The sequence below is a fragment of the Lentzea nigeriaca genome, from assembly GCF_016907955.1.
Taxonomy (GTDB): Bacteria; Actinomycetota; Actinomycetes; order Mycobacteriales; family Pseudonocardiaceae; genus Lentzea; species Lentzea nigeriaca.
Genome location: NZ_JAFBCX010000001.1, coordinates 57672 through 115342 on the forward strand (window position 1 = coordinate 57672; position 57671 = coordinate 115342).

44 protein-coding genes (2 of these 44 cut by a window edge) are annotated in these 57671 nt (G+C 68.5%); 31 read left to right on the forward strand and 13 right to left on the reverse strand.

Translation table 11 applies throughout. From position 1 onward, the window contains the following. A protein-coding gene (locus tag JOD27_RS00185) for a glycogen debranching N-terminal domain-containing protein (protein ID WP_204760063.1) crosses the window boundary here: on the reverse strand, nucleotides 1-1383 show its 5' portion. Its footprint begins 690 nt before the window's first position; the window shows 1383 of its 2073 coding nt (coding positions 1-1383); it begins with the start codon at nucleotides 1381-1383; the stop codon falls past the left edge of the window. A 216-nt stretch (nucleotides 1384-1599) separates the two neighbouring features. Between JOD27_RS00185 and JOD27_RS00190 the strand changes: the two genes are divergently transcribed. From JOD27_RS00190 to JOD27_RS00210, 5 genes are all read left to right on the forward strand, one after another. After that, nucleotides 1600-2661 carry a LacI family DNA-binding transcriptional regulator gene (locus JOD27_RS00190; protein WP_204760064.1) on the forward strand — a complete coding sequence of 354 codons (1062 nt, stop codon included), beginning with the start codon at nucleotides 1600-1602 and terminating at the stop codon, nucleotides 2659-2661. Nucleotides 2662-2774: 113 nt separating this feature from the next. Continuing rightward, on the forward strand, nucleotides 2775-3950 hold the full coding sequence (locus JOD27_RS00195; RefSeq protein WP_204760065.1) for a sugar ABC transporter substrate-binding protein: 1176 nt from the start codon (nucleotides 2775-2777) through the stop codon (nucleotides 3948-3950). A gap of 21 nt (nucleotides 3951-3971) precedes the next feature. Further along, nucleotides 3972-5063, forward strand: coding sequence for a carbohydrate ABC transporter permease (locus JOD27_RS00200; RefSeq protein ID WP_204761084.1), 1092 nt, complete (start codon nucleotides 3972-3974; stop codon nucleotides 5061-5063). 20 nt (nucleotides 5064-5083) lie between these two features. Further along, nucleotides 5084-5947, forward strand: a complete 864-nt coding sequence (locus JOD27_RS00205) for a carbohydrate ABC transporter permease (protein WP_204760066.1) — start codon at nucleotides 5084-5086, stop codon at nucleotides 5945-5947. Between the two features lie 300 nt (nucleotides 5948-6247). Beyond that, nucleotides 6248-7645, forward strand: coding sequence for a sigma-70 family RNA polymerase sigma factor (locus JOD27_RS00210; RefSeq protein WP_204760067.1), 1398 nt, complete (start codon nucleotides 6248-6250; stop codon nucleotides 7643-7645). A 94-nt stretch (nucleotides 7646-7739) separates the two neighbouring features. Here JOD27_RS00210 and JOD27_RS00215 read toward each other — a convergent pair whose 3' ends face one another. After that, entirely contained in the window at nucleotides 7740-9860 is a 2121-nt protein-coding gene (locus JOD27_RS00215; RefSeq protein WP_204760068.1) for an MMPL family transporter, read from the reverse strand. Between the two features lie 128 nt (nucleotides 9861-9988). Then, on the reverse strand, nucleotides 9989-13372 hold the full coding sequence (locus JOD27_RS00220) for a 3-keto-alpha-glucoside-1,2-lyase-like domain-containing protein (protein ID WP_372441655.1): 3384 nt from the start codon (nucleotides 13370-13372) through the stop codon (nucleotides 9989-9991). Between the two features lie 585 nt (nucleotides 13373-13957). Between JOD27_RS00220 and JOD27_RS00225 the strand changes: the two genes are divergently transcribed. The 4 genes from JOD27_RS00225 to JOD27_RS00240 all read left to right on the forward strand — a co-directional run bounded on the left by JOD27_RS00225 (nucleotide 13958) and on the right by JOD27_RS00240 (nucleotide 20184). Further along, complete coding sequence (locus JOD27_RS00225; RefSeq protein WP_204760069.1) at nucleotides 13958-15415, forward strand: RICIN domain-containing protein; 1458 nt, start codon at nucleotides 13958-13960, stop codon at nucleotides 15413-15415. A gap of 297 nt (nucleotides 15416-15712) precedes the next feature. Continuing rightward, nucleotides 15713-17125 carry a CAP domain-containing protein gene (locus JOD27_RS46345; protein WP_204760070.1) on the forward strand — a complete coding sequence of 471 codons (1413 nt, stop codon included), beginning with the start codon at nucleotides 15713-15715 and terminating at the stop codon, nucleotides 17123-17125. Nucleotides 17126-17241: 116 nt separating this feature from the next. Then, nucleotides 17242-18867 carry a sigma-70 family RNA polymerase sigma factor gene (locus JOD27_RS00235; RefSeq protein ID WP_204760071.1) on the forward strand — a complete coding sequence of 542 codons (1626 nt, stop codon included), beginning with the start codon at nucleotides 17242-17244 and terminating at the stop codon, nucleotides 18865-18867. A 216-nt stretch (nucleotides 18868-19083) separates the two neighbouring features. Further along, nucleotides 19084-20184: a mandelate racemase/muconate lactonizing enzyme family protein gene (locus tag JOD27_RS00240; protein WP_204760072.1), complete on the forward strand. Its 1101-nt coding sequence runs from the start codon at nucleotides 19084-19086 to the stop codon at nucleotides 20182-20184. 6 nt (nucleotides 20185-20190) lie between these two features. Here JOD27_RS00240 and JOD27_RS00245 read toward each other — a convergent pair whose 3' ends face one another. After that, nucleotides 20191-21366 carry an ROK family transcriptional regulator gene (locus tag JOD27_RS00245; protein ID WP_204760073.1) on the reverse strand — a complete coding sequence of 392 codons (1176 nt, stop codon included), beginning with the start codon at nucleotides 21364-21366 and terminating at the stop codon, nucleotides 20191-20193. Between the two features lie 338 nt (nucleotides 21367-21704). Between JOD27_RS00245 and JOD27_RS00250 the strand changes: the two genes are divergently transcribed. Further along, nucleotides 21705-23432 carry a ThuA domain-containing protein gene (locus JOD27_RS00250; RefSeq protein WP_204760074.1) on the forward strand — a complete coding sequence of 576 codons (1728 nt, stop codon included), beginning with the start codon at nucleotides 21705-21707 and terminating at the stop codon, nucleotides 23430-23432. A gap of 369 nt (nucleotides 23433-23801) precedes the next feature. On the opposite strand, the gene JOD27_RS00255 is transcribed toward JOD27_RS00250, so the two are convergent. Both JOD27_RS00255 and JOD27_RS00260 read right to left on the reverse strand, forming a co-directional pair. Continuing rightward, nucleotides 23802-24818, reverse strand: a complete 1017-nt coding sequence (locus JOD27_RS00255) for a family 2 encapsulin nanocompartment cargo protein polyprenyl transferase (protein WP_204760075.1) — start codon at nucleotides 24816-24818, stop codon at nucleotides 23802-23804. 9 nt (nucleotides 24819-24827) lie between these two features. Continuing rightward, a complete protein-coding gene (locus JOD27_RS00260; protein ID WP_204760076.1) occupies nucleotides 24828-26006 on the reverse strand; it encodes an ROK family transcriptional regulator in 1179 nt (392 codons plus the stop codon). 121 nt (nucleotides 26007-26127) lie between these two features. Here JOD27_RS00260 and JOD27_RS00265 point away from each other — a divergent pair, with 121 nt between their 5' ends. The 15 genes from JOD27_RS00265 to JOD27_RS00335 all read left to right on the forward strand — a co-directional run bounded on the left by JOD27_RS00265 (nucleotide 26128) and on the right by JOD27_RS00335 (nucleotide 45032). Next, nucleotides 26128-27243, forward strand: a complete 1116-nt coding sequence (locus JOD27_RS00265) for a Gfo/Idh/MocA family protein (RefSeq protein ID WP_204760077.1) — start codon at nucleotides 26128-26130, stop codon at nucleotides 27241-27243. Next, nucleotides 27240-28727 carry a sugar ABC transporter ATP-binding protein gene (locus JOD27_RS00270; protein ID WP_204760078.1) on the forward strand — a complete coding sequence of 496 codons (1488 nt, stop codon included), beginning with the start codon at nucleotides 27240-27242 and terminating at the stop codon, nucleotides 28725-28727. The genes JOD27_RS00265 and JOD27_RS00270 overlap by 4 nt, the downstream gene beginning before the upstream one ends. Then, the gene (locus tag JOD27_RS00275) at nucleotides 28724-29734 is read left to right on the forward strand and encodes an ABC transporter permease (RefSeq protein WP_204760079.1); all 1011 of its coding nucleotides are present in this window, start codon (nucleotides 28724-28726) and stop codon (nucleotides 29732-29734) included. Before JOD27_RS00270 ends, JOD27_RS00275 begins: the two co-directional genes overlap by 4 nt. Then, nucleotides 29731-30732 (forward strand): ABC transporter permease, encoded by a 1002-nt coding sequence (locus JOD27_RS00280; RefSeq protein ID WP_204760080.1) that lies wholly within the window; start codon nucleotides 29731-29733, stop codon nucleotides 30730-30732. The genes JOD27_RS00275 and JOD27_RS00280 overlap by 4 nt, the downstream gene beginning before the upstream one ends. A gap of 32 nt (nucleotides 30733-30764) precedes the next feature. Further along, nucleotides 30765-31955, forward strand: a complete 1191-nt coding sequence (locus JOD27_RS00285) for an ABC transporter substrate-binding protein (protein ID WP_204760081.1) — start codon at nucleotides 30765-30767, stop codon at nucleotides 31953-31955. A 79-nt stretch (nucleotides 31956-32034) separates the two neighbouring features. After that, nucleotides 32035-33195 (forward strand): inositol-3-phosphate synthase, encoded by a 1161-nt coding sequence (locus tag JOD27_RS00290; protein ID WP_204760082.1) that lies wholly within the window; start codon nucleotides 32035-32037, stop codon nucleotides 33193-33195. Next, nucleotides 33192-33977, forward strand: a complete 786-nt coding sequence (locus JOD27_RS00295; RefSeq protein WP_204760083.1) for an SCO3242 family prenyltransferase — start codon at nucleotides 33192-33194, stop codon at nucleotides 33975-33977. The genes JOD27_RS00290 and JOD27_RS00295 overlap by 4 nt, the downstream gene beginning before the upstream one ends. Beyond that, nucleotides 33974-35296, forward strand: coding sequence for an EboA domain-containing protein (locus JOD27_RS00300; protein ID WP_204760084.1), 1323 nt, complete (start codon nucleotides 33974-33976; stop codon nucleotides 35294-35296). The genes JOD27_RS00295 and JOD27_RS00300 overlap by 4 nt, the downstream gene beginning before the upstream one ends. Beyond that, nucleotides 35296-36150, forward strand: coding sequence for a TatD family hydrolase (locus tag JOD27_RS00305; protein ID WP_204760085.1), 855 nt, complete (start codon nucleotides 35296-35298; stop codon nucleotides 36148-36150). Before JOD27_RS00300 ends, JOD27_RS00305 begins: the two co-directional genes overlap by 1 nt. Next, nucleotides 36147-37238, forward strand: a complete 1092-nt coding sequence (gene eboE / locus JOD27_RS00310) for a metabolite traffic protein EboE (protein WP_204760086.1) — start codon at nucleotides 36147-36149, stop codon at nucleotides 37236-37238. The genes JOD27_RS00305 and eboE overlap by 4 nt, the downstream gene beginning before the upstream one ends. After that, nucleotides 37235-38611 carry an alkaline phosphatase family protein gene (locus JOD27_RS00315; protein ID WP_204760087.1) on the forward strand — a complete coding sequence of 459 codons (1377 nt, stop codon included), beginning with the start codon at nucleotides 37235-37237 and terminating at the stop codon, nucleotides 38609-38611. Before eboE ends, JOD27_RS00315 begins: the two co-directional genes overlap by 4 nt. Next, nucleotides 38608-39618: a sugar phosphate isomerase/epimerase family protein gene (locus JOD27_RS00320; RefSeq protein WP_204760088.1), complete on the forward strand. Its 1011-nt coding sequence runs from the start codon at nucleotides 38608-38610 to the stop codon at nucleotides 39616-39618. Before JOD27_RS00315 ends, JOD27_RS00320 begins: the two co-directional genes overlap by 4 nt. Beyond that, complete coding sequence (locus JOD27_RS00325) at nucleotides 39605-39829, forward strand: helix-turn-helix domain-containing protein (RefSeq protein ID WP_239566260.1); 225 nt, start codon at nucleotides 39605-39607, stop codon at nucleotides 39827-39829. The genes JOD27_RS00320 and JOD27_RS00325 overlap by 14 nt, the downstream gene beginning before the upstream one ends. Before the next feature lie 147 nt (nucleotides 39830-39976). Next, nucleotides 39977-43474 (forward strand): ThuA domain-containing protein, encoded by a 3498-nt coding sequence (locus JOD27_RS00330; RefSeq protein WP_204760090.1) that lies wholly within the window; start codon nucleotides 39977-39979, stop codon nucleotides 43472-43474. A 157-nt stretch (nucleotides 43475-43631) separates the two neighbouring features. After that, nucleotides 43632-45032: a sigma-70 family RNA polymerase sigma factor gene (locus JOD27_RS00335; RefSeq protein WP_204760091.1), complete on the forward strand. Its 1401-nt coding sequence runs from the start codon at nucleotides 43632-43634 to the stop codon at nucleotides 45030-45032. 241 nt (nucleotides 45033-45273) lie between these two features. On the opposite strand, the gene JOD27_RS00340 is transcribed toward JOD27_RS00335, so the two are convergent. Both JOD27_RS00340 and JOD27_RS00345 read right to left on the reverse strand, forming a co-directional pair. Next, entirely contained in the window at nucleotides 45274-45996 is a 723-nt protein-coding gene (locus JOD27_RS00340; RefSeq protein WP_204760092.1) for an HAD family hydrolase, read from the reverse strand. A 402-nt stretch (nucleotides 45997-46398) separates the two neighbouring features. Then, nucleotides 46399-49494 (reverse strand): AfsR/SARP family transcriptional regulator, encoded by a 3096-nt coding sequence (locus JOD27_RS00345; protein WP_204760093.1) that lies wholly within the window; start codon nucleotides 49492-49494, stop codon nucleotides 46399-46401. A 135-nt stretch (nucleotides 49495-49629) separates the two neighbouring features. On the opposite strand from JOD27_RS00345, the gene JOD27_RS00350 reads away from it, so the two are divergent. Both JOD27_RS00350 and JOD27_RS00355 read left to right on the forward strand, forming a co-directional pair. Beyond that, on the forward strand, nucleotides 49630-50223 hold the full coding sequence (locus JOD27_RS00350; protein WP_204760094.1) for a hypothetical protein: 594 nt from the start codon (nucleotides 49630-49632) through the stop codon (nucleotides 50221-50223). A 53-nt stretch (nucleotides 50224-50276) separates the two neighbouring features. Then, a complete protein-coding gene (locus JOD27_RS00355) occupies nucleotides 50277-50984 on the forward strand; it encodes a hypothetical protein (RefSeq protein ID WP_204760095.1) in 708 nt (235 codons plus the stop codon). A 438-nt stretch (nucleotides 50985-51422) separates the two neighbouring features. Here the strand turns inward: JOD27_RS00355 and JOD27_RS00360 are convergent, their stop codons facing one another. Then, complete coding sequence (locus tag JOD27_RS00360) at nucleotides 51423-52337, reverse strand: CPBP family intramembrane glutamic endopeptidase (RefSeq protein WP_204760096.1); 915 nt, start codon at nucleotides 52335-52337, stop codon at nucleotides 51423-51425. A 229-nt stretch (nucleotides 52338-52566) separates the two neighbouring features. On the opposite strand from JOD27_RS00360, the gene JOD27_RS00365 reads away from it, so the two are divergent. Further along, nucleotides 52567-53265, forward strand: a complete 699-nt coding sequence (locus JOD27_RS00365) for a TetR/AcrR family transcriptional regulator (RefSeq protein WP_204760097.1) — start codon at nucleotides 52567-52569, stop codon at nucleotides 53263-53265. Beyond that, on the forward strand, nucleotides 53262-53900 hold the full coding sequence (locus tag JOD27_RS00370; protein ID WP_204760098.1) for a class I SAM-dependent methyltransferase: 639 nt from the start codon (nucleotides 53262-53264) through the stop codon (nucleotides 53898-53900). The genes JOD27_RS00365 and JOD27_RS00370 overlap by 4 nt, the downstream gene beginning before the upstream one ends. A gap of 1 nt (nucleotide 53901) precedes the next feature. On the opposite strand, the gene JOD27_RS00375 is transcribed toward JOD27_RS00370, so the two are convergent. Next, on the reverse strand, nucleotides 53902-54402 hold the full coding sequence (locus JOD27_RS00375) for a hypothetical protein (protein WP_204760099.1): 501 nt from the start codon (nucleotides 54400-54402) through the stop codon (nucleotides 53902-53904). A gap of 132 nt (nucleotides 54403-54534) precedes the next feature. Between JOD27_RS00375 and JOD27_RS00380 the strand changes: the two genes are divergently transcribed. Next, complete coding sequence (locus JOD27_RS00380) at nucleotides 54535-55215, forward strand: ArsR/SmtB family transcription factor (protein WP_204760100.1); 681 nt, start codon at nucleotides 54535-54537, stop codon at nucleotides 55213-55215. A gap of 158 nt (nucleotides 55216-55373) precedes the next feature. On the opposite strand, the gene JOD27_RS00385 is transcribed toward JOD27_RS00380, so the two are convergent. The 3 genes from JOD27_RS00385 to JOD27_RS00390 all read right to left on the reverse strand — a co-directional run bounded on the left by JOD27_RS00385 (nucleotide 55374) and on the right by JOD27_RS00390 (nucleotide 57136). Continuing rightward, nucleotides 55374-56264, reverse strand: coding sequence for a carboxymuconolactone decarboxylase family protein (locus JOD27_RS00385; protein ID WP_204760101.1), 891 nt, complete (start codon nucleotides 56262-56264; stop codon nucleotides 55374-55376). An 82-nt stretch (nucleotides 56265-56346) separates the two neighbouring features. After that, a complete protein-coding gene (locus tag JOD27_RS45750) occupies nucleotides 56347-56472 on the reverse strand; it encodes a hypothetical protein (protein ID WP_275591541.1) in 126 nt (41 codons plus the stop codon). Between the two features lie 10 nt (nucleotides 56473-56482). Then, entirely contained in the window at nucleotides 56483-57136 is a 654-nt protein-coding gene (locus JOD27_RS00390) for an ArsR/SmtB family transcription factor (RefSeq protein ID WP_204760102.1), read from the reverse strand. Nucleotides 57137-57171: 35 nt separating this feature from the next. On the opposite strand from JOD27_RS00390, the gene JOD27_RS00395 reads away from it, so the two are divergent. After that, nucleotides 57172-57671: the 5' end (the start) of an MBL fold metallo-hydrolase gene (locus tag JOD27_RS00395; protein ID WP_204760103.1), read on the forward strand. The gene runs 844 nt beyond the window's last position; the window shows 500 of its 1344 coding nt (coding positions 1-500); it begins with the start codon at nucleotides 57172-57174; the stop codon falls past the right edge of the window.

Consider the following 57671-nt stretch of genomic DNA (forward strand, 5'->3'; position numbering starts at 1 on the left):
CGCGTACTCGGCGAGGCCCGGCTCGTCGGCGCCCAAGGTGGACAGCAGGACGCCCGCTTTGCGCAGGGCCTCGTACTGGTAGCCCTGGACCTCGGCGAGCGCCATCGAGCCGGATGCGACCGTTCCGTCGGCGAAGCGGATCGCGTCACCCGAGTCCTTCCAACCCTGGTTGGTCAACCCGTGCCCGGACTCGTCGAGGTACTCCGCGAACCCGTCGCCGTCGGTGTCGGAGAACTCGGTGATCCAGCGCAGCGCGGCGCGCAGGTTGGGCAGCAGTGCGCGGACCTGGTCCTCGGGCATGCCCCACCGCCAGGCATCGTGCAACAGGCACACCCACAGCGAGGTCGCGTCGATGGTGCCGTAGTACAGCGCCGGCAACGAGAATTCGGGCGTCTGGAACGACGACCGTCGAAGCTCGTGCGGGATCTTCCCCGGTGCTTCTCCGGTGACCGGTTCGTGCCGGGTGCCCTGCAGTCGCGCGAGCGTGCGCAGTGTTCCGGCGGCGAGATCGACCGACAGCGGCAGCAGGAGGCGGGCGGCCCAGATGCTGTCGCGACCGAACAGCGTCAGGTACCAGGGAGCACCCGCGCCGAGGAACACGTCCTCCGGGTGATCGGCACCAGCCATGAGCATGGCGTTGAGGTCGCTGATCGACTGCTCGACCAGTCGGGCGAGCCGCGGGTCGTCGGCCCGCACGTGCGGTACGTCGAGTCGGATCGCGTCGCCCGCCACCAGCATCGGGTCGGCGTCGGTGATCGTGAGCTCCCACCGCAGCCGGACGACCGACCTGGCGGGTAGTGCCACGGCCCATCGGACGTTCGCGGTCGTGCCGTCGGACTCGACAGCCGCATCCGGCGCGGTGAGCACGACGTCGATGGGGCCCCGGCGCCACTGCGCCGAACCGTCGCGCACGCGGGGCGGATGAAGGCCGGGGGAGGGGATGCCGGACTTGATCGCGTCGATGCCCCCGAAGTCAGCTGCTGTCGCCAGTTCCACCGTGCAGGTCTGGTCCTCCGCCGCGGCGCTGACGAGGTCGAGCGTCTCCGCGAGGCCGCACGAGGTCACCGTGCGCCGTCTGTGCAGCCAGATGGTGGGGTCCGCGCCCGCATCACCGAGGCCGCGCAGCAGGCCGACGAACTCGCTGGTGTCCGCTGCGTGATCGGTGTGGCTGATGGGTTCCGGCTCGTGTCCGTCGACGGTGACCAGTGCCTGGCTGAGCACCCGGACGTCGCCGTGCAGCAGACCCTGTGTGCCGCGGTGACGGATCTGACCGTCGCTGCCGGCGAGCACGACGGACGGGGCGCGCAGCGTGACCGCGAGGTCGTGCAGCAAGGGCTGCCGTCCCACGACGGCCGTTTCGGAGAGCGGCGGGGGTGTGGACATGCCACGGATTTGAGCGTTAAAACTCCAGCCTGTCAAGCCATCTAGCGCGCTGGTTCGACGAGGCAGCCTTCACGCCTTGACAAACCACAAATGAGTGACCAGGATCTCCGGCCAGCTCGATTTTATCGATAAAATCGATCGCGCCAGCCGGCCAGGTTTGATCGTTCAAGTTCACGGCGACTGGACCGACGACCAGGATCACGAGGCGGTGGCAAGGTGAGTGACGACACTCAGGGCGAACAGGACACGTCCGGCTCCCGGGTCACATTGGAGAGCGTCGCGAAGCGTGCAGCTGTGTCGCGGCAGACGGTGTCCAATGTGCTCAACGCTCCGCATCGCGTGCGGCCGATGACCCTGCAGCGTGTTCACTCGGCGATCGCGGAACTCGGATACCGTCCGCTGCTGGCCGCCCGTCAGCTGCGCACCCAGCGTTCCCGCATCATCGGCCTGCGTCTGGAGCCGGTCCGGGACGGCATCAACGGCGCCGTTCTCGACCGCTTCCTGCACGCCTTGACCGAGGAAGCGCAACGGGGCGGGTACCGCACGATGCTGTTCACCGCGCACAGCGACGAGGACGAGATCGCCCGGTACAGCGAACTGCTCGCGACGACCAGCGTGGACGCGTTCGTCCTGACCAGCACGCATGGCGGTGATCCCAGGACGTCGTGGCTGACCCGGCAGGGCGTCCCGTTCGTCAGCTTCGGCCGGCCGTGGTCGGATACCGGTCGCCTCAGCGACACGGGGCACTCCTGGGTGGATGTCGACAACGCGCAGGGCACCCGAGCGGCGACGGAGTATCTGCTCTCCCAAGGCCACCGCAGGATCGCGTTCCTGGGCTGGCCCGCGGGCTCCGGAGTGGGCGACGAGCGTCGCGAAGGCTGGCGGCGGGCACTCTCGAAGGCCACCGCATGGTCCGCGAGCACCCTGGTGGCTCTCTCCGCAGAGACCACGGACAGCGTCGAGCACGGAGCCGAAGCGGCCGCCGGGCTGCTCGCCGCGAAGTACCGGCCCACGGCGATCGTCTGCGCTTCCGACTCGTTGGCCATCGGCGCCCTGTCCGCGGTCGCCGCGGAGCCCGTGGCCGTCGTCGGGTTCGACGACACCCCCGTCGCCGCGGCGCTGGGACTGAGCAGCGTGGCCCAACCGGTCGAGCGGGCCGCCTCGGACTGCTTCGAACTGCTCCTCGGTCACCTGGGCGCCACGTCCGCGATCTCCGCGAACCGCCTGCTCAAACCCGAACTCGTCGTTCGCCGCACCTCACCGGCCGCCGCCGGCTGACACCCCTCCGCCTTCCGTTCTTCCGTCCACCCCAAGCACTGTCAACCTAGGAGTGTGCAATGTTGCACCGACGTCGTTGGATCAGACTGTCCGTAGCGGCCGCTGTCGCAGTGTTGACCCTTTCCGCCTGCGGCTCGGGATTCGACTCCGCGAGCGGGGCCGACACTCCTGGTGACCTCACCGTCCTCATCGGAGCGTCCGGCGACGCGGAGACCAACGCGGTCAAGTCGGCGGTAGCGGCGTGGTCCGCGCAGTCCGGCACCAAGGCGGAGGTGGTCGTCGCATCGGACCTGTCCCAACAGCTCAGCCAGGGCTTCACGTCCGGCCGACCGGCTGACCTGTTCTACCTCAGCGGCGAGACCATGCCCGGCTTCGCGGCCAACGGTGCTCTGGAGCCCGTCGGTGAGCGACTGGCCAACGTCGGCGACTTCCACGACGCCATCAAGGCGTCCTTCACCTACAAGGGAAAGCTCTACGCCGCACCGAAGGACTTCTCGACGCTGGGCCTCGTGATCAACCGCGACGCCTGGGCAGCTGCCGGGCTGACCGACGCCGACATCCCGACCACGTGGGATCAACTCGCCGCCGTCGCCCGCAAGCTGACCACGCCAGGCCGAGTCGGGCTGTCGATGTCGCCGGAGTTCGCGCGGCTCGGGGTGTTCCTGGCCCAGGCGGGTGGCTGGCTCGTCGCACCGGACGGCAAGGCCGTCGCGGACTCGCCGGAGAACCTCCGGGCCCTGGAGTTCGTCAAGGGGATGCTCGCCGACGGATCGCTCAAGTTCTCCTCCGCCCTGGGCGCCGGGTGGGGCGGCGAGGCGTTCGGCAAAGGACTCGCCGCGATGACCATCGAGGGCAACTGGGTCGTCGGAGCCCTGAAGAACGACTTCCCCGCCATCAGCTACCGAGTGGCGGAACTTCCCGCAGGCCCCGGTGGGCGAGGCACCATGCAGTTCAACGGCGGCTGGGGTGTGGCGGCCGACTCCAAGAACAAGGACGCCGCCGTCAAGCTCGTCGAGTACCTGACCAACACCGACCGCCAGCTCGCCTTCGCCGACGCCTTCGGCGTGATGCCGTCGGTCAAGTCCGCCGCCCAGCAGTGGAAGACCAAGTTCCCGCAGCAGGCCGCGTTCCTGGCGGGCGGTGACTACGCCAAGAACATCCCGAACCTCGTCGGCATCAGCGACGTCATCAAGGACTTCAACTCCCAGATCGAAGGTCTGGTGACCCGTGACCCGAAGGCCGTGCTCGGCTCGGTGCAGCGCAATCTCCAGCCGCTCGTCGGCAAGTGACCGGAGCGCGACGTGGCCACCATGCTGTCGCACGCCCGGCGTCACCGGCCGTTCGGCCGGGACGCCATGGCGGGCTGGTTGTTCGTCCTGCCGGTGATCATCGTGCTCGGCCTGTTCCTGGTCCTGCCCGTCGTCATGGCGGCCTGGGTCAGCGTGTCGGACTGGACCGGCCGGGGAAGTCCCTTCTCCTCGACCGTGAACTTCGTCGGCATCGACAACTACCGGGACCTGTTGGGCGAGCCCGGCCTGGCGCAACGCGACTTCGGAACCTCCATCCGCAACAACGTCTACTACGTCCTGCTCGTCGTACCGACCCAGACCGCGGTCGCGCTGTTTCTCGCGGTCCTGGTCAACAAGAGGATCAAGTCGCGCGGCTTCTTCCGCACCGCCTTCTACTTCCCCTCCGTCACCAGCTCGGTCGCGATCACCGTCCTGTTCCTCTTCCTGTTCTCCGCCTCGGGTGCGGTCAACCGCATGCTGTCGTTCATCGGCCTGCGCGGGCCGAACTGGTTCGCCGATCCGCGAGGCATCATCCACATAGGACTGGGTTGGCTCGGCGTCGACCAGCCGCCCGCCGCGTTGACCGACGGCTCGCTGCTCGGTGTGAACTGGTGGGAGTGGGCGTCCGGGCCCAGTGTGGCGATGTGCGTGTTCATCGTTCTCGCGGTGTTCACCACATCGGGCACGTTCATGCTGTTGTTCCTGTCCGCTCTGCAGAACATCCAGGCAGAGATCGAGGAAGCCGCGATCGTGGACGGCACGACGGGCTGGCAGCGGTTCAGGCTGATCACCCTGCCGATGCTGCGACCCACGATCGCCACCGTGATCACCCTCGGCCTGGTCGGTACCTGGCAGGTGTTCGACCAGATCTACACCGGCACCAGAGGCGGACCGGCCAAGACGACCCTGACACCCGCCTACCAGTCCTACAGCGCGTCCTTCCTCAACCAGAACTGGGGACAGGGAGCGGCCATCGCGTTCGTGCTGTTCGCGATCATCGTCGTGCTCACCGCAGTTCAGCGTTCCCTGCTCAGGGAACGAGACAACGACGGCAAACCGGGACGGGTGCTTTCCACGCTCTCGTTCCGCAGAAACGCCGGAGGTGATTCGTGACCACAACCCTTCGAACCGCAATGCCCGCAGCAGTGCAGGTGCCGAAGCGCTCCGGCCTCGTCCGGCGCCAGATCGCCACCTCCTGCACCTATGCCGCGCTCGTGGTTCTGGCCGGCCTGTACATCCTGCCGTTCCTGATCGACGTGGCGAACTCCTTCAAGAGCGAGCCCGATGCTGCCGCCGACCCTCTGGGACTGATCCCCGCGACCGCGACCTCGGCCGCCTACCAGCGACTCTTCCAGGCCGACTTCCCCAACTGGTTCAAGAACTCCGTGATCATCACGGTCACGGTGACCGCCGGCAGGGTGTTCTTCGACTGTCTCGCGGGCTATGCACTGGCGCGGTTGAGCTTCACCGGTCGGCGGGTGGTCTTCGCCCTGCTGATCGCCGTCATGGCGGTGCCCAACGTCGTGCTCCTCATCCCGAAGTTCCTCGTCCTCAACCAACTGGGCATGTACGACTCCTACGCCGGCCTGATCATCCCGTTGCTGGTCGACGCGGCGGGAGTCCTGATCATGAAGACCTTCTTCGAGTCGATCCCGACCGCCGTCGAGGAAGCCGCGAAGATCGACGGGGCAGGCACGTTCCGCAGGTTCTGGTCGATCGTGCTGCCGATGTCACGGCCTGCCGTGATCACCATCGTGATCCTGTCGTTCCAGGCGTCCTGGAACGAACTGTCCCACTTCATCGTCGCCGCCCAGGACCCGGAGCTGACCCCCCTGACCAAGGGCGTGGCCCAGCTCGCCTCCGGAGCCCTCAGCTCAGGCACCCAGTACCCGATCAAGCTGGCCGGTGCGGCGGTCATGACCATCCCGGTCGCGGTCCTGTTCTTCGTGTTCCAGCGCAGGATCATGAACGCGGCGGGTGGAGCTGTGAAGGAGTGAGCAGTTCGCACAAGCCGCATGGTTCATCTGTTTCATGATCTACGTCGTGCGCCACGGGCGTTGCGACCAGCCGTGGCGGCCGATGCGGCCGGACCGCCACCCGGCCCGGCGCCACCTCCCCCTGGCGCCGGGCTCGGACCTCGCCGCGGCTCAGATGGCGGAAACCCGCCATCACCGGACTGCGAATTTCTGTGACCTGTGTGCGTGTCGCCGGGTCTCCTCATCGTGAGGGGACACTTGTGAAGGGTTGAGGTGAGGGTGTGGACGCCCAGCACTGCAGGCACCGAGCGGTTGCGGCCGATGAGCGATGACGCGGAACTGACCCAGCGGGTCAGGGCTGGTGACGACCGGGCTGTCACAGAGCTCTATCGGCGACACCACCCCGCCGTCCTCGCCCTGTCGCGGCGTCTGTGCGCGGATCACCAGGCCGCGGAGGATTTGGCCAACGAGGCGTTCACCCGAACCCTGCGAACCATCCGTGCGGGATCGGGCGGCCCGTCGGACGGGTGGCGTCCCTACTTGTACGCGGTGGTGCGCAACACCGCGGCCGAGTGGGCCCGGGACCACGGCCGCGTGGTTCTCACGGCCGACTACCAGGACCTCGAGTCCGACCTCTCGGCTGCGGCGGCGCCTGAACTCCCGGACGAGCTCGTCACCCGTGCCTTCCAGTCCCTGCCAGTGCGGTCGCGGCACGTGCTGTGGCACACCCTTGTCGAGGACGAACCGCCCGAGCGGGTCGCGAGCATGCTCGGCATCACCCGCGAGCACGTGAACGTGCTGGCACAGCGTGCCCGTGAAGGCCTGCGCACGGCATATCTGGCTGCGCACGTGGAGACCGGCTCCGCCGAGTGCCGAGAGTTCGCCGACCGGCTGGCGGCGATCGTGCGAAACCCGAAACGCCGCATTCCACGAGCACTCCGCGAACATCTGGACGACTGCCCGAACTGCGCGCGGGCGCAGCGCGAACTGCGCGATCTCAACACCACGCTGCGCGCTGCTCTCCCGCTCGCCGCTCTGCCGTTCGTGGTGGAGAAAGCGGCCCCGGCGTCCGCGGCGACGGGATCGTCGGGACTGTTCGCCGGACTGCCGAACTGGGCGGTCCCGGCCGGCGTGGCGTCGGCCGGCATCGGCATCACCGCAGCTCTCCTTTTCGGGCCGGACGCGGAAGAGCCGTCGCTGCCGACGACAGCACCGACACAGAGCCAGACGGCACCAGCCACCTCAACGTCCCCGAGCCGGTCATCCTCAGCGGTACCGATCGCACCGTCCACGACGACGACCGTCGTGACGGGTACACGGATCACCTTCGCCGGAAAGTGCGTTGGCGAGTCCAGCGGGGAGATCAGCGCGCTTCCTTGTGCCGATCCGTCAACGGCATGGCGCCGCAATGATGCCGGGGGCGGATTACAGCTGATCAACGTTGTCAGCGGGCGTTGCCTGACGGCGGGCGAGCAGTACGACACCACGGCGTTCAACGGCACCGGCATGCGGGCGGTGCGGCTCGCCCCCTGCGACGCCACCGACGCTCAGCGCTGGCACACGCCGGGATTCTCCGACGGCGTCCCGCGGCTGGTCAGCGTCCCCACCGGCGCGGCACTGTCCATCGGGGAGCGGACCGCGGGCAAACCCGCACCCACCGCCTTCATCCTGTACATGCCCTACACCAACGCACCTCAGCAACGGATCACTCTCGACTGAGATCCGGCGAAGAAATACGCGAACATGGTCGGTGATCCCGGAAACGATCCGTGCCCCCGCGTTGGCCTGCCCTGCTTGACCGCGTAGAAGATCACTAACGTGAGGACGAACGGGTGCGTTCGTTGTGCGGTTGTCGTGCTGGTCGCACTTCGGCCGGGAGTGTCGTGGCGAGTGGTGTGCCAGGCCACCAGTTCCTGCGGCCGAGCAGTGCCATCACGGCGGGCAGCAGCAGCCCGCGCACGACGGTGACGTCCAGCAGCACCGCCACCGCCATGCCGACGCCGATCTCCTTGACCGCCACGAGCTCGCCCAACGCGAAGCCGAGGAAGACGACGCCGATGGATAGTGCGCCACCGGTGACCACGGGACCGGTTGCGACGATTCCCGCCAGGACGGCCCGGTTGTTGGCCTGGTGGTCGCCGGGGCCGCGGCGCTCCCATTCCTCCTTGATGCGGGCGAGCAGGAAGACTTCGTAGTCCATCGACAGACCGAAGATGAAAACGGACAGCAGCAGGGGTGTGGTGAGGTCGAGGGCACCCCAGGAGTCGAAGCCGAGCAGGCTCGAAGCCCAGCCCCACTGGAAGATCGCGACCATCACACCGAGCGTCGCCGTGAGCGTCAGGATGTTCATGATCAATGCTTTCACCGGCACCACCACCGAGCCGGTCAGGACGAACAGCAGCAGTGCGGTGGCGACGATGACGACGAGCAGTGCGGTGGGAAGCAGGCCGGCGGTGGCGTCCTTGGCGTCGACCAACTCCGCGGCGGATCCCGCGACCAGCACCGGGACAGGGCTGTTCATGGCCCGGATGTCGCGGACCAGTTGCTGGGCACGTTCGCTGGACGTCTGCTGACGCGGGATCACGTCCACGATCGTCACGCCCGGCGGCAGGTCGGCACGTCGGTCCACATCCTTCACCCCGCTGAGCTCGTTCAGCTCGGCGAGCAGGGCGGAAACTGCGGCACCGTCGGCTTCAGCCTGGATGACAAGGGTGATCGGTTGGATGTTGCTGGACGCGAACTCGCGCTCGACGATCTCGGCGACCTGCCGTTCCTGGCTGCCGGCCGGGAGCGACCGGGCGTCGGAGTTGCCGAGATCGAGGTGCAGGACCGGCAGGCTCAGTAGGAGCAGCCCGGCCGTCACGCCGAACGCCACCCCGGCGGGCCACCGTTGCGCGAACGCGGCCAGACCGGCCAGGACTCCCGGTCCGCGCCGCCGGTCTCGCCGCCACACCCACGTGCGGGCGCCAGGCTGTGGAATGTGCTGGTGCGCCACGGCGATCAGGGCGGGGATGAGGGTCAGTCCCGCTGCCGTGGCCAGAACGACAACGAGCGCACCGCCCATGGCCATGGCCGCCAGCAACGGATCGCCGAAGACGGCCAGTCCGGCGAGCGTGACGCCGACGGCGAGGCCGGACACCACCACTGCGCTTCCGGCAGTGGCCACGGTCCGGGCCAGCAGCTCCGGGACGGGAGCGTCCCGGTCGGCGGCCCGTTCGTCGCGGAACCGGGCCACGATCAGCAGGCTGTAGTCGACGGCCAGGCCGATGCCCAGCAGGGTCACCACATTGACCGCGTACTCGCTGACCGGTGTCACACCGGCCAGCGCGGTCAACGCGAGCAGGGTGCCGGCGATGGTAGCCAGGGCAGCCGCCAGGGGAAGGCTCCCCGCGGCCAGACCGCCCAGGAGGACAACGAGCACCACGACCAGCACCGCCAGGGCAAGGGACTCACCGAACGCGGCGTCCGCGATTGCCTGCTCGCCGAACCTGCGCTCTGCCAGCAGTTTGCCTCCGAGCAGCAGCTCGGGGACCTCGACACGGCGGAGTGCGGCGGCCACCTGGTCGGCGACTGCCAGAGCGTCCTTTTTGGACAGCTCTGGACGAAGCTTGACGGTCACCAGTGACTTCTGGCTGTCGTCCGATACCCGATAGGCGCCGGTCGTGTAGGAGTCGGTCACCTCGGCCACTCCGGGGATGGCGCGGATGTCGAACATCACCCGGCTGGCGTTGTCGATCAGGTCGGTGGCATTGAACTGCCGTCCGGCGAGCACGGCCACGATCACCTCGCCGTCGGCCGACATCTCGTCGATGCGAGCCTGTGCCACGGCGGACTCGGTGGTGGAACGCAGGCTGCCGACCGGTTGTGTCCGGTCGAACACGGCACCGCCGAACATAGCGCCCGCCAGCGTGACGAGGACCCACGCGACGAGCACGGGGACACGCCGTCGGGCGGCCCACCGACCCAGACCTGCCAACATCGCGACCTCCACTAGGGCAAGGCACATGGCGGGGTACAGCGCGGCCGGGCGACGACGTGCCGTCGCCCGGCCGCGCCGGTGGATCAGGCGATGGGCTCGATCCAGATGTTGCGGAACCGCGGGTTCTCACCGGGGTCGTTGTGGTCCTGCAGGCGGATCGCGGCGGGCGTCGGTCCTTCCGGGATGTTGCCGCCGGTGCCGCCGTCGATGGCCACGTCGTTGTGCACCACCTCGCCGTTCCAGACGACGGTCACCCGCGCGTTGTCGACCTTCGCTCCGGCGCTGTTGTAACGCGCCGCGCGGAACGTGATGTCGTAGGTCTGCCATGTGCCCGGAGCGGTCGCCATGTTGCGGTCCGGCGCGCGCTTGTCGTAGATCGCGCCCGCCTCGTTGTTGGCCAACGTGGTGTCGCCGTAGGAGTCCAGCACCTGGATCTCGTAGCGCTCCTGCAGGTAGATCCCGCTGTTGCCGCGCTGCTGCCCGGTCACCTGCGGTGGGTAGCTGGGTTCCATCCACTCGACGTGCAGCTTGAAGTCGCCGAACGTCTGCTTGGTGCGGATGTCACCGCCGAAGGACTCCATGGAGCCGTTGGCGACGGGCCATGTCGCCGCGCCACCCGTGCCGTTCTGCCACGCGTCGAGATTGGCGCCGTCGAACAGGGTGATCCGCTGAGCCGGTGTCACCGTGATGTGGTCGAGGTTGACGTGGCCGGTGTCGCCGGTGTCGTACTTGTAGGCGATGGTGTTGGCGCCGGCTTTCAGGTCTAGCGCCTCCATCTGTGTCGCCCAGGTGTCCCAGTTGCCGGTGTCGGCCAGCCGGACCTGTTTCACCTTGGCACCGTTGACGTAGACGCTCACCGACTTGGTGCCGGTGAACGGGTGCGGCCCGTTGGAGTACCGAAGCCCGACGTTGTGCACGCCGGCAGCGGCCGCCTGCACCGTGAACGTCGTTGTCGCGCCGACGCTCCCGTAGCCGTCCACGAACCCACTGCCCGAGTAGTTCCGGTGGTCGGTGTTGACCTTCGCCCCACCGGTCAACCCCGCACTCTCCGCCTCGTGGACGAGTGGCGTGGCCACGGTGACGCGGTCCAGGTTGACGTGACCGGTGTCGCCGGTGTCGTACTTGTACGCGATGGTGTTGGCGCCCGCTTTCAGGTTCAGCGCCTCGACCTGCGTCGCCCACGTGTCCCAGTTGCCGGTGGAAGCCAACTGCACCTGTTTCACCTTGGCACCGTTGACGTAGACGCTCACCGACTTGGTGCCGGTGAACGGGTTCGGCCCGTTGGAGTACCGAAGCCCGACGTTGTACGTTCCCGCCGACGCCACGTTCATCGCGAACGTGGTCGTGGCGCCCTGGGTCCAGTACCCGTCGATGAACCCGTCACCCGAGGCGTTGGCGTGGTTGGTTGCCCAATGCGCACCGCCGCTCATGGCGGCGCTCTCGGCCTCGTAGTCCGGCTCCGCGATCGCGCCGCCGGTGGTCGAGTTGAGCGTGTACCAGGCTTCGGTGCTCCACAGCTCCTGTCCGGAGGTGGAGGTGAACGAGCGCGGCGAGCGCAGGTACACCACGCGTCCGGGCTTGAGGCCCGCCAGCTTGACCGTCACCTTCCGGCCGTCGGCGGACGGCGTCGCGGAGGAGACCGTCAGGGTTTCGTTGTCGATCTTGCTGCCGCCGTAGCGCGGGCTGGCCACGTAGCGCCACTGGCTCGCCTGGTAGCGGCCGGCGAGCCCGATGAGGGTCGCGGCGGACAGCGGCTGGGTGTACTCGACTTCGAACCCGCCGTCGACCGCGCGCATCGCGAGGATGTCGAAGGCGTTGCCGCCGTTGGGGGTCAGCTTCTGCAGGCCGTGCCAGAGCTTGCCCGCCTGGCCCCAGTTGCCCGCCTCACCGATGCCGCCGGCGTAGATCGCGCCGTCCGGGCCGACGCTGATCCGGTTGACACCGGCCTCCAGGCCCTGGGTCATCCGGAAGACCGCACCCTGGTACTCGCCGTTGACCTTCTCCAGGAACGCCCGCTGGATACCGCCGTAGGTCACGTCGCCGAAGATCATCTGGCCTTTGAACGTGCCTTCGGTGAGCTGCAGCGGCGTGCTGGGCGAGTTCGCGATCTCGTTCTGCGGCAACCACAACACCGGCTGCGCCACGGGGGTGTGGTCGAACCGCCCGCTCGGGTTCAGGTGGTTGTTGTGGAACGAGCCCGGCTTGATGTGCACCAGCTTGTTCGCCGGCATGTACTCGCCCTGGTTGTCGGTGACGAAGATGCCGTCCTCCGGGCCCCATCCGATACCGTTGGGCGTGCGGAGGCCGCCCGCGAAGTACTCCACGGCGCCGGTCGCCTTGTTGATCTTGAGCGTGGAGCCCCGGTCGGGTGCGGGCTGGGGGTTGGTGGTCGCGCCGCCCCTGTTGATGGACACGGACAGGTTGAGGTAGAAGGACCCGTCCTTGTAGAGCAGCCCGAAGGCGAACTCGTGGAAGTTCCCGCCGTACGGCCAGGTCGCCACGGTCCGCAGGTTGTCGGCGATCTCGTCACCGTTGGTGTCGTTGAGCTCCACCAGCCGCGACTTCTCCGACACGTACAGCTTGCCGTCCACGTACTTGATCCCCATCGGTTCCTGCAGCCCCGTGGCGATGGTCTTCCTCGTCACCCGCTCGGGCGAGGTGTCGCCGGTGACGTTGCCCAGCAGATGGACCTCGCCGAGCTTGTTGTCCGTGCCGCCCCACGTGGCGATCGCCAGACGGCCGTCCGGTAACCAGTCCATCGCGCTGACCCTCGGCTCGTAACCGCTGGGACGCAGGTTGGTCAACGTGTAGTTCGGGTGCACGGCGGTCAGCGGAAGTCCGTCACCGGGGGAGTCGCTCACGCCCTCGCAGAACTTCTGGTTCGGGTCGGTGACCCGCACGGCATCGTCGGTCGTCAGCGCCGAATTCGGCACCGTGACGAACTGCGAGGTGCCCGGCGGTCGCCACTCCAGCTTGAGCCGCTGCCCGTAGAGGTGGTCGAAGTGGTCTACCCGCAGAGCGTGTGAGCCGGCGGTGAGCGTGGTGGTGCCCTCTACGGCGACGTCTCCGTGCCGGCCGTCGTTGACGATGATCTGGTTGCCGCCGATGCGCAGCCGCGAGCCGTCGTCACTGGTGAGCCGAAACGTGTACGAGCCGGCCGTCGTGACGTTGAGGTGTCCCTCGACCTCCGTCAGGAACCTGTCGGTGGGGCCGGCCCCCTGATTCTGGAAGTCGGAATCGGCGGACCAGTCGATCGTGGGCATCACTTTGTCGACGTTGGGTGTCTGCCTCGGCTTGAGGGTGCAGAGCTTGTCCAGTTCGACCCGCATGTCGTACGTCCGCAGGGTGACACCGGGTACCTGCTTCGCCTGAGCGTTGACCTGTCCCGGAATCACCAGGGGCGACAGCATTGCGCACAACAGAGCGAGTGCAGAGGTGATTGTTCGTTTTCGAGCAGTGGTCGACATTGACCTGTTTCCTTCCGGATCGGCCAGCGAAATCCACTAGGGGCGGCCAGTGAGTCAAACTGTCGAATATGCACGCTACCTGCGCCGGAGGCCTGCCGATGCGCGTTGTCGGAAACATGACATGGCAACTCTCCGCCACGCCGGAACCGTGTTTTCAGGGCAGCGCAGAATTGACGCTCGCAGGTGATCGTCATCGGTCAAGGGAACCGCGAGAGCGTCAGGCAATGCTTCACGGGCGCATCTGAGCGAGCATTTCCTTGCGTAAAGCCGGTCGAGCGGATGGCGCCCGCGGAGGGCGGCGGCTTGAAGATGAGTTGCGCCGAGGCCCGAACGACGTGCGCGGAGGGCATTCGCGAGGGCGAGCCCCGTGTGTGCGAGGTGTGCAGCTACGCGGCCGCACGACAGTCCGCCTCGGGCAGCAGACCTCGGCAAGCCCCGCACCCGCCACAGTGATCCTGTACCTGCCCCACACCAGCGCACCTCAGCAACGGGGCCTCACTGCTGAGATCCGTCGAAGATATTCGTCCATCCGTGTTATCCGAGCGTCCGCATCGACTCCCTACCTGGTGAAAGGAAGGGAGTTCCATGAGCAAGATCAAACTGGGTGTTGGGCTGTCGGTCGCGTTGGCGGTGCTGTTCACGGGCCCCGTGGCCGTGTCGCCGACGGGCGCGGCCGCCAGCCAGCCCACGAACACGGTGAACCAGGCCAAGGGGCCGCAGTTCGCCTGTGACAACAAGGACGCGGACGACAAGGGGTGGGTGTTGCCGATCTACGTCCACTTCCCCGGTGATGACCAGTACGACGCCGAGGTCGGCCTGGTCCGGCGTGCGCTCTGGCAGACGGATCAGACCTTCGACATGAGCGCGCAGCGGTTCGGCGTGTCCCGGCGGCTGCGGATCGCGCAGGACGACCAGTGCCAGCCGATCGTCGGGAAGATCTCGTTCGCGAAGGGCCGGGATCGTGGCGAGATGCACGCGGCGCTGGCCGACAGTCTGGCCAGCCAGCCGCAGAAGGTGCGTGAGCTCTTTGCGACCAAGCGGGTCAAGACGTTGTTCTTCGCGCGCAGTGACGAGATCACCAGCCAGTGCACCGGTGGTGGAGCGAACTCCGGGCTGGCCGGTGGCAACATCATCATGTCCCGGTGGTGCTGGGGCGAGGCCGGGCTCACCCACGAGATGATCCACACCTTCGGGCTCAACCACTGCAACAACGACGGCGAGAACGGCAGTGATCCGGTCTGCCGCGGCTACGGCAAACCCGAATGCAACACCGACGCCGCGTCGCAGTACCACCTCGACGCCTGCCGGACGGACAAGTTCCGCTACTTCGAGCCGACGAAGGAGTCGCAGCCTTCGCCTGACCCGCTGCCGAAGGACCGCAACGTCGCGTTCAGCCCGTACCTGATCACCGATCAGCCGAGTCCCGCGCTGGACTTCCGGCTCAAGTCGGTTCCCACCGAGGAGGGCCTGTGCCTCGACGGCGGCGACCAGAAGGTGGTGATGCGCAAGTGCTCGGGCAGCCAGGCGCAGGTCTGGCGACGGACCATCGACGGTGCCGGGTATCTGACGGTCCGCAACGTCGGCACCGACAAGTGCCTGGCCATGTCCTCCGCCCCGGAGGAGCACACCACCGCGGCGGAGACCGCGCCGTGCAAGGCGGGGGAGGCGTCGCAGCAGTGGCTGCCCCAGGAGGACGGGCAGAACTCGAACCTGGTCAACCGCACCGGCGGAATGAAGCAGGCGAGGCTGGGCGTTCCCAAGAACAGGGCCGACGGAGCAGCGGTGACGCGCGGCCCAGGCGATTTCCAGGCCGAATGGATCGGCGCCACGCCGGCACCCAACCCCACCGCCGCGGCGCCGGCCGCCCCGAACGCTCCCGGGCAGGCCACCACGCAGGCGCCGGCCCCGCAGGCCGCCGCCAGCAAGGGTGAACTCGCTGCCACCGGGTTCAGCAACGGATGGCTGATCGCCTTGGGAACGGTGCTGCTGCTGGGCGGCGGCGGCCTGCTCGTGGCGATGCGGATACGCCGCGCGCGTCGCTGACGACTCTTCGGGACGCCTTCGCCACCTCCCGCGGGCGAAGGCGTCCTGCAAGCGACGTGCACTGTCCATTGTGGACTTCCCCCTGAGTGTGGCGGAGAGAAGGCGATGTCGTCCGTCGGACGACGGCGGCACGGGAATTCCGAAGTTTGTTCGACCGACCGAGGACCCGAACGGTCTCCCGACCATGTGGGTTGTTTCTAGAGAAGTGAGGTTGTGGGTGTGAACGACACATCGGCCGCGGTCATGCTGCCTTTGGTGTACACCGTTGTTCGCCGAACGCTGTCTACGGACGTTGACGTGCACGATGTGGTCCGGGCAACGATGGCCCGGGTCGTGTCGGAAGCCGGAGGTGAGCGGTTCCGCTCCCATGTCGTCGCCGTGACGGTCGACCGGATCCGTGAACACCGGAGGCGCCGGAGTCCGGCGTTCGGAGTGCCGGAGGACACCCGTTCCCTCGTGGAGATCGAGTTCGTCGACCGGCCGCTGAACACGCTCACCAGGGCTCTCCAGCGGCGTGAGGTCGCCCGTGCCGCACGCTGGCTCGATGACGACGAGCGGGAGCTGCTGGCGCTGTGGTCGGTGGAGCGCGGTGGACACATCAAGGCCGCAGACGTCGCCGGCGCCCTCGGGCAGGACGCCCGTCACGTCGCGATCCGCTTGAGCAGGGTCAAGCGCCGGCTAGAGGCCGCGCGCCTGCTGTTGCGGGCCTTGTGCGCGACGCCGCGATGCCGGGGCCTGGCGATGGCGGGCAAGCACGGGCAAGGCCGGACCCCGTTGCTGCGGCACGTCGCAGGCTGCGAGACGTGCAGGCTCACGGCGGACGACCTGGTCCCGGTCGAGACGCTGTTCACAGGCGCGGCGTTGCTCCCGGTTCCCGATGACTACGCGGCCCAGATGTTGTCCGACGCGCGTGCAACGGTCGAGGATTCCGAGCAGACCGTGGAGATCCGCGGACCGATTCGCGGACTGATTCGCGATGGCGCCTGGCGCGTGTCGAGGCTGTCCGGCCCGTACCGCCGTCTCGCGAGGCTCGCCACGGCCAAACCGCTGCTGACCGCGGTCGGCGCCGGTGCCGCGCTGGTTGCCGTCGTGGTGGCGAACGGACCGATCGGCGCGTCGCCGTCACTGGCGGCAGGCGTCCAGACGTCGTTGCCCACGTCATCAACGACGACCGAATCGAGTCCTGCCACGACCAGCGGCCCTGCGGCGGTGTCCCTGGTTCCCGCCACGTCCGAACCGCCCACGACCACGTCCGCACCTCCGACGACCACGGCCGCCCAGACGACGACGGCAGCGAAAACCATGCCCACGACGGCGAAAGCACCGGTCGCCGGCCAGTCCGCCGAGGCGGCGCGGGTCGTCGCGCTGGTGAACGAGGCCCGAGCCGCCGCCGGGTGCAAACCGTTGCGAGTGGACGATCGGCTCACGAAGGCCGCCCAGGCGCACAGCACCGACATGGTGGAACGCGGCTACTTCTCCCACACGACTCCCGACGGGGTCGACCCCTCCGCGCGCATGCGGGCGGCCGGGTTCGACGGCGGTTTCGCAGCGGAGAACATCGCGGCGGGGCAGTCCACACCGGAGGCCGTGATGGGGTCGTGGATGAACTCGCCGGGGCACCGCGGCAACATCCTCGACTGCGACCTCTCCCTCATCGGTGTGGGCGTGGACAAGCGCGGCTGGCGATGGACCCAGAACTTCGGCGGGTAGCCGAGGCCGAGCTCAGCCGGTGCTGCGAACCCATTGCGGATTTTGTGTTATCCGGGCGGCCGTCCACCTGTCTTACCAGGTGTGCGAGGAGACCCGGCGAAGGCGAGGTTGCGGGCGTGACCGATCGGACGAAGACGGCTCGAGTGGACACCTCGGTGGTGACCGCCGCACGTTCTGGCGACCGCAGGGCCATGGACGCGCTGCTGGCGGAGTACCTTCCGCTGGTCTACAGCATCGTGCGGCGAACGTTGTCTTCGACTGCCGATGTCGATGACGTCGTTCAGGACACGATGGTCCGGGTCGTGCGGGGAATCGGAGGACTGCGTGAACCCGACCGGTTCCGGTCCTGGCTGGTCGCCGTCACGGTCAACCAGATTCGCGACTTTCACGGGACTTGGCACAGCGTGCCACGACAGGAGCTGGGCGACGAGCATCCGGACCCCAACGCCGAGTTCGTCGACCTTGCCTTGACCGGGCTCGACTTGTCGAGGCAGCGGCAGGAGATCGTGCGCGCGGCGCGGTGGCTGCAGGCCGAGGACCAAGAGCTGCTGTCGTTGTGGTCGTTGGAACGTGGCGGGCACATGTCGCGTGTGGACATCACCACCGCACTGCGGCAGAACGCCCACCACGTCGCTGTGCGGGTGGGCAGGCTGAAGCAGCGGCTGGAGGCGGCGCGACTGCTCGAGCGCGCAGTCACAACAGTTCCGCGGTGCCCTGGGTTGGCTGAGGCGGCGAGCAAGTGGCCGGGGAAGCCCAGTTCTGTGTGGCGCAAGCGACTGCTGCGGCACGTCAGCGGGTGCCGGGCTTGCCGGGCGGCAGAGGACGGCATGATGCCCGCCGAGCGGGTGTTCCTGGGCCTGGCACTGCTGCCGCTTCCCGTCGGATACCTGCCGGGATTGCTCGCTGACGTCCACCTGACTGCCGAGCTCGGCCGTGCGGCCGGCGAAGTCGACGCACTCGAGACAAAGCAGTTGGCTCTGCACCACCGAATCGTGGACTTCGTCGCCACGAAGCCGTTGCTCACCGCGGCCGGGGTCAGCGCGGTGTGCGCACTGGGACTGACCACAGTCGTCGTGTCGCACCTGTCGGCGGCCGGCCCGACCACCGCACTGGTCGGAACCAGTACCACCACCTCTGCAGCGCCACAGAGCAGCCGGAGTCCGTCCACCGCACCGTTGTCCACCGCGCCGTCGGCGATCGCACCGACGTCCGGCACCACCGCGCCGGCGCCGAGGACCACGTCCCCAACACAACCGCGGATGACGACCCCCGCGCCCGTCGTCCCGCCGAATACGCCGACCTCCACGACGCCTGCGACTCTCACGCCCGCCGAGCGGGTGCTCGCCGTGATGAACCAGGCGCGGGCCGGGGCGCGGCTGAAGCCGTACGAGATGGACGCGAAACTGGTCAACGCCGCGGCCGGGCACAACCAGGTGATGGCAGGTGGTTGCGGCCTGAACCACGAATGCTCGGGCGAACCCGGCGCCGGTGTCCGCATCAGTGCCGCGGGGGCGCAGTGGGGCGAGCTCGGCGAGAACATCGGGAGCGGAGGGCCGGTCGACGACACGACTTCCGCCATCGGCGACAAGGCAGTCGGATTGACCAATGCGATGCTCGGCGAGAAGCCGCCCGACGATGGACATCGCCGCAACATCCTCAGCTCGTCGTACACCAAAGTCGGGATCGCGGTGACGCGCGACGCATCCGGCGTGGTCTGGATGACCCAGGAGTTCACCGGTTGAGCGACGCGGCGACTGCGAACGCGCGACAGCGGCGCAGCGAAGAGGTGGGTTCTGTTGATCTCGACCAGGTCGGCGGCGGCCCACACCGCCGCATCGACCAGCTGTGGCAGCCGATGCGAGGCGGCCGCCACACGGGCCCGGCGCCTCTCTCCCCGAGGCGCCGGGCCTCAAACCTCTGAATCTCGGAAAGGCGGCTGTGCCATGAGGATTCGAACGATGTCCACGGCGGTGGCCGGGGCGACCCGCGAGTGGACGATCGTGCGGATCGAGTCCGACGACGGTCAGGTGGGGTGGGGTGAGGCGTGTCATGCGCCAGGTCTGACGGGCGTGCTGGCGGGGCTCGGCGAGGCGCTGATCGGCGCCGACCTGCGGCAGGTTCAGCCGTTGATCCGGCGGTTGCACGCCGAGACATCGGGTTCGGCAGGCGGGATTGTGCGCGACGCGATCTCCGGTGTGGACGCGGCGCTGTGGGACCTGAACGCCCGGTTGCTGGGTGTGCCGCTGTGGCGGTTGCTGGGCGGCCGCGTCCACGAGCGGGTGCGGGTGTACGCCCGGTGTTCCACCGGCTCGCTGTGCAATCAGATGGGATACGAGCAACTCGCGGCTCAGGCGAGCGCGGCGGTGGCCGCGGGGTTCGACGGACTGAAGATCGACCTCGACGTGCCGGGCCTGCTGCCGCGTCACCCCGGCAGCCGGATGCTGCCTCCGGGTGCGGAGGATCTGGCGTCACGAATCATGACCGCAGTGCGCCGCGCGGTGGGTCCGTACGTCGACGTGGCGTATGACTGCAACCGGCGCTACGACCTCCAGTCGGCGATGCGGCTGACCGAAGTGGCGGTCGAACAAGGGGTGTGGTGGCTCGAGGATCCCGTTGCGGCGGAGAATGTCGACGGTCTGCGCAGTCTCGTGTGCCGAGCGGTGCCGCTGGGCGGCGGCGAGCACGCGGTCGGGTACGACACCGCGGCGCGGTTGCTGGAGACCGGGGCGTTGTCGGTTCTGACCCCCGACCTGCGCAGGACGGGCGGCTACGCAGAGGTGCGGCGGATGGCGGAAGCCGCCGACCGGTTCGGGGTCGCCCTCGCGCCGCACACAGGTGCCGGTCCGATCGGCACCGCGTTCGCCGCACAGGTCGCCTGCACTTGGCCGAACTTGCTGGCACTGGAGTACTCGGGCCTCGACGTGCGGGGCTACGACGACCTCGTGGGACGGTCGCTGCTTCAGGACGGCGCCATCGAGATCACCGATCGACCGGGCATCGGGGTCGAGCCGGATCTCGAAGTGGTGGGGAAGGACGGCGAAGGCTTCTTCAGTCTCTGACCACGGTCACCCGAGCAGACGGTCCACAACAGACGGTTCGAGGATCTGCTGGATCACCATGGCGGCGGCGCCGATGATGCCTGCCTGGTCACCGGTTTTCGAGTGCACGATGCGCAGGTTCTCGGTCGCCAGGGGCAGCGACCGCCGGTAGATCGACTCCCGGATGCCGGCGAGGAGGAGCTCGCCCGCCTGCGCGAGGCTGCCGCTGATGACGATCAGCGCGGGGTTGAACATGTTGACACAGGTGGCGAGCACATCGCCGATGTCCCGCCCCGCCTCGCGCAGCACCTGGCCCGCGATGACGTTGCCATCGCGCACGAGGCCGACGATGTCGGAGTTGGTCTGCGCCGCCAACCCGTTCGCCCTCAGGGTCGCAGCGATCGCGGAGCCGCCGGCGATCGCCTCGAGGCAGCCGGTGATGCCGCAACTGCACGGGACGTCCTCCGCGCGGTGCGCGCGAATGTGCCCGAGGTCGCCCGCCGCACCGACGGCACCGCGGTGCAGTCTCCCGTTGCTGATCATGCCCGCGCCTATCCCGGTGGCGACCTTGACCAGGATGAGGTGCGCCACGTCGGGATAAGCAGCGCTGTGCTCACCGAGCGCCATGAGGTTGACCTCGTTGTCGACGAGCACGGGAACGTCGAAGTCGGCCTGGATCCGCTTCGGCACGTCGTAGCCGTTCCAGCCGAGCATGATCGGCGGGTTGTTGGGACGTCCGGACGCGTGCTCGACAGGGCCCGGCAGACCGATGCCGACACCCGCGACGAGGGCAGGCGAGACCCCGGACTCCTCGAGGAGGTCGCGCCACTGCTGGACGAGCCGGGAGAGCACCACGTCGGGGCCGGCCGCGATGTCGAGCGACACGCGTTGCACGGCTACCGGCGTTCCAGCCAGGTCGTTGAACGCGACGACGGCGTGGGTGGCACCTACTTCGGCGGTGAGCACGACGCGCGCGCGGGTGTTGAACACGAAGAGGTCGGCGGGCCTGCCGCCGGTGGACAGACCGCTCTCACCCTCGGTCACCAGGCCGGCCAGCAGCAGTGCGTCCAGGCGGGCGCGGACCGACCATCGGGAGAGACCCGTCTCGGTGGAGAGGTCGGCTCGTGTGCGCGGCTTGCCGTCCCTCAACAGCAGGAGCAGTTGCCCTGGTGAGGCCGGGGCGAGCGGAAGAGGTTCAGCCACGGGCCAAGTTAAGCAGACGACGTTCGATTTGTGGGTGATCGGCCTTGCTTCTATCGGTTGACACGCACAAGCGTGCTGAACTGTGGTCGAACGCGTCAGATGGCTACCCGGCGCCGAGAGGTGCAGAGGAGACCTGGCGCGGTGATGGCAGGTACTCGCCACAGCGTTCCTTCGGCGCTGTTGACCCTAACTGACCTGCGTAGACGGCGGATGGCGAGGCAATTGATCGTACTTCGGCGGTCGAGGCAGGGACTTTTGTGTTGACGATGCACAAAAGTCTACCTAGGGTCGCGATATCGCTGTGACTTCAGCAATCCCAGCCGGAAGTGGGCGACACCATGACACTCAAAGCCCTGACACACGTCGCCGCGGCCGTGGTCGTGGCCGCCTCGACCACCGTCGGCCTGAGCGTTTCAGCGGTCAGCGCGGACAGCCAGTACGACGTCCTGGTGTTCACCAAGACGACCGGATTCCGGCACGACTCGATTCCGGACGGCGTGAAAGCGTTCCGAGAACTGGGCGTGGCCAACAACTTCACCGTCACGGTCACCGAAGACGCCCGTGTCTTCACCGACAGCACGATCGGGCGATACGAGGCCGTCGTGTTCCTCAACACCACCAGCGAGTCGTTCGGCGGCGGTCCTCTTCTCGACCCCGCGCAGCGCAGCGGCTTCGAGAACTACATCAAGGCCGGTGGTGGTTTCCTCGGCGTGCACGCCGCCGCCGACACGGAGTACTCCTGGCCTTTCTACGACGGGCTGGTCGGCGCGCACTTCCTGACGCATCCGAGCCAGCAGAACGCGAAGATCACCGTGGAGAACCGCGGTACCGCGGCGACGGCTCATCTGCCGAAGACCTGGCAGCGCTACGACGAGTGGTACGCCTACAAGACCAACCCGCGGTCGACCGCCCGAGTGCTCGCCAGCCTCGACGAGACCAGCTACCGCCCGGACAACGGCGTCCCGGGAGCCGTCATGGGCGACCATCCGCACGTGTGGTGCAAGGACTACCAGGGCGGGCGGAGCTTCTACGTCGGAGGCGGGCACACCAAGCAGTCCTACACCGACCCGGCCTTCCGGGGTCTGCTGCTGGGCGGAATCCGTTACGCCGCCGGCCGCACGAAGATGGACTGCCGTCCGGAGAACGGGTACACGACGTTGTTCGACGGATCGACCACCGGCTGGTCCCAGGCAGGGCCGGGCGGGTTCACCAACAGCGACGCCACCCTGACCAGTTCCGGCGGCATGGGTCTGTACTGGTACAGCGCCAAGCAGTTCACGTCCTACTCGCTGAAACTGGACTGGAAGATGGCCGGGGACGACAACTCGGGTGTATTCCTCGGCTTCCCGCCGTCGAACGACCCGTGGTCCGCGGTGCGCAACGGGTACGAGGTCCAGATCGACGCCACCGACACACCCGACGGCACCACCGGGGCGGTCTACCGGGTTCAGGCCGCGAACTCCGCCCGCGACGCGGCGCTGAACCCTCCCGGTGAGTGGAACGACTTCGAGTTGCTGGTCGAGGGCGAACGGCTGCGGGTGTACCTCAACGGGGTACTGGTCAACGACTTCACCAACACCGATCCGGCGCGGTCGCTGGCCGGGCACATCGGCCTCCAGAACCACGGTTCCAGCGACAACGTGTCGTTCCGCAACATCCGCGTCAAGGAACTGGGCGGCGATCAGACGGTTCAGGCCGAACTGTTCGGCGCGGCGAGCGGCGTGCGGCCGTTCGCCAAGTCCGGTGCGCACAACGGCCAGACGCTCGGGTTCGTCGATCCGGGCGACTGGGCCGCGTACGACAACGTCGACCTGATCGGCGCCAGGACCTTCCGCGCCCGCGTCGTCTCCGGCGGTCCTGGTGGCACGCTCGAGGTTCGTGCGGGCTCACCGACGGGGCAGGTGCTCGGCTCGGTGGCGGTGCCGAACACGGGCGGCTGGAACAAGTTCGCCGATGTCGAGACATCCCTGACTGGCGTGCCATCCGGCCCGCGGACGCTGTACCTCACCTTCGCGGGATCGGGCAGTGGCCTGTTCGACGTGGACGACTTCACGTTCCTCAGGTGAGTGCCTGAGATTCAGTTGTGCGGTGATTGACGCATTGATCAGGTGGACCGTCCCGCGGTGAAATCTCGCGCCGGTGCCCGGCCGCGAATGCGACTCGCGCCGGGCACCGGCATGTCCAGGTGGCCGGCAACGACCGGCGTGCGCCAGGACACGACCGCCAGGACTGGACGGTGACCTTGCGGGCGATGGCGGATGTGGGTTACCGCGGCCCGCTGTGCATCGAGTCGTTCACCGCGGAGGTCCCGCGATCGCCGCGGCCGCACGGAGCTGGCGGCAGGTTGCGTCATCGCAGAACGCCCTCGCCACCAACGGTTTGGAGTTCCCGCGCGGTGTCACGGCCGTGTTCGCCTCAGCGGTGTGAGAGCGCGTTCAACTCGCCCGGCACACCAGGAGGTCCGCGAGTGCGCTGAGCTCGGCCGCCGGCCGGGGTGCCGGGGCGGTGGCGCTGAGCATCAGGAGCGCCTCGTCCATCAGACGTTTGGTTTCCGACTCGCACCAGGCCCGTCCGCCCGCTTCCTCCACGAGGCGGGCCAGGTGCGTGAGGCAGTCGTCGCCGAGGGAACGATCCAGCCGGTACCAGTCGGCGAGTTCGTGCCCCGCGGGCGTGCCGGAGGCCAGTGCGGCGACCACAGGCAGCGACTTCTTGCGACTGGCCAGGTCCGTGTGGACGGGCTTACCGGTCACCGCAGGATCGCCCCAGATACCGAGCAGATCGTCCACGTGCTGGTAGGCCATGCCGAGCAGGCGGCCGAACTCGCTCAGGCGTGTCACCGTCACGGGATCGCCACCGGCGAAGATCCCGCCCAGCGCGCAGGATGCCGCGAGCAGCGAAGCGGTCTTGCGCTCCACCATCGCCTCGCACTCCTGCACGCTCACATCGTCGTACTGCTCGAACGCGAGATCGGTGTGCTCACCGTCCACGAGGTCGATCACCGTCGTGGTGAGCACGCGGGCCGACGACGGGTGTGCCGAGTCCGCCAGGACGTCCGAGGCGAGCGCGAGCAGGGCGTCACCGGTGAGGATGGCGCCGTTGATGCCGAACACGGTCCACGCGGTGGGACGGTGACGGCGCTTGTGGTCACCGTCGAGCAGGTCGTCGTGCAGAAGTGAGAAGTTGTGCGCGAGTTCGACGGCCACGGCGGCCGGGAGGGCGACTTCCGCTGCGGCACCGGCGGATTCCGCGCAGAGCAGGGTGAGGGCGGGCCGGATCGCCTTGCCGGTGGGCGCCGTGGCGGGGCTGCCGTGCTCGTCCCACCAGCCGAGGTGGTAGCCCGCGATGCGACGGATCGCGGGCGGCAGCCGGTCGACGGCGTCGCGGAGCCCGGGCTGCACCAGATCCCGGCTCCAGGCGAGCACCGCTGACGCCGACCGCGAATGTGCGCTCATCGGAGCCTCCTACGACAACATCTTGTCCACAACGGAGGGTGACAGGACGTGCTGCCTGACCATGGCGGCCGCGCCGAGCACGCCGGCGTCCTCGCCCGCCCGCGACCGCACGATCCGCAGTCCTCCCGTGGCCAGCGGCAGTGAGCGGTGGTAGATCGCCTCGCGAACACCGGCCAACAGCGCGTCGCCCGCGGCCGCGAGGGTGCCGCCGACGACGATCGCCGACGGGTTGAACATGCTGACGCAGCGGGCGAGCACGTCGCCGATGTCGCGGCCGGCCTGACGCACCGCGAGTCCGGCCGCGACATTGCCGGACTGGACCAGGTCGACCACGTCGTCGTTGGCGTGCGCCTCGATTCCCTTGGCGCGCAAGGTGGCGGCGATGGCGGGGCCACTGGCGACGGCTTCGAGGCAACCGGTGTTGCCGCATTGGCACGGGGTGTCATGATCGCGGTGCGCGAGGATGTGGCCGATGTCGCCGGCCGCCCCGACGGCGCCGCGGTGCAGGACGCCGTTGCTGATGAAGCCGGAGCCGATGCCCGTGGCGACCTTGACCACGATCAGGTCGTCGAGGTCGGGGAACGCTGTGGTGTACTCGCCCAGCGCCATCAGGTTGACCTCGTTGTCCACCAGCACCGGCACGCCGAACTCGTGCTCGAGTCGCGCGCGTACCTCGTAACCGTCCCAACCAGGCATGATCGGCGGATGGTTCAGCCGTCCGGACGAGTGCTCGACCGGGCCGGGTAACCCGAGGCCGACGCCGGCCAGGGTTGTGTCCGCGCCGTCGGCTTCGACGAGCAAGGCACGCCAGGCGGTGATCAGCCGAGCCAACACGGGTTCGGGACCGTCGGCGATGTCCAGCGACAGCTGTCCGCGGGCCAGGATCGCGCTGTCCAGCGCCGTGATCGCGACGGTGGCGCGGGTGGCGCCGACGTCCGCGACGAGCGCGACGCGGGCGCGGGCGTTGAACGCGAACCGGTTTGCCGGCCGGCCCCCGGTGAAGGCGTCGTTCCCCTCGTCGGTGACGAAGCCGGCCCCCAGCAACGCGTCGAGCCGCGCGCGGAGGGTGGAGCGGGCCAGGCCGGTCTGAGCGATCAGCTGGGCACGTGTGCGTGGTGTTCCGTCGAGCAGGAGGCCGAGCACGTGCCCCGGCGATCCTGTTGCGGCGGGGGGCGGAGGGTCGGTCACGCAGATAAGTGAAGCACGCCCACGGAAGTGTTCAAGGACTCACACTAAGATGGCCTGAATATGTCAATACTGCCGAGACTTTTGGTTGACAGCCAACAAATCCCACCTTAGCGTTCGCCTCATGACTGTGACCCACGGAACAGTGGCGGCCGACGACGGCCACGTCGGTGTCCAGACGGTGCGGGCCGGTGTGGTGGGGGCGGGGTTCATGGGCCGGGTGCACGCGGAGTCGGTGCGGCGCGCCGGGGGACGTGTGGTCGCGATGACGGCGGGCAGCCGGGGCAGCGCACACTCCGCCGCGGCCATCGGCGCGGACCGCGGCTATCCCGATCTGGACGCCCTGTTGGCGGAAGCGGAGATCGACGTTCTGCACGTGTGCGCGCCGAACAGCGCGCACACGGAGATCGCCGGTGCGGCGCTGGCGGCCGGCGTGCACGTGATCTGTGAGAAACCGTTGGCCACCAGCGAAGCCGATGCAGAAGACCTGGTCGAGGCGGTGCGGGACAGGGTGGCCGTGGTTCCGTTCGTCTACCGGTTCCACCCGATGGTCCGCGAGATGCGCGCGCGGCTCGCGATCGGCGAGGCGGGCATCGTGTCGTCGATCAGCGGCAGCTACCTGCAGGACTGGCTGGCCGATCCGGGTGATGACGACTGGCGGGTGGATCCGGCGCTGGGTGGGCCGTCTCGCGCGTTCGCCGACATCGGCTCGCACTGGTGCGACCTGGTCGAGTTCACCACGGGAGACCGGATCGCCCGGCTTTCCGCGCAGACCGTGGTGGTGCACGAGCGCAACGGCACGCCCACCGAGGACATCGCGACAGTCCACTTCTCCATGCGGTCGGGTGTGGTCGGCACACTCGTGGTCTCGCAGGTCGCGGCAGGCCGGAAGAACCGGCTGCATCTGGAGGTGTCCGGCACTCAGGCGAGCTTCGGGTTCGACCAGGAGAACCCGGAACGGCTGTGGGTGGGCAGGCGCAGCGGTAACACGGAACTACTCCGCGATCCAGTAACCCTCTCGCCGCAAGCGGCTCGCTACGCGCGTCTGCCCGCCGGGCACGCCCAGGGCTACCAGGACTGCTTCGACTCCTTCGTGGCCGACACCTATCGAGCGGTGCGCGGCGAGGACCTGGCCGACGGGTTGCCGACGTTCGCCGACGGGCTGCGTGCCGTGCGGATCACCGAGGCGGTCCTGCGTTCGGCCTCCTCCGGCGGATCGTGGACCGAGGTGCCGGCATGAGCGAGGTCGTGGCTCGGCTGGACGGCATCACGAAGAGCTTTCTCGGCGTACCCGTGTTGCGCGGCGTGGACCTGGAGCTGCGGGCGGGTGAGGTGCACGCACTGATGGGGGAGAACGGCGCGGGCAAGTCGACGCTGCTGAAGGTGCTCGCGGGCGTGCACCGGCCCGACTCAGGCCGGATTCTGCTGGGAGGGAACGAGGTTTCGTTCGCCACGCCTCGCGACGCGCAGGCAGCGGGTATCGCGATCATCCACCAGGAGCTGAACCTGCTGCCGCACCGGACGGTCGCGGAGAACGTGTTCCTCGGCCGCGAACCGGTGCGGCGCGGGCAGGTCGACCGCCGGGCGATGGTGGCCGAGACCCGGCGACTTCTCGACTGGCTCGGCGAGGACGGTATCGACCCGGAGGCCGGCGTGGTGCGGCTGCCGGTGGCGCAGCGGCAGGTGGTGGAGATCGTGAAGGCGCTGTCTGCCGATGCGAGGGTGCTCGCGATGGACGAGCCGACCGCCGCGCTCGCCGACCACGAGGTGGAACTGCTGTACGACCTGGTTGCGCGGCTGCGTGACCGCGGTATGGCGATTCTGTACGTCTCACACCGGATGCGTGAGGTGTTCGATCTGAGCCAGCGCATCACGGTGCTCAAGGACGGGGCGTTCGTGACGTGTTCCCCGACCGAGGAACTGACCTCCGACCAGCTGGTGCGGCACATGGTGGGCCGCCCGCTGGACGCGCTCTACCCTGAGCGCCCCACGGAGCCGGGCGAGGTGCGAATCTCCTTGCGTGACGCGGGAAACGACCGCGTGCGGGATCTGACGTTCGACGTGCGCGCCGGTGAGATCGTTGGTCTCGCGGGGTTGCAGGGATCGGGGCGCTCGGCGATCGCACGGGCGATCTGGGGTGTGGAGCCGTTCACCGCCGGCGTGCTCGAGCGCGACGGCGAACCGGTGCGCATTCCCAACCCCCGCACCGCTGTGCGCAAGGGCATCGGGTACGTCACCGAGGACCGCAAGGGTGAAGGGCTGGCGTTGCGGCAGTCCGTGCGGGACAACGCTTTGCTGGTTCGGCGCGCCGCGCTGCGTGGCCAGGCCGCACGCCGGGCCTCCGACCTCGCGGCATTGCTGAAGTCGGTCAACGTGGTGGCACAGGGACCCCACCAGGAGGTGCGTTACCTCTCCGGTGGCAACCAGCAGAAGGTCGTGCTGGGCAAGTGGCTCGCGGTGCGACCGAACGTGCTGATCGTGGACGAGCCGACGCGCGGCATCGACGTGGGAGCGAAGCAGGCGGTGTACCAGCTGCTGCGCGACCTGGCCGCGGACGGCATGGCGATCCTGATGATCTCGTCGGAGCTGCCCGAGCTGATCGGGATGAGCGACCGGATTCTCGTGATGCACGAGGGCGCCATCGCGGGTGCGCTGCCCGCCGGCGCGTCGGAGGAGGCCGTCATGGGCCTGGCGACCGGCCACGGGATCGGTGAGGTCGCATGAGTGTCGTGCAGGAGAAGGTCTCGGTCGTGCGCCGCGCGGCCCCGCAGGGGCGCAGGTTCGTGCTCACCCCGACGGTCACCGTGTACCTGGCGTTGGTGGCACTGCTGGTGGTCGGCAGCGTCCTGGTCGGCCTCAAGGGCGGCGTGCTGCTGGACGAGGGCGGCATCCTCAACATCCTCACCCGCAGCACGGTTCTCGGACTGGTCGCGGTCGGGCAGACGATGGCCATCGTCACCGGGTCGCTCGACCTCTCCGTGGCCTACCTGATCGGGCTGTGCTCTCTGGTGGCGGCCGAGACGATGGCCGGCGACACGTCGATGATCGCTCCCGCAGTGGTGCTGGTGCTCGTCGTCGCGGCGTCGGTGGGCCTGGTCAACGGGCTGGTCATCACGGTGCTGAAAGCGAACGCGTTCATCGCCACCCTCGGTGTCGCATTGATCCTGCGCGGATACCTTGAGCACAACTACACAGGTCCGGCGGGCAGCGTGCCACGAGCGTTCCAGCACCTCGGATACGACCGGATCGGGCCGATCCCGGCGGCGACCCTGCTGATGCTGCTGATCGCGGCGGGCGTGTGGTGGTACCTGCGACGCACCCGCACCGGCTACCACATGTACGCCGTCGGCGGAGACATCGAAGTCGCAAGGCTTTCCGGCGTGCGCACTTCGCGCACCATCGTCACCGCACACGTGCTGTGCTCCCTGATGGCGGGGCTGGCCGGGATCTTCCTCGCCTCGCGCCTGGGTTCGGGTGCTCCGTACGTCGGTATGGACGCGGGCTACGACCTGGAGTCCATCGCGGCGGTGGTGCTGGGCGGCACGGTGCTGGCCGGTGGGCGCGGTGGTGTCGTCGGCACGATCGGCGGAGTGCTGATTCTGTCCACCTTGGACACGGTCTTCGATGATCTCGCGGTCGACCCGTTCTTCAAGAACGTCGTGCGCGGAGTCGTGCTCATCATCGCGGTGGCGCTGTACGCGCGCAGCAAGGGCAACGGGAGGACGTCGTGAACTCTCGACTGAAGTGGCGTCCCAGGCTCACCGATGGCACCGCGCCGGTGCTCGTGGTGTTGGCGGTTCTGCTGGTGGCGCTGGCCTTCGCGGGACCCGCCTACTCCGAGCCCGCCGGGTACCTGGCGCTGCTCAAGCGGGCCGCGCCGCTGGTGATCCTCGCCATCGGCCAGTACCTCGTGATCGTCTCCGGCGGTTTCGACCTCTCGGTCGGGTCGCTGGTCACCGCCGAGGTCGTGATCGCCGCACGGCTGATCAACGGCGACGACGGCAACACCGTGTGGGTGGTCGCACTGCTGCTGGGGTTCGGTGTGCTCGTAGGCCTGGTCAACGGCCTCATCACCACGAGGCTGCTGGTGCCGTCGTTCATCGTGACGCTGGGCATGCTGCTCGTGCTCGACGGCGCAGTGTTCCTCTGGACGGGTGGCGCGCCACGCGGTGCGCTGTCAGAGTCGTTCCGCGTGCCCGGCCGGGGCAGCCTGGAGATTCCCGTGCTGGGACAGGTGCCGTGGTCGGTGCTCATCCTGCTGGTGGTGCTCGTCGGCGCGGTGTTGTTCATGCGCGGCGGTACCGGGCGGACGCTGATAGCGGTGGGGGACAACGAGAACGCGGTACGGCTCGCCGGAGGCCGGGTGGACCGGTTGCGATTGCTGGCGTTCGTGTCGTCCGGGTTGCTCGCCGCACTGGCGGCGATCCTGCTCGCCGGGTTCGCTGGTGTGTCGGCTCAGGTCGGGAGGGGACTGGAGTTCCGGGCCATCACCGCTGTGGTCCTCGGCGGAGTGCTCCTCGGAGGAGGTCGCGGCTCGGTCGTGGCCGCCGCCGCGGGAGCGTTGTCGCTGGAGGCACTGTTCTCGCTGCTGAAACTGGTCGGTGTCTCGGGCGCGCTCGAGTCCGCCGTCCAAGGAGTGATCATCATCGCGGCGGTCGCCTACGCCGCTCATGGAGCCGGTCTGCGGCAGAAGCTGCGGATCCGCAAGCCCGCCCCAGCTCTTCCCTAGAGCCCGGCGATTCTCGACGAGGAGAAAAGGCAATGAACAGGAAGATCGCCGTCGTGGCCGTGGCAGGTGTGCTCGCGATGGCCGGGTGTTCCAGCGACTTACCCGGCCAGGGCGCCGGAAACGCCAGCAGCTCCAAGCAGCCCACCGCGAAATCCGAGTTCTTCGACCAGCCCGAGTACGACCGCCAGCTGAAGTTCCGCACAGCGACAGCCGTCAACCTCGACGGCGGTGGCGGCCAGGCCCAGCCGTGGGAACAGGCGCTGGACCCGAAGCTGGTGGACACCGCGAAGTTCGCCAAGCCGGGTGGCGGGCACCACCTGTGCTTCTCCAACGCCGCGGTGAACAACCCGTGGCGCCAGGTGGGCTTCAAGACCATGCAGGAGGAGGTGAAGCAGCACCCGGAGATCACCAAGTTCAGCGTGCTCGACGCGGCCGGCAAGGACGACAAGCAGATCAGCGACATCCAGTCGTTCGCCTCCCAGGGATGCAGCGCGCTGATCGTGTCGCCGAACACCACGGCGACGCTGACACCGGCGGTCGAGGCGGCGTGCAAGACCGGTGTTCCGGTGATCGTGTTCGACCGCGGTGTGAAGACCAGTTGCCCTGTCACCTTCATCCACCCGATCGGCGGGTTCGCGTTCGGGGCCGACGGGGCCGAGTTCCTCAAGGAGAAGGTGCCCTCGGGTGGCAAGGTCCTGGCGCTGCGGATCCTGCCCGGCGTGGACGTGCTGGAGCAGCGCTGGGCCGCCGCGAACCAGATCTTCTCCGGCAGCGGCCTGAAGGTCGTGGGCGTGGAGTTCACCGACGGAGACGCGGCCAAGACCAAGAGCATCGTCAGCACCTACCTGCAGCGCGAGGGCAAGATCGACGGCATCTGGATGGACGCGGGTGCGACCGCGGTGGCCGCCGTGGAGGCGTTCCAGGACGCGGGCGCCGCACTGCCCGCCATCGTCGGCGAGGACCAGCAGGACTTCCTCCGCATGTGGTCCAAGGAGAAGCTGACCGCCGTCGCTCCCACCTACCCCACCTACCAGTGGCGCACACCGGTCATCGCCGCGCTGCGGATCCTGACGGGCAAGCAGGTCCCGCAGGAGTGGGTGCTGCCGCAGCCGCGGATCACCCAGGACAACCTGAAGGACTTCATCAAGACCGACATGCCACCGCTGCACTACGCGATGTGCGGCTGCGACTCGATGCCGGGCTACCCCGCGCCCTGGAAGTAACCGCAAGCCGCTGTGGGCGGGGTTGCGCCGGCCCCCCGGCCCCGTCCACAGCCCCCAACTTGCCGAGAGGGAACGACCAATGGCGGACGAACCCACAGGACTCTGGCTGGTCGGCGCGCGCGGCTCGGTCGCGACGACTGCTGTCAGCGGATTGCTCGCCCTGCGCGCGGGGCTCGCACCCTCGACGGGATGCGTCACCGAAAGACCCGAGTTCACCGAGGTCGACCTGCCGAGCTGGTCGAACCTGTTCGTCGGTGGTCATGACATCGTTCGGACCCCCCTGGACAAACGCGCTGAGATGTTGGTGCGCGGCGGTGTTCTGCCACACCACCTGCTCGGCCCGATCACGGCCGGGCTGCGCGCGGTGGACCAGGAGATCCGCGACGGCTATGACCCGGCGTCCCACCAAGGCAGCCAGGCCGCGGCCGCCCGTCGCCTCGGCGCGGACATCGAGGAGTTCCAGGACCGGCACAGGCTCGCCCGTGTCGTCGTGGTCAACGTGTCCTCGACGGAGAAACCGATCGAGCCCGCTCCTGAGCACGGCGACCTGGCGGCACTGGAATCGGTGCTGATGGAACCGGACCGCCGGGTGCTGCCGCCCAGCTCGCTGGCGGCGTACGCGGCACTCAACGCCGGCTGCTCGTTCGTCGACTTCACCCCGTCGACCGGGATCACGGTGCCCGCACTGGAGATTCTCGCCCGCCAGGAGGGGCTGCCCTACGCGGGACGCGATGGCAAGACGGGGGAGACGCTGGTGCGGACGGTGCTCGCGCCGATGTTCACAGCACGGGCGCTGCAGGTCCGTTCCTGGGCGGGAACGAACCTGCTGGGCGGTGGCGACGGCGCGACGCTCGAAGATCCCGAGCACGCGGACAGCAAGCTCAGGTCGAAGGCACACGGGCTCGCCACGTTGCTCGGCGGCGAGGTGACCGCACCGCTGCACATCGACAACGTGCCCGACCTGGGCGAGGTGAAGACGGCCTGGGACCACGTCTCCTTCGAGGGGTTCCTCGGCGCCCGGATGAGCCTGCAGTTCACCTGGACCGGCCTCGACTCGGCATTGGCCGCACCACTGGTGCTCGACCTCGCCCGGCTGGTCGCCACCGCCCACGCCTGCGGCGAATCGGGCCCACTCGGGTCGTTGGCGTTCTTCTTCAAGGACCCGCTGGGCAGCGACGAACACAGGTTCGCCGACCAGACCCGCGAGCTCTACCGGTGGGCACAGGGGTTGCGGCGATGACGTGGCGCGCGTATGCGGAACTGGTGCGCGCCCCTGCGGCACTGACGGTCATCGGCGACACCCTCGTCGGGGCAGGGAAACCGTTGCGGGGCAAGCAGTTGCTGCTTCCGCTGTCCTCGGTGGCCCTGTACTGGGCGGGCATGGCGCTCAACGACTGGGCTGATCGCGAGCTGGACGCGGTGGAACGCCCCGAGCGACCGATCCCGTCCGGCCGGATCAGCGCGAATGCCGCACTGGCCACGGCCGCCGGGCTCACCGCCGTCGGGGTCGGGCTGGCCGCGCTGGCCGGGCGCAACGCCGTGCCGCTCGCGGTGGCGGTGTGGAGCTACGACACCGTGCTGAAGGAGACGCCCGCCGGACCGTTCGCGATGGCCGCGTGCCGGGCGCTGGACGTGCTGCTGGGCGGCCGGGCCGTGCTGCCCGCCGCACTGATGGGCGTGCACACCCTCGGCGTGACGGTGTTGTCACGCGGTGAGGTGCACGGGACGTCCCCGGCCGTGGCGAGGGCCGTCCTGTCCGGCACGGCACTGACCGCGTTCGCCGCGATGGCCAACCGGCCCGAGCCGGCCGGCGTCGTGGCGGCCGCCGGGTACGCGGTGTCCGTCGGCGCCGCGCAGTGGACGGTGGTGCGCGATCCGTCGGCAGCGACCGTGCGTGCCGCGACGAAGGCGGGCATCCACGGCATGGTGCTGCTGCAGTCCGCCTTGGCCCGCAACGGAAACATGCTGCCACTCGTACTGCCGCTGGCGCGGGCGCTGAGCGGGAAGGTGAGCCCGACATGACGTACCACCTCGGTTACGGCACCAACGGATTTGCCAACCACCGGCTCGACGACGCGCTCGCGGTCATCGCCGACCTCGGCTACACGGCGGTCGCGCTGACTCTTGACCACCACCACCTCGACCCGTTCGCCGACAACGTCGCACGGCACACCGCACGGCTTGCCGCCCGGCTGGCCGAGCTCGATCTGCGGGTGGTCGTCGAGACAGGTGCGCGATACCTCCTGAACCCGCATCGCAAACACCACCCGACGCTGGTCAGCGAGGACCAGGACGTCCGTGTCGACTTCCTGATCAGGGCCACCAGGATCGCCGCCGACCTGGGCGCCGACTGCGTGTCGTTCTGGTCCGGCGCCGGTGACTCGTGGGATCTGCTCAGGTCCGGGGTCACGAAGGTGCTGGACCGCTCCCACGACGTCGTACTGGGACTTGAACCCGAACCCGGAATGCTCGTGGAACGCCTGGCCGACGCGCTGCGACTGCGGACGGAGCTGGGCGACCCCGACCGCCTGCGGATCACCCTCGACGTCGGGCACTGCGTGGCCGTTGAACCGCAGGACGCCGCCACGTGCCTGCGGCAGGCCGGTGACCTGTTGGTCAACGTTCAGCTCGACGACATGCTGCCCGGCGTGCACGAGCACCTCGAGTTCGGCGAAGGGCGGCTGGACCTCGCCGACGCGCTCGGGGCGTTGACCGACATCGGCTATTCCGGTGTGGCTGCGGTGGAGTTGCCCCGTCACGGTCATGCCGCGCCTGAGGTGGCGCGGCGGTCGCTGGACGCGCTGCGGGCGGCGCGGTGGCTGGCGCACGCGGAACGGACCGTGCGCGAGGATCCCGGATCCGTGCAGCGGTTCTTCTCCGCTGCTGGACGGGAAACCGGTTTTGGCGCCGACGATGCCCGGATCCGGCTGGTGGTCGCCTGCGCCGAGGCGTCGCCGGACGTGGCCGAGGGCCTGACCGCGCTGTACCGGCGCGGCAGCTCGGCCGAGCGGCGCGCTGTGCTGCACGCTCTGACCGAGGTCGGTGGCAAGGCTCCGGACGCCGGGCTCGTGTTGGTGAAGGATGCGTTGCGCACCAACGAGACCGGGCTCGTGACGGCCGCACTCGGCGCGTTCGCCGGCAAGCACCTCGACCAGCACTCGTGGCGGCACGGCGTGTTGAAGTGCCTTTTCATGGGGGTCCCGCTCGACGCCGTGGCGGGGCTCGAGCAGCGGACGGACGCGGAACTTCTGCGCATGGTGGCGGCGTTCGCCGACGAGCGCGGAGCCGCCGGTCGCCCGGTACCCCACGACGCCCTCACCCTGCTCGGAAAGGCCTCGTGATGCGCATCTTCGACCCGCACATCCACATGACGTCCCGCACCACCGACGACTACGAGTCGATGTACGCGGCTGGAGTGCTGGCGCTGGTGGAACCCGCCTTCTGGCTGGGGCAACCGCGGACGAGCGTCGAGTCGTTCCTCGACTACTTCGACGGCCTGATCGGATGGGAACGGTTCCGTGCCGCCCAGTACGGCATCGCCCATCACTGTGCGATCGCGCTGAACCCCAAGGAGGCCAACGATCCGCGCTGCGTCGAGGTCATCGACGAGCTGCCGCGTTACCTGGTGAAGGACGGTGTCGTCGCGGTCGGCGAGATCGGCTACGACTCGATGACGCCGGAGGAGGACGACGCGTTCGCCCGGCAGTTGGAACTGGCCGTGATCCACGAGCTGCCTGTGCTCGTGCACACCCCGCACCGCGACAAGCAGGCGGGCACCGTCAGAACTCTTCACGTGGTCCGGGAGTGCGGTGTGCCGCCGGAGCGAGTGCTGGTGGATCACCTCAACGAGATGACCGTCCACGCCGTCGCGGACTCCGGCTGCTGGATGGGCTTCTCGATCTACCCGGACACCAAGATGGACGAGAGCCGGATGGTGAGGCTGATCCAGGAGTTCGGCACGGAGCGGATGCTGGTGAACTCGGCTGCCGACTGGGGGCGTTCGGACCCGTTGAAGACGTACAAGACCGGACTGATGATGCTCGACGCCGGCTTCAGCGAGTCCGATGTGGACAGACTTCTGTGGCGCAATCCCGTCGAGTTCTACGGGCAGAGCGGACGATTGATGCTCGACCCGGAGCCTGGCACGGCCGTCGACGCAGTCACGGGAAACTCGGTCCTGCGAGGTGAGCGGTGATCGCCTACTGCACCAACGTGCACCCGGCGCGCGACCTCACCGGCATTCTCGAACAGCTCGATCGCCACGCGGTCGGCGTGCGGGAACGGCTGGCCGCGGACGTCTTGCCGCTCGGCCTGTGGCTGCCCGCGTCGGTGGCGCGCGGACTGGTGTCGGACAAGCACGCCAGGCGCCGGTTCCGAACGGAACTGGAGGCCAGGGGCCTGGAGGTCAGCACGCTCAACGCCTTCCCGCACGGCGACTTCCACGACACCGTCGTCAAGCGGGCCGTCTACCTCCCCACCTGGGGCGACTCGCGCAGGCTCGCGTACACCGCGGACTGCGCCGTCGTGCTCGCCGACCTCCTGCCGGACAGCGCGGCCTATGGCAGCATCTCGACGCTCCCGCTCGCCTGGCGACAAGGCTGGACGGCCCGCGACGACGACCGTGCCCACCAGACGCTGAGCGAGATGACGCGACTTCTGCGGGCGGAGTCCGCGCGGCTCGGCAAGCCGATCCGCCTCGGCGTGGAGCCGGAACCCGGTTGCGTGCTGGACACCGTTGCCGACGCCGTCGAATGGCTGGCCCATCGCGTGGACCCCGATCACGTCGGGATCTGTCTGGACACCTGCCATCTCGCGGTGTCCTTCGCCGATCCCGCGAAGACAGTCGCGGCCATCCATCGAGCCGGGTTGTCCGTGGTGAAGGTGCAGGCGTCTGCGGCGCTGGAGGTCGCGGACCCCAGTACTGACGAGGGGCGCGAGGCGATCGCGATGTTCGCCGAACCCCGCTACCTGCACCAGGTCCGGGAGAACCACCCGGACGGCATCCTCGCGGCGGACGACCTGTTGGAGGCGTTGACGGATCTGCCCTCCGAGCACCCGTGGCGGGTGCACTTCCACGTTCCGCTGCACGCGGCACCACGTGCGCCGCTGGCGTCGACCACCGATGTGCTGCTCGCGGCGATGGCCGTGGTGGCAGACGATGTCCACGTCGAAGTGGAGACCTACACCTGGACCGTCCTGCCCGACGCCGGCGACCTGACCGAGGGCATCGCGGCGGAACTGCGCTGGGCACACGAGCACCTGCGGACGGGGGTGGGGGTGTGAAACCGTTGGTGGTGCTGGATGTCGTCGGCATGACGCCCGGACTGCTCGTGGACATGCCGAACCTCGCCCGGCTCGGGTCTCAGGTCCCGCTCGGCACCGTGCTGCCCGCCGTGACGTGCAGCGCGCAGGCCACCCTCCTCACCGGCCGCACCCCGGCCGAGCACGGGATCGTCGGCAACGGCTGGTACTTCCGCGACCTGGGCGAGGTGCACCTGTGGCGGCAGCACAACCGGTTGGTGGGCGGGGAGAAGCTGTGGGAGACCGCGCGCCGGCTCCACCCCGGCTACCGCGCCGCGAACATCTGCTGGTGGTACGCGATGGGCGCGTCCACCGACATCACGGTGACCCCGCGGCCGATCTACCACGCGGACGGCCGCAAGTCGCCGGACTGCTACGTCAGGCCGCCGGAACTGCACGGCCGGCTCACCGAGGAGCTCGGCCCGTTCCCGTTGTTCCAGTACTGGGGCCCCACCGCGTCGCTCGCCTCCACCGAGTGGATCGTGGGCGCGGCGCGGAAGGTATTAGCCGAACGACGGCCGGACCTGCTGCTGGTGTACGTGCCGCACCTGGACTACGACCTCCAGCGCTACGGTCCGTGGGCACCTGAGGCGGCGCACGCAGCGTCCGAAGTGGACCGTGCGTTGAAGCCGTTGCTGGACGACGCCGCGGCGGCAGGCGCGACCGTCGTGGCGTTGTCGGAGTACGGCATCACCGACGCACGCCGACCGGTGGACATCAATCGAGCGCTGCGCCGCGCCGGACTGCTGGAGGTCCACGCCCAGGCGGGCATGGAGTACCTGGACCCGTGGGCGTCGCGTGCGTTCGCCGTGGCGGACCACCAGATCGCGCACGTCTACGTGGCCGATCCGGCCGACATCCCGCGAACCACCGCGGTGTTGCGCGAGCTGACCGGGGTGGACGTGGTCTACGACCGGGAGGGGCAGGCGCTGGTCGGACTGGACCACGAGCGGTCGGGCGAGCTGGTCGCCGTGGCGGAGCCCGACGCCTGGTTCACCTACTACTACTGGACCGACGACGAACGTGCGCCGGACTTCGCGCGTGGTGTGGACATTCACCGCAAGCCGGGGTACGACCCGGCCGAGCTGTTCTTCGACCCGGCCGACCCACTCGCCAAGGCGAAGGCGGGACTGAACCTGGTGCGCAAGAAGCTGGGGCTGCGGTACGCGATGAACGTCGTGCCACTCGACCCCTCCTGCGTGCGCGGCACACACGGCCGGTTGCCCGACAGCGTGGCGGACGGACCTGTGCTGCTGTGCTCCCGACCGCTCGACCGCGAGCGGCTCGCCGCCGTCGATGTCCACGACCTACTGCTCGAGCTGCAAGGGATCCCTGCGAAGGAGTTGCGCCGATGAAGCGGCCGATCACGTTGTTCACCGGGCAGTGGGTGGACCTGCCGTTCTCCGACGTCTGCAAGCTCGCCGCCGGCTGGGGCTATGACGGCGTGGAGATCGCGTGTTCCGGCGACCACTTCGAGGTCGACCGGGCGGTGGCGGAGGACGGGTACGTGGAGGCGAAGCTCGCGCAGCTCGACCGCCACGGACTCGGCGTGTACGCGATCTCCCACCACCTGGCGGGACAGGCGATCTGCGACGATCCGATCGACTTCCGCCACCAGGCGATCCTGCCCGCGCGGATCTGGGGTGACGGCGAACCGGAGGGCGTGCGGCAGCGCGCCGCGGCGGACATGGCCGACGCTGCACGGGCCGCGGCGATGCTCGGCGTGGACACCGTCGTCGGGTTCACCGGCTCGAAGATCTGGAAGTACGTGGCGATGTTTCCGCCTGTGTCGCAGGACGTGATCGACGACGGGTACGCCGACTTCGCGCGGCGCTGGCATCCGATTCTTGACGTGTTCGACGAGGTCGGTGTGCGGTTCGCGCACGAGGTACACCCGTCGGAGATCGCCTACGACTACTGGACCACCAAGCGCGCGTTGGAGGCTGTGGGCAACCGCTCCGCGTTCGGCCTGAACTGGGACCCGTCGCACTTCGTGTGGCAGGACCTCGACCCGGTGGGGTTCATCCTCGACTTCGCCGACCGGATCTACCACGTCGACTGCAAGGACACGAAGAAGCGGTTCGACGGCCGCAACGGACGCTTGGGCTCGCACCTGCCGTGGGCGCATCCCCGGCGCGGCTGGGATTTCGTGTCCACCGGACACGGCGACGTGCCGTGGGAGGAATGCTTCCGGGCGTTGAACGCCATCGGCTACACCGGGCCGATCTCGGTGGAGTGGGAAGATGCGGGAATGGACCGGCTGCGCGGCGCGGAGGAAGCGGTGCGGTACATCCGGAACTTGGTATTCGAACCGTCGGCGGAGGCTTTCGATGCGGCGTTCGCCCGCCATGACGGCGATTGAGGAGAACCAGTCCTTCGAGGGCGAGCCGACCGCTGAAACAAAACTGCTTCTGACGTTGATGGCGGCTGGCGCCACCGATCGGGCCATCGCACGCGAACTGGGAATCAGTGAACGCACCGTGCACCGGAGGATTGCGCGCCTCCAGGTGCTGCTCGGCGCACATTCGCGTTTCCAGCTGGGCTTTCAGGTCAGGGCCCGACACTGGCTTTGAATGGCGGGTACTCGCCGTGTCTTGTTCCCGACAGGAACGGCACTCGTGTCAGAGTAGCAAATCGTGCAGTCTCGAACTGTGTCGCCTTGGTTAATTCCGATGGCGGCCGAGTTATTCCTTCCCGCCAACTGCAATGAAGGAGTGGCGATGCGTCGCAGGCTGATACGCGCGTTTTCCGCGATGGGAACAGCACTACTACTCATGGGACTGGTCGTGCCAGGTGTCGTGTCGGCACATCCGGGCGGTTTCCACGTCCTGCTGTTCACCAAGACCGCCGCCGGGGCGTTCCGGCACGACTCGATCCCGGCGGGCATCACGATGTTCGAGCAACTCGCCGCCGAACGCGGGTGGGAGCTGACCAAGAGCGAGGACTCCAAGGTCTTCAACGACGCCACGCTTGCCGGGTACCAGGCCGTGGTGATGCTCCAGACCTCCGGCATGGTGTGGGACAACGATGCTCAGCGCGCCGCGATGCAGAACTACGTGCACAAGGGCGGCGGCGTGGTCGCCATCCACAACGCGACCGACATGAACATCGAGCAGCAGTTCCCGTGGTGGGACCGGATGCTCGGCATGACCATGACGCAGCACTCGTCGATCCTGCAGGGCACCGCGAAAGTGGCTGACCGCAAACACCCGTCCGGCGCGGGTTTGCCGGACCGGTGGACGCGCACCGAGGAGTGGTACAACTTCGACAAGTCCGCGCGTGGCAACGTGCACGTCCTGGTGACCGCGGACGAGACCACCTACGACGCGGGCCCGTCCAAGATGGGGACGGATCACCCGATCTCGTGGTGCCGCAACTTCGAGGGCGGCCGCGTGTGGGCCACCGGCATGGGGCACCAGGCCTCCAGCTACTCCGAATCGTTGTTCCGCCAGCACATCGCGGGCGGGGTCGAGACCGCGGGCGGCAAGGTCGCGGCCGACTGCGGCCCGACGGTGTGGAGCAGCTTCGAGAAGGTCGCGCTGGACGAGTCCCAGGACGTAGTCGCGCCCGCCTCGTTGGACGTCGCCAAGGACGGGCGGGTGTTCTTCGCCGAGTACGGCGGCAAGGTCAAGATCTACCAGCCGGACACGAAGGCCACCGTCACCGCCGGCACGTTGAACGTTTACGGCGGCGGGCAGAGGTCCGAGGACGGTCTCACCGGCCTGGTGCTCGATCCCGACTTCGCCACGAACAAGCAGATCTATCTGATGTACTCACCCGGCGACATCACCGACGAGATCGCCAGGGTCTCCCGGTTCACGATGAACAACAACACCCTCGACAGGGCCAGCGAGAAGGTCCTGATGACGGTGCCCATGTCGCGCAAGGAGGAACCCGGCCACACGGGCGGCTACCTGGCCTTCGGTCCTGGCAAGAACCTCTACATAGGCGTCGGTGACGACACGAACCCGTTCGAGTCCGACAGCCGCACGCCGATCGATGAGCGTCCGGGCCGGGCGTTGTTCGACGCACAGGGCACCTCGGCCAACACCAACGACCTGCGGGGCAAGATCCTGCGCATCCACCCCGAGGCCAACGGGACCTACACCATCCCAGCGGGCAACATGTTCAAGCCCGGCACCGCGAAGACGAAGCCCGAGATCTACGCGATGGGCTTCCGCAACACGTTCCGGTTCTCGGTGCACCCCACCACCGGCACGATCTACGCGGCCGACTACGGCCCGGACGCGCACGGCGACGACCCGAACCGCGGGCCGTCGGGGCTCGTCGAGTGGAACATCGTCACCGAGCCCGGCTTCTACGGCTGGCCCTACTGCGTCGGCGACAACATCCCTTACAACGACTACGACTTCGCCACCAAGCAGTCGGGCGCGAAGTTCAACTGCGACAAGCCGGTGAACAACTCGCCGAACAATACCGGCCTGACCGAGCTGCCGGCGGCCAAGAAGGCGACCATCTGGTACGGCTACGGTGTCGGCGCGAACGACCACAAGTTCCCGGAAATGGGAACCGGCGGCGCACCGATGGCGTTCCCGATCTACCAGTACGACGCCAGCAACCCGTCGAGGACCAAGTTCCCCGCCTACTACGACCAGACGCCGTTCTTCGGAGAGTGGGGCGCCCACAAGATGTGGGAGTTCCGGCTGGACAAGGACGGGAAGCTACTGAAGATCAACAACTTCGTTCCGAACCTGGAAACGAAGGGGCCGATGGACATGAAGTTCGGCCCCGACGGAGCTATGTACCTGTTGAACTGGGGCGAGGGCTGGGACGACAACAAGCACCTGCCGGGTTCCGGGCTGTTCCGCATCGACTACACCGGCGGCGGTGACCGCAGCCCGATCGCGAAGGCCGAGGTGACCCCGGCTTCAGGTGCGAAGCCACTGACAGTCAAGTTCTCCAGCGACGGGTCCAGCGACCCCGAGGGTGGCGCTCTGTCCTACAAGTGGACCTTCGGTGACGGCAACACCTCCACGGAGGCGAACCCGTCGCACACCTACACCACCAATGGCACCTACAACGCCCAGCTCACCGTCACCGACCCGACCGGCAAGACCGGAACTGCGAACGTGACCGTGACCGTCGGCAACACCGCGCCGACCGTGAAGATCAACGGCCCGGCCGGCGGCGGCATGTTCGACTGGGGCGACACCATTCCCGTTTCGGTGTCCGTCACCGACCCCGAGGACGGCACGATCGACTGCAAGCGCGTGGTCATCCAGGCCTCCATCACCCACGGGACGCACGACCATCCAGTCGGAGACCCGATCAACGGGTGCTCGGGTTCGATCAAGCCCGACACGGACGCCGAGCACAAGAACGGAAACGTCCGCATTCTCGTTTCGGCGTCCTATGTGGACAATGGGGCGAACGGGCAACCTCCGTTGAAGACCAGCGTGACGGCGGAATTGCAGCCCAAGCACAAGCAGGCCGAGTATTCCGACGGCTCGTCCGGCGTGCGGGTCGTGTCGCATTCCGGTGCAGAGGCGGGCGCGCGGATCGGTGACATCAGCAACAACGACTGGATCTCGTTCAAGCCGGTGAACCTCACCGGGATCAACCAGGTGTCGTTCCGGGTGTCCTCGCCGTCAGGTGGCGGCTCGATCGAACTGCGCTCCGGTTCGCAGACGGGCAAGCTGGTCGCGTCGGCGGCGGTTCCGAGCACCGGTGGCTGGGACAACTACGTCAGCCTGCCCGCGGTGAACGTGACCGACCCCGGAGGCACCGGGGAGCTGTTCGCGGTGTTCAAGGTTCCCTCCAACAACAGCTTCGACGTGGACTCGATCACCTACGTGGGACCTGGCGTCGGAGGCGGCGGTGGCGGTACCGCGAAGCGGATGGTCGGCATCGGCGGCAAGTGCGTCGACGTCAAGGACTGGGGCACGACCGACGGCACCCCTGTGCAGTTGTGGTCGTGCCACGGCGGCGACAACCAGAAATGGACCCTCGACGGCAGCACGCTGCGGTCGATGGGCAAGTGCCTGGACGTCAACCGAGCCAGCCAGACGGACGGCGCGAAGGTGCAGCTGTGGTCGTGCAACGGGACGTCCGCGCAGAACTGGTCGGTGCAGTCCGACGGCACCATCCGCAACGGCACCAAGTGCCTTGACGCCACCGGCAGCAGTTCGGCCGATGGCACACCGCTGATCATCTGGACCTGCAACGGCGGTCCGAACCAGCGGTGGACGTTGTCCTGACACGAGCGGCGGTGACCCGGTGGACGCCTGGGTCACCGCCCACTCGTCCGCGGGACGGCGGCGGGCAAAACACAGTGCCGGGTTTGTGTGATCGGGCTGCATGCCGGCCGGTCTCCGGGTTGTGCGAGTGACTATCGGTGTAGGTGGGATTGTCGGTGTGACCGAGCAGGTGGATGCGGCGCGTGCCGGCGACCGCGGCGCCGTGGACGCGCTGCTGGCGGCGTATCTGCCGCTGGTGTACAGCATCGTGAGCCGCACGCTGTCTTCGGCTGCCGACGTGGACGACGTGGTCCAGGACACGATGGTTCGGGTCGTGCGGGGGATCGGGGGCCTGCGCGAGCCCGACCGGTTCAGGTCGTGGTTGGTGGCCACTACCGTCAACCAGATCCGTGACCACCAGAGGTGGCATCACACCAGGCTGACGCGCGTGGAGGTGTACGACGAGCAACCAGACCCCGGTGCTGAGTTCGTCGATCGGGCGCTGACCTGGTTCGAGTTGGCCGAGCAGCGGCGGGAGATCGAGCCCGCCGCGCGCTGGCTGGCGAGCGAGGACCGTGAGCTGCTGTCGTTGTGGTCAATCGAGTGCGGACGCCACCTGACTCGCGGGGAGATCGCGGATGCGCTGGAGATCGACGCCCATCACATCGCGGCCCGGTTGAGCAAGACGAGGATGCGGCTCGACGATGCGCGCCGACTGGTGCGAGCCTTGTCCGTCTCGCCGTGCTGCCTCAAGCTCGTGGAGGCGGCGAACGGGTGGACCGGCGAGCCGACCCCGTTGTGGCGCAAGCGCTTCGTGCGGCACGTGCGGGCGTGTCCTCAGTGCCGCACGGCTGGAGCCGGTCTGGTGCCGGTCGAGCGACTGCTGGTCGGCCTGGCTCTCCTCGCGCTTCCGGCGGATTACCCGGCACGTGCGTTGCCGGCTGCCCGTGGCGCTTCTCAGACGGCGAAGCCGCCCGGCACACGTCGAGGCGTCATCGACTTCATCACGACGAAGCCGGGACTCGTGGTGGCCGGTGTGACCGCCGTGTGCGTCCTCGGCGTAACCCCGGTCGTCCTGACGAACCGCACGGGCAGCGAGGTCATCGCGTCGACGGTGAACGGACAGACGCCGTCCGCCGTGCCAACGACAACCACGACTAAGCTCCGTGTGCCGTCCATCGTCCCGACGGCCCCCGGTCCCGCGTCAACACCTCCGGCATCGCAGGGGACCGCAGCCCCATCCCGTAACGTCCCACCGGATTCGTCGCGCCTGATCACCCTTCTCAATGAGCGCCGCGGCCGTCTGGGCCTGTCCGAAGTCGAGGAGAGCCCTCAACTGGTGCGAGCCGCCCGTGCCTGCGTCCAGGGCAACCTGGAGGCCGCAGCCTTGGAGCACTGCGGGCACGAGGTGCTCTTCAAGGGTGGCAAGGGCACCTCGCCCGAAACAATGATCGACGTGTGGTTCAAGAGCGAGGCACACCGCACCGCCCTGACCTGTGCCAGCTCCCGCAAGGCGGGTGCCGCCATCGTCGTCGACTCCGGCGGCACGCTCATCGCGGCCATCAACATCGACTACTAGCCCGGTGCTTTCATGACGCTTTTGCGTGATGGGTGTCGATCGCGGAGAAAGGTGCTCTGAACTGCAAGGATATGACTTGCTGAGGGGTCATGTCCGAACCAGTTCAGGAGCACCTTTCTGGTGAGCAAGCCTGCCGGGGTCTACCCGTCGTTGAAGCTCGATGCCGCGGGAACAGGGATCGTGTCGCAGGCGGGGGCGACTCTGCTGGTCGACACGGCCGTGAAGATCGGCCTGGACCGGGTCACCGGATGTTGGGGTCGGCGAGGAGGGTGGGGAGGTCCTTGAGGGTTCGGATGGTTGGTGGTCCGTCAGGGGTGGGGGTGCCGGTGCGGTTCAGCCAGATGCCGAGCAGTCCGGCGTTCGTGGCGGCGAGGGCATCGGTGTGGAGCCGATCGCCGATGTAGGCGATCTCGTCCGGGGGGAGACCGAGCCGAGCGCAGCCTTGTTGGAAGATCTTCGGGTTGGGTTTGGCTGCTCCGACCTCGCTGGATGCGATGACGTGCGGCAGGGCGAGGTCGAGTCCGACGGTCTCCAGCTTCTTGCGTTGCTGTTCGGCGTCACCGTTGGTGAGGACGCCCAGCAGCAGGTGGGGATGATGTTGGTTGAGGGCGTCCAGCATGGGCCTGACGTCGGGATAGATGCTCCACACGGATTCGTAGTGGTTGAGGTAGTTGGCGAACCAGGCGTCGGCCTTGGTGGTGTTCCAGTTGCCCAGGCCGAGTTCGGCGGCCAGAGAGATGACCCGCAGCCGGCGTTGCTCGGTGAAGGTGAGTTGTCCGGACAGGTAGCGGTTCATCGCGGCCTCTTCGAGTTCTTGCCATCGTCGTCCGGCCTGTGCGTGATCAACGTCGTCCAGTCCTGGTGTCGCTCGCAGGGCCTGGGTGAGGGCGGTCGTGGCGGCGGTGTCGTGGTCGAGGAGTGTGCCGTCCAGGTCGAACAGCATGGCTTTGACCGTCCGGGTCATCGTGGGTCCTCACCTGGTGATGTTGCGGCGGCTGCGTAGTCGGTCCAGGCGCCGGAGGAGGCGCGTTGCCAGGCGACCGCCACGGTGATGTGGATGCCGAGCATGCGGGACCAGGACGGCGGCGGGCAGTTCGGTGGCGAGCTGGAGCAGCGTGGTGGAACGGGCTTGGCCTGGGGCCATGCCGAGTTGGCGGATGCGTTCGGCGAGCTGGTAGGCGCTGACGGGGCGGCCGGGTTGTCCGCTGGGGAACAGCCGGTTCGAGGTTCCTTGGTCGTCGATGATCGCGTGGCCTCGTCGGGTGGTAATGAGTTGGCGGAGGATCCCGGCGAGTGGTTCGGGGAGCAGGAGGGCTCACGGCCGAGCTTGAGCCGGACTCGTTCTTCGCTGTCGGTATGAAGCCCGTCATGAGTGCTCGAGGCTGTGCCGCGCGTTCCGCTGGTCGGCGTCCAGCGCCTGCAGCGCCTCCAGGTCCCGGCTCACGTCGGCCGCCTCCGGGCCGCAGCCGATCGCGGTGAACACGACCACCGCCTCGCGCCAGCGGTCCCGGGCACCGTCGAGGTCTCCCGCGGTGCGGTGTGCCGCGCCCAGGGCCCGTAGTGCGAGCGCCGTGCCGTACGGCTGACGCAGCTCGCGCCAGAGCGACAGCGACCGGACGAGGTGCTCCACGGCGGCCGCCAGGTCTCCCTCGGTCTGGCTCAGCTCGCCCAGCGCGCGCAACGCCACCGCCGAACCGTGCACGTTGCCAGCTTGCCCGTGCAGCTCCGCCGCTCGCTCCAGCATCGCCCTGGCCCGCGGGTCCCGGCACGCGGTGTAGAGCTGACCGAGGTCGAGCAGGGCGTCCGCGATGCCACGCTGCCCGCCGAGCTGTTCAAGGCACTCCAAGGCACGGCAGAAGAAGTCCATCGCCCGCTCCCACTCGCCGCGCTCGCGGTGCAGCACCCCGAGACCGCGCAGCGCGAAAGCCTCGACGTCGGGCAGGCTCGCGCGGCGCGCCAACGCCAGCGCGTAGGTGAAGCACCGGCGGGCGTCGGAAAGGTGCCTGCGTTCCCAGTGCAGCACGCCCAGCGAGCGCCAGGCGGCCGCCTCCGCGGTCTCGTTGCCCGCGGCCCGTGCCCGCCGGGCGGCGCGGGTCAGCACCTCCCCTGAGCGGATGTGGTCGCCGTGCATGCGGTGGATGGCACCGGCGAGCACCAGCGAGTCCACCTCGCCGTGCACCTCACCCAGCTCCTGGAAGCGCAGCCGGGCGCCCTCGATGAGGTCGAGGGCGTCGCCGAGTCCCAGCTCCGGGGAGTGGCTGGCCAGGCAGGCGCGGCCGTAGAGCATGACCGCCTCGCCGCGCCGGTTTCCCGCCTTCTCGCAGGCGGCGAGCGCGAGGGTGTGCGTCTCGGTCAGGTCGACGATGTGGTCGCGCTGTTCGAACAGGTCCCGGACGGCGGCGGTCAGCTCCCAGGCCACCTCGTCCAGTCCGAGCGCGCACGCCTGACGGATCGCCGCACGGAGCGCGCCGTGCTCGGCGGAGAGCCAGCCGAACGCCTCTCCCGGCAGCTCCGCCGGGTCCACGTCCGACAGCCGGTGCCGGGACGCCGTGCCCCGGATCGGCACGAGTAGCCGGTACGACAGTGTGGCGGCGGCCTGCTCGGTCAGGTCGAGCCAGGCACCCAGGGCCCTGCTGAGGGCCACGTGCCTGTCGGCGACGGAGTCCTCGTCCTCGGCGCGGACTCTGGCGAAGAGGCGAACCAGGTCGTGCAACCGGTAGCGCAACCGGCCGGCGGGGTCGACGCCCGCGGGCTCCACCAGGTGCGCGTCGACCAGGGCCTCCACCAGATCCTCCGCGTGCCGGACGCCGACGTCCATCAGCGCGGCGGCCGTCCAGGCAGCGAAGTCGTCCGTCTCCAGCAGTGCCAGCAGCCGCAACGCCCGACGGGCGTCCTCGTCGAGCAGCCGGTAGCTAATCGCGAACGAGGCGGCGACCGCCAGATCGCCGGTGGCGAGCTCGTCGAGGCGGCGTCGCGCGTCGGACAGCCGGGCCGCGAGCATGGCGAGCGGCCAGTGCGGGCGAGCCGCCAGCCGGACGCCGGCGATGCGAATGGCCAGCGGAAGGTGTCCGCAGAGCCGGACGATCGCGGCGGTGTCCTCGGGTTGTGCGTCCACCCGATCGGCGCCACACAGTCCGCGCAGCAGCCGGGTCGCCTCCACCGGGGAGAAACCGGTGAGCGGCACCACCACCGCGCCGTCCACTTCGGACAGTCGCTGACGGCTCGTGACCAGAGCGGCACAGCGTGCGGAGCCGGGGAGCAGGGGGCGCACCTGCGCCGCGTCCCTGGCGTCGTCGAGCAGGACCAGTACGTGCCGCTCGTCGAGCAGGCTGCGGTAGAGGTCCACCCGCTCGTCCAGGCTGTCCGGCACCGCCGTGCCCTCGACACCCAGGCGCCGCAGAAAGCGTGCGAGGACCTCCGCCGGACTGGTGAGCGTTGCCTGCGTGCCCCGCAGATTGGCGTAGAGCTGCCCGTCCGGAAACCTTTCCCGCAGGTCGTGCCCGACCCGCACGGCGAGGGTGGTCTTGCCGATGCCGCCCTGCCCGGTGATCACGGCCATCCGCACGGCACGGCCGCCGCCGGTCAGCGCGGCGGCCACCTCCGCCAGCTGCTGTTCCCTGCCGATGAAGTCACCGACATCGGCCGGCAGCAGAGCGGGTCGCCCGGTGGTGGCGGCGGTGGTGGCCACGGCCGGCTGGGGCAGGCCGACCACGTCCTGGTCGTGACGCAGCACGCCCAGGTGCAGGCGGCTCAGCTCCGGGCCGGGATCGACGCCCAGCGCGTCGGCGAGCCGAACCCGGAACCGCTCGTAGATCTCCAGGGCCTCGGTCTGCCGACCGGACCGGTAGACGGCGAGCATGAGCTGTCCGACGAACCGCTCGTGGTGCGGATGCTCTGCGGTCAGAGCGGTGAGCTCGCCGATGAGCTCGCGGTGCCGGCCCAGCGCCAGCTCGGCGTCGACGAGCAGCTCCGTCGCGGATAATCGCAACTCGACCAGATCGCTACCGACCCGGTCACGCAGCCGGTCGGGTGCGTCACCGGCGAGCACCGAGCCGCGCCACAGCGCCAGCGCCTGGCGGAGCAGGACGGCGGCGCCGGCCAGGTCGGCTGATCGGCGCGCCCGCGCGGTCAGCTCCCGGAACCGGTGCGAGTCCACCAGCGCGGGGTCCATCTCGGCGAGGTACCCGTTCGGACTGTTGCACAGCCGTACGACGTCCAACCCGACGCCGGCCCGGCGCAGGTCACCGCGCAGTCGTGCGACATGGGTGTGCAGACCGGCCCGCCCGGTGGCCGGCGGCTCGCCGTCCCACAACAGGTCGAGCAGCCGCTCCACGGGTACCGCCTGGCCCGGCTGGATCAGCAGAACGCCCAGGAGACAACGTTCCCGGCGCCGTCCGAACTCGACCGTGTTGCCGCCGGCCAGCACGCTCAGCGGCCCGAGCACACGGAAGTCCGCTTCCATCTCGGTCGCCCCTCCGTCCGGCGGCAAGGTGGATGGCAAGCCACCCGGCAAGGTGCCGTCCGCAGTCTAACGAGGCACGAATTCACGGCGTGTTCGCCGCGAACGTGTCAACGGGGAAACACAGGGAGGAATCAGATGATCGGCAACAAGGACGTAGTGCGCAGGATCGCGCTTTCCGCCATCGGTGTGATGACGGCCGGTCTGGCACTGGCCACCACCGCCACATCGGCCCAGGCCTACACCGACACCGTCGTGGACCACTACAACGACAGCCCGTGGTTCGCGTACGACAAGAACGCGTCCTCGCCGCTCAACAGCACACTGACGGCGTGGGTCAGCGTGAACGGAGCCCGCCACCGCATCTCCATGCGGGCCGGCAGTGGCAACGGCAACACCAACGACTGCACGACGAACGAGGGCTGGCTGCCGAACGGGACCTACAGCAACAACGACAGCGATGGCCGCAGCCACTTCACGCACTACAACAAGACCTCGGGCAACTCCGTTGTCAGAGGATGGGTCTGGAGCCTCGGCGACAAGGTTTGCCACGACGGCAGCCGGTACCGCACCGAGCTGTTCATCCACTCCCAGGGCACGAGCGGATGGTCCAACTCCAACTACGCCTCGGCCGGATGCATCAAGATCAACCAGACCGATCGGTCACACCTGCACGAGATGTTCGCCTCGTCGTACGACAAGGGCAACGGGTTCCTGACCGTCCAGTCCTGACCGTCCAATCCTGACAGCCCGCAGCTTCAGCGGATCTCCCAGGGAGTGTCGACATGGCTCTGCCCCGTACCCGCAACCTGCTCGCCATCGGTGTGATGGCAGCGGCGGCCGTCGTGGTGACCTTGCACCTGGCCACGTCACCGGGCCGGGGCGACGGCCAGTCGGCACTGGCCCGGACCGCGCTGCGGCACGAGTCGCTGATCGCGAACTGCATGCGCGGCCGCGGTTTCGACTACGTTGTCGCTGTGCCGCGCGACGTGGCCGTCGAAGAGGCCCGTCGCGCGGCCGTGCGGCAGCACCAGGATCCGAAGTCCGCGGTGGCGCGGGCGCAGGCGTCCGCGCCACCGGATCCCAACGAGGCCCAGGTCGGCGCGTTGCCGCTGGATCGGCAACAAGCGTGGGGCGACGCGCTCTACGGCGACGTCACCTGGCAGGGCTGCTACTACGCCACCTACGAGCAGGCGTGGGGCGAGCGCCTGGACCGGCAGGCCCAGCAGGGCGAGGCAGCGGTGGCGAAGGTGCGCGCCGAACCCGCCGTGCAGGCGGCCGAGCGAACGTACCTCACCTGCATGTCCGCCCGAGGCTATGGGGTGGACGGGACCGACGACGTGTACCGGCTGATCGGCGAGGCTCGCGACAGGCTCGACGCTTCCGGCGCCGACGAGTACGAGAAGGCGGCGAACTCCGCGCACAACGCGTGCATCGCCCCGTATAAGAAGGTCTACGACGCGGCCTATCTGCGGCTGGCGCAGGGCAAATGAGCATTGATGGCCCGTACCCCGCCGCTCACCGCGCGACCACCTGCCGCTGCCTCCGCCGGCGTGATCACCTTGCCGCTATTCCTGATCAGATCGCTGCGCAGGCACCCTGAGCGGCACGCCAACGAGTTCGTGTTCACCACCGAAGGCGGGACCTGTCAACGGCTACAAACCGAGCCGCACCCACCAGTTCGGACTGTCGCGATCAGACCGACGTGCTCAGAGGCCGTGGTCGATGTGGCGTGGCAGGCATCGTTCCACGGCTGGGCCGACGTGCATGAGCGCGCGGTCGATCAGTTCCTCGAATCGGATCAGTTCCTGGCCGCCAACGTCGTCGCAGCCTGCCTCAGCGACATCAGCCGCGACGAGCGCGCCATGGATATGCTCGAACTCACCGTTAGCCAGGCGCAGGACGGTTTGGCGCCGGGCCTTCTGCCAGGCTCATGCGACTGCGTGGATCTTGGTGTCGACGTCACCGGTGTAGCCGAGCCGTCCCTTGGTGGCGACGATGACGATGAGGGCCAGCACGCCGAGGCCGAGCGCAGGCCCCCAGAGCAGTTCGTCACCGGCATCGGGGAAGAACTCGGAGAAGGCGACGGACTGGAAGTTGTTGATCGAGCAGTGCAGCAGCATGACCAGGGGCAGGCTCTGGCGTCCCTTGTTGTAGACCAGGGTGATCAGGAAGCTCATCTCCATGGCCATGACGGCGAAGCGGACGATCGTTTCGGGAGTGACATCGGGGCCTGCCCAGGGGGTGAGGAACAGCGGCAGGTGCCAGATGGTCCACAGGATGCCGAGGACGAACGTGGCGATCATCGGCTGGTGGCGCTGCTGGAGGCGGCTGAGGGCGAAGTCGCGCCAGCCGGGTTCCTCGGCGAGGCCGGTGGTGAAGAACTGGAGCACCAGCATCGGCACGTAGACGGCCAGCACCATCAGTGAGGGCACCCGGAAACCTTGGGCGTCGGTCGCCGCCAGCGTGCCGAGCAGGACCGCCACGGGGACGGCGAACAGAGCGAACGCGTACCACAGGACGCCGGCGCGGAACTGGAAGAGCCGCTTGCGCCACCGTCGGAGGCCTTCGCGGCCCTCGGTGATGGCGGTGACGGTGAACGCGGCGGCCAGCGGGCCGAGGTACGCGCCGGGCAGGATCGCGGTGAGCTGGTTGCCCATCAACAGGTCCGGGTACCGGAAGTGCAGAACGCCGAACCCGTCCAGCGACAGGATGTAGGGCACCCAGGCCACCCAGCTGATGCCGTTGGCCAGGGTGAAGAACGTGATCAGCGGGAAGCGCTGGACCAGCGTCTGCCAGCGGTGGGAAGCGGCGCGGCCGGAGTCCGCAATGGGGATCGAGGTCATGGTCGGAAGACTAGGAATCGATCTTGCGGGAGTCAGTGCAGTCAAGGGGCGTTCTCATGGTGGAGTGCTCTACCGCCGTGGACGTCGCTGTGCGCGATTGGCCGTCCAACGCAATCTCATGCCGCAGCTCGCGTTGCTGGAGCGCGCTCATGGCGCTCATGGCATGGCTGTCGGCTTCATCGGTAGGTTGCGCTATTGACTGACCCAGTCGGTCATTTATTCTGGAGGCGTGCCACGTACCCGTTCCGCGGAGTTGTTCCCGAAGCTCGTCTCGGCGGCTGCTGAGACGTTCATCGCGCAGGGTTTCCAACGGACTCAGATGCAGGACGTCGCCGCCGCGCTTGGCGTGGCGAAGGGGACAGTCTACGGCTACGTGGAGAACAAGGACGCCCTGCTCGGTGCCGCGCTGCGCTTTGCCGACGGTGTGGAACCGGTGCCCGGTGTGGAGGACCTGCCGGTCCGCGCGCCGGCTGTGGGCGAGCTTGCGGCGCTGGTGGCCGACCGGCTCGGCGCCGAGATCGGGCGGCTGCGGTTGGTCGAGGCGTTGTCGAAACGGCGACGTGGCCCGCTCGCCGCGGAGCTGAGCGAGATCATCACGAACCTCTACGAGACGCTGTCCCGGCATCGCGTCAGCATCAAGCTGGTCGACCGCTGCGCCTCCGAGCTACCGGAGCTGGCCGACGTTTGGTTCGGTCAGGGCCGTTCGGGGCTGGTCGGTGCGTTGACCGACTATCTCCAGCGGCGCAAGGCATTGCGACTGCCCGGACCGGCGCCGCTGGTCGCCCGCACGATCCTGGAGACCTGCGCGTTGTGGGCGGTGCACCTGCACTGGGATCCCGCCCGGCAACCCGTCGACACCGCTGCCGTTCCAGCCACGCTGGCAGGCCTGCTCACGCGTGGACTGCTGCCTGAGGGGGCATCGACATGAGCAAGAAGCCCAGGACGGACAAACACACCGCCGACGGTCTCCGCGAGGTGTGGGACCGCTATGCGCCGCGCTACGACCGCGACATCAGCTTCTTCGAACGCATCCAGTTCGCCAGCGGCCGCGAGTGGGTGTGCCCGCAGGCCACCGGCGACGTGCTCGAGGTCGCCATCGGCACCGGCCGCAACCTCCCGCACTACCCGGCGGACGTCAGGCTCACCGGCCTGGACCTCAGTCCGGCCATGCTCGACATCGCCCGCTCCCGTGCCGCCGAACTCGGTCGCGAAGTCGAGCTGCACGAGGGAGATGCGCAGGCGCTGCCGTTCGCCGACGCCTCGTTCGACACCGTGGTGTGCACGCTCGGGCTGTGTGGCGTCCCGGACGAGCGCGTGGCGATCGCGGAGATGCACCGTGTGCTGCGACCTGGCGGCAAGCTGCTGCTGCTCGACCACGTCGGCAGCCACCACCGGATCGTCCACTTCGGTCAGTCGCTGCTGGAGAAGCTGAGTGTCCGGATGTGCGGCGACTACCAGACCCGCCGCCCGCTGCCGCTGGTGGAACAAGCTGGGTTCGTGGTCCAGCGGCAGGAACGGCTCAAGCTCGGCATGGTCGAACGGGTGGCCGCGGTCAAGCCGTGAATCAGGTCTCTGCGCGCGAGCGCGTCAGGCCGTAGTAGGCAAGCGCGGCACCGACGACGAAGATCAGCGTGTCGAGGTAGATCAGGCCGAGATGCCCGAGCGTGTCGAATCCCCACGGGTAGTGCGCGGGCAGGGCGACGGCCAGCCCGAGGACTGGCACGGCGACCGCCGTGCCCAGTGCCCACATCTGGCCGCGGCGCACACCGAACCAGGCCAGGCACGCGACCGCGAGCCCGGCCGCGGCGATGAAGCCGCTGACCGCGATGTGCAGGTGGCTGATGTAGTGGTAGAGCGAGGGGGAGAACTGCTCGATCTGTGCTTTGCCGACGCTGACCTCGCCGGAGCCGATGCCCAGTTCGAGGAACGAGTCGGTGAAGTTGCGCACGAAGAAGATCACCGCGTAGCCGACGAAGCCGAGGCCGGCCAGGCTCATCACCGCGGCGCCGGTGCGCACGGCGGACTGTGCTGATACAGCAGGCAGGTGTGCCGAGGCGGTCGCCATCGTCACCCACCCCCTTCCGCGAAGACCCAAGGCGGGGACTGTTCAAGTGAACGTTTGAATGCTCCGACGCTCGCCCGTGCTTGTCAAGTGTTCGATTGAATAGAAGAATCGATGGAGAGGGAAGGGGCTGCGATGGGCGACCGGGTTGCCAAGGACGCGCTGTTCGACGGCTTCGCGCGCATCACCAAAGCGCTGAGCAGCGGCAGGCGATCCGAGATCGTCGACCTGCTGGCGCAGGGCGAGCGGTCGGTCGAGGAGATCGCGAGCGAGATCGGACAGAGCGTCGCCAACACCTCGCAGCACCTGCAGCAGATGCTGAAGGCCGGGCTGGTCCGTACTCGCCGCGACGGCAACCGGATCTACTACTCGCTGGCCGGCGGCCGGGTGCTGGACCTGTGGGCCGCGGTCCGCGACGTCGCCGCCGAGCACCTCGCCGAGCTCGACAGTCTCGCCGCCGCCTACCTCGGCGACCGATCCGCGCTGCAGACCATCTCCCGCGCCGAGCTGGTCGATCGGATGCGCCGCGGCGATGTGGTCGTGCTCGATGTGCGGCCCGAGCCGGAGTTCCGCGCCGGCCACATCGCGGGCGCCGTCTCGATGCCGCTCGACGAACTGCGGCGCAAAGTCCGCGGCGTGCCGAAGGACCGCGAAGTGGTGGCGTACTGCCGCGGGCCCTACTGCGTGTACGCGGATGACGCGGTGCGCACGCTGCAGCGGCGTGGCTACCGTGCGGCACGCCTTGAGGACGGATTCCCGGAGTGGTCGCGCAATGGACATCCGGTCGAGAACGACGTGGACTCGCCCGCGTCCTGAGCGAAACGTCTACCTCGACTCGATCGGCGCCGCTGGGTTCACGGTCGACCAGCTGCGGCTGAACGCCCACGAGTTCATTTCCGGCCAGGCGCGCAACGCCAGCGCCACCTACGGCGTGAAGAGCATCTCGTGGCTGGCCACCAGGGCGGCTGCCCAAATCATCCCTCCGCCAGTGCGCGCAGACCGGCGTAGAGGCTGCGCAGCCCGCCGCCCACGGCCGCGGCGACGGTGATTTCGAAGATCTCGTCCTCGCTGAGCCCGAGGCTCTTCAAGTCGGCGACGTCGGTGTCGGTGATTTGGTACGACGAGTTGCGGACCTTTGCCGCGTAAGTCGCCCAAGGTGCATCGGAAGGATCACCGCTTGCGGCGGCACGACGAGCCATGGGATCGGTCTTGCCGGGGGACTTGAACACCGCCGTGCGCAGGTTGCCGACCAGACGTTCGTGACGCTCGCCGGTCGCGGTGCCGTTGGTGCTGCCGGTGAGGAAACCGGGGAAGCGGTAACCGAAGCGGTGCAGGGACTGCGTGCCCTTGAGGAGTTGCCGCCGCGAGTGCAGCTGGAAGCCGAACGCGTTGGCGAGCCGGTTGACGATGTTCCAGATCAGGTTGACGTGCAACGCATCCAGCACGGCTTCCCTCGTCACCCCGTCCGGAATGTCGGCCGCGCTCACGTCCTCGGGAGTGGTGGTGACCTTCTCCAGCAACGCCAGTACCGCGGTGAGCTCCGGCCGCGCCGAGGCCGGGTCGGAGGCGACGATCTCACCCTCCGAGGCGATCCGGGTCATCTCCGTGTGGCTCTCGACGCAGAACGGGCACCGCAGCAGCTGAGCCGTGGTCATCGCGATGTACTCGCGCTCGCCCGCCGTCCAGAACGACGGACCGCGCATCATCGCGGCGGACAGGTCGAGCAGTGGCGCGCCGAGGAACTCCGGCCGGTAGAGCAACGTCTTCGGCACGTCGGACATCGGCGCGCGAGAGGTCAGCTGTGCGAAGGAGAAGAACAGCCGGACGCGCAGCCGGTGGTCGTGGTCCAGGACGTCGAGTCGCATCACGTACCTCCGCTAGGTCGGCGATCCCGTCCAGTAGAAGACGATCGAACCCCACCCGAACTCGACACGCCCGGCCAGAAAGTCAGACCTTGATCCGTGGACGGACGACGACGAGTGGCACGAGAGCAAGCGCGATGATGCCGCCCGCGGGCGCCAGCGCCGGGTAGCTGCTGCTCGTGACCACGAAGCCCGAGGCCATGGTGTCCATTCGAGAGTGTTCAGACCGCGACGGGGAGGTCGGCGAGGCGCCACTCGAGCATGCCGTCGGCGAGACGCTTCGCGGTTCGTCCCCGTGCGGTGAGCAGGCGGACGGCCTCGTGGGAGAGCACGCAGTAGGCGCCGCGGCAGTACGCCACGATCTCCTGGTCGGCCGGCAGCTCGGCCAGCCGGTCCGCGAGCTCGTCCAGCGGAACGGACACGGCGCCGGGGATGTGACCGGCGGCGAACTCCTCGGCGGGCCGGACGTCGATCACGGTCGCGCGTCCCGACCGGACGCGATCGAGCAGTTCCTCGCGGCTGACCGCGTCGGTGTCGTCGCCGAGGTAGGCCTCGCGGGCGGTGCGGACGTCGGGCAGCCGGTCGTCGGCGACGGTGCGCAGCAGCGTGAACAGCTTCGCGACGTCGTCACCGGCGAGCCGGTAGAAGATCTTCGTGCCCTCCCGCCTGGTGGCCACGAGGTTGGCCTGCTTGAGGGACTGCAGATGTGCCGACGCGGTGGTCAGCCCCAGCTCCGCGGACTTCGCGAGCGCGTCGACCGTGCGCTCACCCTGGGCGAGCAGATCGAGCAGCTCAAGCCTCTTGCCGCTGGCCAGTGCCTTGCCGACGCGAGCGAACTGGTCGAACAACGCGTTCTTCGCGTCCCGGTCACCCATGGTCCTCCAATCATCTTTGGAATACTGTAGTACACATGACCGAAGTGCTGGCGCTTGTTGACGAAGGGCTGGGGAACTCCGCGTACCTGGTCGATCTGGGCGACGGCCGTGCGTTGGTGGTCGACGTGAGCCTCGATCTCCGGGAAGTCGGCCGCGCCGCTCAGCATCGTGGGCTGAGCGTGGCGTTCGCCGCCGACACCCACCTGCACGCCGATTTCCTGTCCGGCGCCCGGCAACTGTCCGCGACCGAGGGCACGCGCGTGCTCGCCTCGGCGGCCGGGCATCGCGAGTTCAACCACGAGGGCCTGCATGACGGCGACGAGGTCGACCTCGGCGGCTTACTCCTGCGGGCCTTGGTCACGCCGGGGCACACCGACGAGCACCTGTCGTTCCTGCTGCTCGACGGCGACCGTCCACTCGGGGTGTTCACCGGTGGGTCTCTGATCGTGGGCGCCGCCGCCCGCACCGACCTCGTCGCGCCGGAGCGGACCGAGGAACTGGCCCGCGCTCAGTACGCGTCGCTGCGCAGGCTCGC

Excerpts from the sequence above, each read along its gene's own strand:
- JOD27_RS00290 (WP_204760082.1), top strand. The coding sequence starts at position 32,035 with ATGGCGGACGAACCCACAGGACTCTGGCTGGTCGGCGCGCGCGGCTCG.
- JOD27_RS00220 (WP_372441655.1), bottom strand. The coding sequence starts at position 13,372 with ATGTCGACCACTGCTCGAAAACGAACAATCACCTCTGCACTCGCTCTG.
- JOD27_RS00330 (WP_204760090.1), top strand. The coding sequence starts at position 39,977 with ATGCGTCGCAGGCTGATACGCGCGTTTTCCGCGATGGGAACAGCACTA.
- JOD27_RS00205 (WP_204760066.1), top strand. The coding sequence starts at position 5,084 with ATGCCCGCAGCAGTGCAGGTGCCGAAGCGCTCCGGCCTCGTCCGGCGC.
- JOD27_RS00345 (WP_204760093.1), bottom strand. The coding sequence starts at position 49,494 with ATGGAAGCGGACTTCCGTGTGCTCGGGCCGCTGAGCGTGCTGGCCGGC.
- JOD27_RS00355 (WP_204760095.1), top strand. The coding sequence starts at position 50,277 with ATGGCTCTGCCCCGTACCCGCAACCTGCTCGCCATCGGTGTGATGGCA.
- JOD27_RS00385 (WP_204760101.1), bottom strand. The coding sequence starts at position 56,264 with ATGCGACTCGACGTCCTGGACCACGACCACCGGCTGCGCGTCCGGCTG.
- JOD27_RS00360 (WP_204760096.1), bottom strand. The coding sequence starts at position 52,337 with ATGACCTCGATCCCCATTGCGGACTCCGGCCGCGCCGCTTCCCACCGC.
- JOD27_RS00375 (WP_204760099.1), bottom strand. The coding sequence starts at position 54,402 with ATGGCGACCGCCTCGGCACACCTGCCTGCTGTATCAGCACAGTCCGCC.
- JOD27_RS00390 (WP_204760102.1), bottom strand. The coding sequence starts at position 57,136 with ATGGGTGACCGGGACGCGAAGAACGCGTTGTTCGACCAGTTCGCTCGC.
- JOD27_RS00225 (WP_204760069.1), top strand. The coding sequence starts at position 13,958 with ATGAGCAAGATCAAACTGGGTGTTGGGCTGTCGGTCGCGTTGGCGGTG.
- JOD27_RS00340 (WP_204760092.1), bottom strand. The coding sequence starts at position 45,996 with ATGACCCGGACGGTCAAAGCCATGCTGTTCGACCTGGACGGCACACTC.
- JOD27_RS00265 (WP_204760077.1), top strand. The coding sequence starts at position 26,128 with ATGACTGTGACCCACGGAACAGTGGCGGCCGACGACGGCCACGTCGGT.
- JOD27_RS00275 (WP_204760079.1), top strand. The coding sequence starts at position 28,724 with ATGAGTGTCGTGCAGGAGAAGGTCTCGGTCGTGCGCCGCGCGGCCCCG.
- JOD27_RS00255 (WP_204760075.1), bottom strand. The coding sequence starts at position 24,818 with ATGAGCGCACATTCGCGGTCGGCGTCAGCGGTGCTCGCCTGGAGCCGG.
- JOD27_RS45750 (WP_275591541.1), bottom strand. The coding sequence starts at position 56,472 with ATGGACACCATGGCCTCGGGCTTCGTGGTCACGAGCAGCAGCTACCCG.
- JOD27_RS00200 (WP_204761084.1), top strand. The coding sequence starts at position 3,972 with ATGCTGTCGCACGCCCGGCGTCACCGGCCGTTCGGCCGGGACGCCATG.
- JOD27_RS00325 (WP_239566260.1), top strand. The coding sequence starts at position 39,605 with ATGACGGCGATTGAGGAGAACCAGTCCTTCGAGGGCGAGCCGACCGCT.
- JOD27_RS00210 (WP_204760067.1), top strand. The coding sequence starts at position 6,248 with ATGAGCGATGACGCGGAACTGACCCAGCGGGTCAGGGCTGGTGACGAC.
- JOD27_RS00285 (WP_204760081.1), top strand. The coding sequence starts at position 30,765 with ATGAACAGGAAGATCGCCGTCGTGGCCGTGGCAGGTGTGCTCGCGATG.
- JOD27_RS00380 (WP_204760100.1), top strand. The coding sequence starts at position 54,535 with ATGGGCGACCGGGTTGCCAAGGACGCGCTGTTCGACGGCTTCGCGCGC.
- JOD27_RS00250 (WP_204760074.1), top strand. The coding sequence starts at position 21,705 with ATGACACTCAAAGCCCTGACACACGTCGCCGCGGCCGTGGTCGTGGCC.
- JOD27_RS00320 (WP_204760088.1), top strand. The coding sequence starts at position 38,608 with ATGAAGCGGCCGATCACGTTGTTCACCGGGCAGTGGGTGGACCTGCCG.
- JOD27_RS00370 (WP_204760098.1), top strand. The coding sequence starts at position 53,262 with ATGAGCAAGAAGCCCAGGACGGACAAACACACCGCCGACGGTCTCCGC.
- JOD27_RS00240 (WP_204760072.1), top strand. The coding sequence starts at position 19,084 with ATGTCCACGGCGGTGGCCGGGGCGACCCGCGAGTGGACGATCGTGCGG.
- JOD27_RS00300 (WP_204760084.1), top strand. The coding sequence starts at position 33,974 with ATGACGTACCACCTCGGTTACGGCACCAACGGATTTGCCAACCACCGG.
- JOD27_RS00295 (WP_204760083.1), top strand. The coding sequence starts at position 33,192 with ATGACGTGGCGCGCGTATGCGGAACTGGTGCGCGCCCCTGCGGCACTG.
- JOD27_RS00305 (WP_204760085.1), top strand. The coding sequence starts at position 35,296 with ATGCGCATCTTCGACCCGCACATCCACATGACGTCCCGCACCACCGAC.
- JOD27_RS00270 (WP_204760078.1), top strand. The coding sequence starts at position 27,240 with ATGAGCGAGGTCGTGGCTCGGCTGGACGGCATCACGAAGAGCTTTCTC.
- JOD27_RS00350 (WP_204760094.1), top strand. The coding sequence starts at position 49,630 with ATGATCGGCAACAAGGACGTAGTGCGCAGGATCGCGCTTTCCGCCATC.